Genomic DNA, 55,591 nt, shown 5'->3' with positions numbered 1-55,591 from the left:
GCGCCTTCGGTGATGCGCACGGCCTCCGGCTTCCACAGGCTGAAGGCGTTGACCGGACCGCCCGACCACGAGCGGCAGGACCGGCAATGGCAATAACCCATCGCCTCCGGCGCGCCCGTGACCTCGACCGTGACCGCGCCGCAGAAGCAGTTTCCGACATGTTTCATTTGGACGTCTCCCTTTTTCTGATGGATCGTTATCGCGCGTCGGCGCCCCGCGCGCCCTTCTTTCGATTGGACGCGCGGGGCTTGGCCTAGACTATACTGACCGGCGCCAGGGAATAAGCATGGAGACGCGTTGCTTGTATTGCCGGTACTCGTCGCCGAAGAGATCGACGAGATCGTTTTCCTCCAGCGCGATGCCGACGAAGATGTAGAGCGTGGTCACGGCCGCGAACAGCAGATGACCCGCGGTCATGACCGGCGCCGCCCAGAACGCGATAATGAAACCGAGATAGATCGGATGGCGGACGAACTTGTAGAGCAGCGGCGTCTTGAAGCGCGGCGGCTGCATCTCCTTGCCGATGAGATGATTCGTTACCTGATGCAGTCCGAACAGTTCGAAATGGTTGATGATGAAGGTCGAGGTGAACACCAGCACCCAGCCGGCGAAGGACAACGTGACCAGTGTCACGGCAACATCCGGGTTCTCGACGCTCCATATCACCGACGGCAACGGACGCCACTGCCAGAACAGGAGCAGCAGTGACAGGCTCGCGAACAGCACGTACGTGCTTCGCTCGACCGGCTTGGGGACGAACTGGGTCCACCAATCCTTGAACTGCCGCCGTGCCATCACGCTGTGTTGAACCGCGAACAGCGACATCAGCAGCAAATTGATGACGACCGCGCGAACGACGGGCGCTTCGGCACCGGTATCGATGGTCTTGGGCACCATCACCCCCATGACGAAGCCGATCGCATAGAGAATGGTGACGAAAAACACGAGATACGCCGCAATTCCGTACAGAAAGGCGATGAACTTGAAAATACGAGAGCCCGTAACCTCCGGGCCGAGGGAATGAACCTGGTGATCAATTTGGGTCATGAAACACTCCGTTGTGCCAAGGCATCGACACGGTTTGGTCTTCGCACCATGCCGGATCGAAGGTCCCGCGGCTTTCGCGGACGATTGATTTTCGCCTGAGACGACTTTGATTTTTGCTTGAGACGACGAAAACGTGCGATTTCGCTTTGAAAACAACGTGCTGGACGCCGACCTTCGGGAGCTCACTTGCGACGGGAAGACCGTTCCTTTGCAGCCGCAAGTGTTCGATCTGCTGCTTTATCTGGTCACACAACGGGCGCGTGTGGTCAGCAAGGCTGACCTGATCAGCCAAGTCTGGAACGACCGCATCGTATCGGATTCCGCCCTGAACAGCCGGATCAACGCCGCGCGCAAGGCGCTGGGCGACGACGGCGCGACCCAGCGCCTGATCAAGACCATTCCGCGCAAAGGCTTTCGGTTCGTCGGCGAGGTCCGGGAAGAGGCGGCTGCATCGCCCGCGCAGACGGAATCCAGGCCCGCTCCCCCGCGCGTGGCGGAGCGCCCGGCAATCGCGGTGCTCGCCTTCGAGAACATGAGCGGCGATCCCGAGCAGGACTATTTCGGCGACGGGATCAGCGAGGACATCCTCACCGCGTTGTCGAAACAGCGCTGGTTCATGGTGATCGCCCGCAACTCCTCCTTCACCTACAAGGGACGCGCGGTCCATCTCAGGCAGATCGCCGAGGAGCTCGGCGTCCGCTACATCGTCGAAGGCAGCGTGCGCAAAGCGGACAACCGGGTACGCATCACCGCGCAGCTCAATGACGCCGTGTCGGGCAGCCATCTCTGGGCCGAGCGCTATGACCGCGAGCTCGTCGACGTCTTCGCCGTGCAGGACGAAATCACCAACGCGATCGCCGCGGCGATCGAGCCGCAGATTCACGCGGCGGAGAATTTTCGCGCCCACCGCAAGCCGCCTGCAAGCCTCGACGCCTGGGACCTCCTGATGCGCGCGCTGTCGCATTATTGGCGCGTGACCCGGCAGGACCACGCGGCCGCGAAGGAGCTGCTCACGCGGGCGATCGCGATCGATCCGAATTACGGCCAGGCGCTGTCGGTGCTGGCCGTGAACGACATGTTCGGCGTGCATCTCGGCTGGACCGAGCTGGCGGCGGTTGTGTCAGCCGCGGAAGCCGCCGCGCTCAAAGCGGTGCGCTGCGACCATGAGGACGCCTGGGCGCATGCCGCGCTCGGCAGCGTCTGCTTCTCGACCCGCAGGCTGACAGACGCGCTGTCCGAATTCGAGCAGGCGCTCGCGCTCAATCCGAACTTCTCGCTGGCGCAGGGCTATTACGCGCTGGCACTGTCCTATGCCGGACGCTCGAATGACTCATTCGAGGCCGCGCAAAAGGCGATCCGGCTGTCGCCGCGCGATCCGTCGTTGGCGATCTATCATGGTATCGCCGCCTATGCGCGCTTCACCGAACGGCACTATGGCGAGGCCATCGCGCTGGCACGCGAGGCGATCCGCCACCGCGGCGACCTTACCGGCGCCTACCGCGTGCTCGCCGTCTCCGCCGGCATGAGCGGCGATGGCGCGCTTGCGGAAATGGCACTCGGAGAGCTCCGTCGCACCCAACCAGGCATCTCGCTGCACTGGATCGCGACGCAGCTGCCGTGGGCCAATGACGGAGATCGCGAGCATTATCTGGAGGGATTTCGCCGGGCCGGGTTGCGGTAAGGCGCGACGCTGCTCTTACCCTCCCCTGGAGGGGGAGGGTCGGCTCACATTGAGCGAAGCGAAATGTGAGACGGGGTGGGGTGACGGTCTCTCCACCTTGCACACTGCCCGTGCGGAGAGATCACCCCACCCCGCTCGCGCTGCGCGCGATCGACCCTCCCCCTCCAGGCAGGGCAATCGCATATGGTGCGGACGGCGCGGCGGCATCGGCACTGGGCTCCCTCCCCCGCTTGCGGGGGAGGGTTGGGGAGAGGGTGTTTCCGCGTCGGGATTGTTGAGGATTGCGGAAGATTTCCCTGCGCGGCAAGAGCCCTCACCCGCCGCGCCCTGCGAGCGCGTCGGCCTCTCCCGCAAGCGGGAGAGGCGGAGCAAACCCGCGGACAATCCCCGTGATGTCCATATGCGATTGCCCCGCCCCTCCAGGGGAGGGTAAGCGCTACGTTCTCTTCCGGCGCAAATGGACGATAACGTCGAGCCGCGCGATCTCGTGGCCGGGAAGCGCCTCGGGCATTTTGGTGAAAGCGAGGCCCTCGGCAACGTCGACCAGCATGTCCTCGCCCTCGAGATAGAAGTGCGGATGCACCGACGTGTCGGTGTCGAAGAACGACTTGATGCCGTCGGCCGCGATCCGCCGCAACAGGCCGGCTTCGGTGAACTGGTTCAGCGTGTTGTAGACGGTGGCAAGCGACAGGTACGCGTTCGCGGCCATCGCTTCTTCGTAGAGACTTTCCGCGGTGACGTGACGATGGCCGCCCAGGAACAGCAATCGGCCGAGCGCCAGGCGTTGGCGTGTCGGGCGCAGGCCGGCATTGCCGAGCAATAGCAGGCAGTGCTGCACGCCCGCATCAGGCGCCGCCTCCAGACCGGCGACATCAGGTCCGCTGTCGTCATCCGCAGGGATAGTCGTGGCCCGAATGTCCATCGATCGTCTCACGGCTCAAGGGAACAGGACGCGCAGCCCGCATCCCGCTACTTGCCATTCGATCGCAAAAACGCCGGGCCGGCTTTGATCCGGATCAAATTTGGCGCCGACCGCCCCTGACCTGGCGCAAGGCGGTCCGGCTTGTTCTCGGCGAGAATGCGCGGGCATCAATGAGGTTCGCATGTCCAAGCCGGTTCCCGACAAGGCAGAGGTCGCGCTCGAATATCCCGACAAGTTCTATGTCGGCACCTTCGAGCATTCGTCCCGCTTCGAGGCAAAGCTCGACGGCAACGGCGTCGCGCTGGTGCTGCAACATCCCGGCACGCCCGACGAACGCAAATCGGTGCATCTGCACATCAACTTCGGCCTGCTGGCCGGCATCCTGCGGGAGCTCGCCGGCAGCGTCGCCGCACTGCCCAAGGACGACATCGCGCATCGCGAGCAGCTTGCAGAGGCGCTCGACGAATTGCGGCGAGCGCCCGGCGCAAGGTGACGGCCTGATGCTTTTGGTCGCAGGCGCGGACTTGTGCACCGTCCCGGCATGCTCTCACCACGGCTGATGGCCGCCTGATCCCTTGGAGCGGGCCGATCTGCCGTGCCGTCGCACGGTGGGAAAAACAGGACGCGCTGTACATTTTTTGTGCGAGCACTGTCGCGACTTTCATCTTGCCGCGCCGAACGGGACTGTGTGAGCCTCGATGGCGGATGGGGACTGGGATGGACCGACCGTCGCTTTGCGCGCGAGGGCGCGTGCGAAGCGTTTTCGGCTGGTCTTGCTTGAGAAAGATTACGACATGCCAAAACGAGTGTTGCTTGGTCTCCTCCTGGTTTGCGGCCTTGCGGCCCCTGCGCTGGCACAAGAGCCGAAAACGGGAGGCGTGATCAATGCCGTGATCCAGCCCGAGCCGCCGGGCCTGATGCTTGCGCAGGTCCAGAACGGCCCGACCCAGATGGTCTCGGGCAACATCTTCGAAGGCCTCTTGCGCTACAGCCCCAAGCTCGAGCCGCTGCCGGAGCTTGCCGAGAGCTGGAGCGTCAGCGAGGACGCCAAGACCTACACCTTCAAGCTGAAGAAGGGCGTGACCTGGCATGACGGCAAGCCCTTCACCGCCGCCGACGTGCTGTTCTCGATGGAGATGCTGAAGCAGACGCATGCCCGTGCCCGCACCAATTTGGCGCAGGTCGATAAGATCGAGACGCCGGACCAGCATACGGTGGTCTTCACGCTGAAGCAGCCGTTCGGCCCGTTCCTCGGCATCTTCGAGGTCGGCTCGATGCCGATGGTGCCGAAGCATCTCTATGACGGCACCGACTGGAAGACCAACCCCTACAACAACGCACCCATCGGCACCGGCCCGTTCATGTTCAAGGAATGGCAGAAGGGCTCGTTCATCCGCCTGGTCAAGAACCCGAACTACCACGAGAAGGGCAAGCCCTATCTCGACGAGATCTACTGGCAGATCATTCCCGACGCCGCGGCGCGCTCGGTGGCGTACGAGACCGGCAAGGTCGACGTGCTGCCTGGCGGCTCGGTCGAGAATTTCGACGTGCCGCGGCTGTCCAAGCTGAAGGACACCTGCGTCACCGGCGCCGGCTGGGAATTCTTCTCGCCGCTGGCCTGGCTGTGGCTGAACAACCGCCAGGGTCCGCTCGCCGACAAGCGGGTGCGGCAGGCGATCATGTATGCGATCGACCGCGACTTCGCCAAGGACGTGATCTGGAACGGGCTCGGCAAGGTCGCCACCGGCCCGTCCGCCTCGACCATCAAGTACTACACCGACGACGTGAAGAAATATCCGTACGATCCGGCCAAGGCCAAGGCGCTGCTGAAGGAAGCCGGCTACAAGGGCGAGAAGATCCGCCTCTTGCCGCTCGCCTATGGCGAGACCTGGCAGCGCTGGGGTGAAGCCGTCAAGCAGAACCTCCAGGATGTCGGCATGACCATCGAGACGATCGCCACCGACGTCGCCGGCGGCAACCAGAAGATCAGCGACTGGGATTACGACATCGCCTTCACCTATCTCTACCAGTACGGCGACCCCGCGCTCGGAGTGGGACGCAACTACATCTCCAGCAACATCGCCAAGGGCCAGGTCTTCAACAACGTCGAGGGTTATTCCAACCCGGAGATCGACAAGCTGTTCGCCGAGGGCGCGGTCGCAACGCCGGATTCCAAGCGCAAGGAGATCTACGAGAAGGCGCAGAAGATCCTGGTCGAGGACGTGCCGGTGGCCTGGATGCTCGAGCTGCAATTTCCGACCATCATGCGCTGCAAGGTCAAGAACCTGATCACCACTGGGATCGGGGTCAATGACGGCTTCAAGGACGCATGGCTCGACAAGTGACGGCGGTTCTTTTCACCTCTCCCCGCTTGCGGGGAGAGGTCGACGCGTCCCGAGTAATGCGAAGCATCGTCTCGCGCGCGGCGGGTGAGGGGGTACAGGTCCGTCAGCACTCTCACGCGCGGAGAGAGGCCCCTCACCCCAACCCTCTTCCCGCAAGAGCGGGGCGAGGGAGCGCACTGCCCCAGTGGCTAAAGGTTACGTCACCCTCTATGAATCTCCAGTAAGATGCTCTCCTTCGTCGCCCAGCGTGTCCTCAAGGGCGTGATCGTCCTCCTCGCGATCGTCGTCCTCAATTTCTTCCTGATCCGCCTGGCGCCTGGCGATCCCGCGATCGTGATGGCGGGCGAGGCCGGGGCCAGCGACCAGGCCTTCGTCAAGCAGCTCCGGGAGAAGTTCGGGCTCGACAAGCCGCTGCCCGAGCAGCTCTTCATCTACGTCAAGGGCGTCGTCAGCCTCGACCTCGGCTTTTCCTTCCGCCAGCAGGCTCCGGTCGCAAAACTGATCGGCGAGCGGCTGCCGGCGACGCTGTTGTTGACGCTGACCGCCTTCGCGATCTCGCTCACGCTCGGCATCCTGTTCGGCACCTTCGCCGCGCGCCTTGCCGGAACCTTTCTCGACACCGCCATCACCGTCTTCGCGCTGATCTTCTACGCCATGCCGATCTTCTGGGTGGCGCTGATGGGCATCCTCTTGTTCTCGGTCACGATGGATTGGCTGCCGAGCTTCGGTTACGAGACGGTCGGGGCCAACCTCACCGGCCTTGCCCATGCGGTCGATGTCGCAAAGCACCTGATCATGCCGGCGATGACGCTCGGCCTGTTCTTCATGGCGACCTATACACGCATGACGCGCGCCTCGATGCTGGAGGTGAAACGCCTCGATTTCGTCAAGACGGCGCGCGCCAAGGGTCTCTCCGACGCGGTGATCCAGCGCCGCCACGTGCTGCGCAACGCGCTGCTGCCGGTGGTGACGCTCGCCGGCGTCCATTCCGGCACGCTGATCGGCGGCGCCGTCATCACCGAGACCGTGTTCGCCTGGCCCGGCATCGGGCGGCTGATGTACGACGCGCTGCTGCAGCGGGACTACAATCTGCTGCTCGGCGTGTTCGTGATCTGCTCCGCCATGGTCCTCACCTTCAACCTCATCACCGACCTCGTCTATCGCCTGGTCGATCCGCGGATCGAATACGCCGCATGAAACAGTTCTGGAAATCGATGCTGAAGAGCCCGAGCGGCGTCATCGGGCTCGTCATCCTCCTGGTTGCAGTCTCGGTCGCGGTGTTCGGACCGATGCTGTTCCCGAACTCGCCCTGGCGCATGGTGCAGCGGCCCTTCCTGCCGCCGTTCACGCTGTCGACCGTGCCGCTCGGCACCGACGCGCTCGGCCGCGACATCTTCGCCGGCATGATCTTCGGCGCCCGCGTCTCGCTGCTGGTCGGCCTCGTCTCCACGCTGGCGGCGCTGATCGTGGGCGTGCCGATCGGTGCCATGGCCGGTTATTTCGGCGGCAAGGTCGACGACGCCCTGATGCGCTTCACCGAGTTCTTCCAGACCATTCCGAGCTTCGCGCTCGCGATCGTGCTGGTCGCGATCCTGCAGCCCTCGATCTATTCGATCGTCGCCTCGATCGCGGTGGTGAGCTGGCCGCCGGTCGCGCGTCTCGTGCGCGGCGAGGTGCTGTCGCTGCGCACGCGCGAATATGTCCAGGCCGCCGTGGTCACCGGCCAAAGCAACAGCTGGATCATCCTGCGCGAGATCCTGCCCAACGCGTTGTCGCCCGTGATCGTCCTGGCCTCCTTGATGGTGGCCACCGCGATCCTGCTTGAATCCTCGCTGTCCTTCCTCGGCCTCGGCGATCCCAATCTGATCTCCTGGGGCTACATGGTCGGCGCCGGCCGCACCGTGATCCGGCAGGCCTGGTGGATCACCGTGTTTCCCGGCATTGCCATCCTGATCTCGGTGCTCGGGCTGAACCTGATCGGCGAAGGCCTCAACGATGCGCTCAATCCGCGGCTGTCACGGGAGGGCCGCTGACGATGACCGCCCCCTCCGCCGTCTCCATCAGGAACTTGCGGATCGCGCTGCCCAAGGGCGCCGAGCGGCCCTTCGCGGTCGACGGCGTCTCGCTCGATCTGCAGCCGGGCAAGATCGTCTGCGTCGTCGGCGAGTCCGGCTCCGGCAAGTCGATGTGCGCGCATGCACTGATGGGCCTTTTGCCGGATACGGTGTCGGTCGCCTCCGGTGAGATCCAGTTCGAGGGACGGGACCTGCTCAAGCTCGATGACGATGGCTGGCGCGATCTGCGCGGCCGCCGGCTGGCGATGATCTTCCAGGAGCCGATGACCGCGCTCAATCCCTTGATGCGGATCGGTGACCAGATGGCGGAGATGTTCGAGGCACACGGTCTGCTCACGCCGAAGGAGCGGCGCGCCAAGGCGCTGGCGCTGGCACGTGAGGTCGGCCTGCCCGATCCCGAACGCATCGTGCGCGCCTATCCGCACCAGCTCTCCGGCGGCCAGCGCCAGCGAGCCATGATCGCGATGGCGCTCGCGCTCGAGCCCGCGGTGCTGGTCGCGGACGAGCCCACCACCGCGCTCGACGTCACCACGCAGGCCCAGATCCTGAAGCTGATCCGTAACCTCCAGCGTGATCGCAACATGGCGGTGATGTTCATCACCCATGATTTCGGCGTCGTTGCCGATATCGCCGACCAGGTCGTGGTGCTCCGCCATGGCAAGGTCGTGGAGGAAGGTCCGGCTACGGCCGTGTTCAACGAGCCGCAGCATGACTACACCAAGGCGTTGCTAGCGGCCGTGCCCTCGATGGATCCGCCGCCGCGAAAGCCGCTAGACGATCGTGCCAAGGCCGTCGAGGTGATCGGGCTGGACAAGACCTATGTCACGTCGGGCGGCTGGTTCCGCCAGGATCGCCGCGTCGATGCGGCCCGCGCGGTCAATTTCAGCATTCTGAAAGGCGAGACGCTCGGCCTGGTCGGCGAATCCGGCTCAGGCAAGTCCTCCGTGGCGCGCCTGGTGATGCGGCTGATCAAAGCCGACCGCGGCACGGTGCGGATCGGCGAGACCGACCTGACCTCGCTTTCCGGCAAGGCGCTGCGCGGCGAGCGCCATCGCATCCAGATGATCTTTCAGGATCCGTTCGCCTCGCTCAATCCGCGTCGCAAGATCGGCCACATCATCGCCGACGGCCCGATCGCAGCCGGCCTCGATCCGAAACTTGCGTTCGACCGCGCCCGCGACCTGCTCAAGATGGTCGGCTTGGACGCCGGCGCGCTCGAACGCTATCCGCATGAATTCTCCGGCGGTCAGCGCCAGCGCATCGGCATTGCCCGTGCGCTCGCGCTCGAGCCGGAGATCATCGTCGCCGATGAGGCCGTTTCCGCGCTCGACGTGTCGGTGCAGGCGCAGGTGTTGAAGCTGCTGGAAGATCTCAAGGCGCGCCTTGGCTTGTCGATGCTGTTCATCACCCACGATCTGCGCGTCGCGGCCCAGATCTGCGACCGCATCGCGGTGATGCAGCGCGGCGCCATCGTCGAGCTGAAGCCGACTGCGCAACTGTTCGCTGCGCCCGAGCACGCCTATACGCGCGAATTGCTCGCGGCCGTGCCCGGACGGAAGGAGCACGCTCCGGCGGCCTGAGACGGTTCGTCCTCGTTCATTGATCTTCGTGATTGTTCCAAAAACTTGCACGCCGAGCGAGACGAAACCTATTCGATCTGGCGGCATTTGCTTTCGTGAGACCATCCTTGCTCATGTCGGCAAGGGCTGAGTTGACGCCAATACTCGCTCGTCGCGGCTGGCGCCGTACAACGAACGTGACGTGGTGGGCAGCTCCACAACCCGGCAAGTGAGACACGCCGGGATTCTGGGAATTGCGCGGCGCGGTCACGCGCTTTTTATCGGTCGTGACCGGACCCGCCGCTTCAAAGCTGAAGGCGTCACCATAGATGACGTTTGAATGATCGACGTCATCTCATGACGGACTCACACTGATATTCGGAGCCAACATGGGCGAAGTTATTCGATTTGTCTCGAAGTCCGAGCGCGAGCGAACGCGTCTCATCCAGGAAGCGCGCGCGATCTACGACAGCATCTTCCCGCCGGCCGATCCGGCGGACGAGGGCCGGGGAAAGCCGGCGATCGGTCGTCCGTTCATCGGCCGCGACGGAGGTAACGTATCGTGATCAAGATCATCGCCGTGCTTTGCAGCCTCGCCTCTCCCTCCAATTGTCACGAGCAGATCGTCACCACGTCGGACTTCGCGCAAATCTCGGTGCAGTCCTGCCTGATGGGCGCACCGCAGCTCGCCGAATGGATGAACCAGCATCCGGCCGAGCGCTTGGCGGCCTGGCGCTGCGTGATCGGCCAACAGGCCGGCCGCGGGATCTAACCCGGCGTCTCGATTCGGCGGAGTAAGCCGTTCTCGTGCGCCGGACGCAGCGCAGCGCTTCTTCCAATGGTGCGATTTAGAGCTGGAGCCCTTGGCACCGCCGAGTCTTGCAGCCCCTGGGTCCCGGCTCGCTGCGCGTCCGAGACACGGCACTCAGCCTGCGCTCGCTGAACGTTGGCCAGTGACGTCACTCCATCCCCGGAGTAACCTCTCGTTGCGGCCATTCGCAGCAAGGGGGACGCCGGATGGAAGTCGCCAGCCTCGTTCTTCCGGTCTTCGCGATTATCGTCACCGGTTGGCTCGCAGGCGAGCTTGGCTATCTCTCCCGCTCGCTTGCCGATGCCCTGGTCCACTTTGCCTACAACGTGGCGATGCCGGCGCTGTTGATCGTCACGATCGCCCAGGAGCCGGCGCGCAATCTCCTGGAATGGCGCTTTCTGCTCGCATTCGGCGGCGGCTCACTGATCTGCTTCGCGCTCGTGTTCGTGCCGGTCCGCGCAGGCGGCAAACACGATCTCGCCAGCAGCACCATCCATGGGATGGCGGCCGCGATGACCAACACCGGATTCGTCGCACTGCCGATCCTGCATGCGATCTACGGCCAACCTGCCGTCCTGCCTGCGGCCGTCGCGACGGTGTTCGTGGCCGCGGTGATGTTTCCGATCACGGTGATCCTGCTGGAAAAGCGCGATGCACAGGCGACCTCCGCACACTCTGCGGGGGCAAAGCAGATCCTGCTCAATCCGATGGTGCTGTCGACGTTCGTCGGCCTCGCGTGGGCGGTGACGGGACTGCCGATTCCGGCACCGGTCGCGGCCTACCTCAACATGATCGCCGCCGCGCTCACGCCATGCGCGCTGTTTGCCATCGGGCTCGGTCTGTCCGTCGAGGGCCTGCGGTCCAACCTGAAGGTGGCGTTTGCGCTCGCGGCGGTGAAACTGGTGGTCATGCCGCTTATCGTCTACGGACTTAGCGTCATGATCGGCCTCGCCCCTCTCTATACGGTTGCGGCGGTCATCTGCGCGGCCGTGCCGACGGCGAAAACCGTCTATGTCCTCGCACATGAACACAAGGTCGAGGAGAAGCTGGTTGCCGCCACGGTCTCGATCACGACGATGCTGTCGGTCGCGACATTGCTGATCGCGCTTTATCTGCTCTCGGGATCGGCGAGCGGCATACGCTGATCCGCCAATGCTTCCGCTCTGCCTGAAGCTTTCTCTATCTCGTGGTGTTGCTCCAGGTGGGAACCGAGTTGGTCACGCCGACCGAGGGCCAATTGTATGATCCGATCGACGGCGCCGTGACGGTGCCTACCGTCTGTCCGGAGGAACCGTAGGACGCCCTCGGTTGCACGGCCGGCGCACCGGCTCCGCTATAGGTCGGAGCCACCACACCAGTGGTGTATTGCCGGCTCGACCGGACCTTTTTTGCTTCAGCCGCGAAAGGCGCGGCAAGCAGTCCGGTGCTGACGAGCGCGGCGATGGCAAGTCTGACTGTCTTCATGGCTGATCCTTTCGCCCGCTACGCGCCCCGATATGGCAAGTGTTCATGGATCGGGAAATTTCCATGGGGGTCTGCCTTCATAACTCCGCGAGCGGACGGAGGTGCCGAAGCGCGGCGCTTTCGGCCGCCTTCGGATGGACCCGAATCAGCGCTAGTGCATTGCTTTCAGTGACTTCCCTGGACGCAAGCATGACCGGCGCCGAACTGAAGCAGCTTCGCAACGACCTCTCCGACGCCCTCGAGCGCAAGCTCAGCGCGGCCGACATGGCCAAGCTTTGCGGATTGCCGGAGAGAGGCGGGGCCGACACCATCCGGCGCTGGGAGGTCAGCGGCCCGACGCCGGAGGGGACCAGGATACTGCGCGTGCTCGCGATGGCGAGCGAGCGCTATCCGATCCTGGAGAAGTTCGACATCTTCGATCGACACGACGTGCGGGAGGAAGACAGGCCGGCAAAGCGCGCCGCCTTTCGCGCGCAGATGCGCGATGAGGCGCGGCGGCGTCTTGGTTAACGCGAGGCGCGTGCAAGTTACCGACAGAGCGCGCCGTTAAGCCTTCCTTCACCACTTCTTAAGCCGCCATTAAGCACAAAAATCATTTACGGCCCAACAAGTTACGTTGGCTGTCGCTGTGCCACGGATGTGACAGCATTTTCGTCAAAAGCGAGCTATCTGCAAAACCAATGCAGCGCAGAAAACGCGCCTGCCGGGACCTTACGTGTTGGAGTTCAAGACGATGAAGAAGATTCTGTTTGCGGCTGTTGCGCTGCTCGTGGTGGGCGCGTCCGCGCCGGCCGTTGGCGCCGATCTCGGCAACCGCAATTATTACAAGACGCCGGCGCCGGCCTACGCCGCGCCGATCTACAATTGGACGGGCTTCTATCTCGGCGCCCATGTCGGCGGCGCGTTCTCCAGCGACAACAATTTCAACGGCCTCTCCACCGGCAACAACGGCAACGGCCGCTTCCTCGGCGGCGTCCAGGTCGGTGCGGACTGGCAGTTCAACCCGAACTTCGTGGTCGGCGTCGAAGGCCAGTATTCCTGGCTCTCCGGCAGCGTCGGCGCGGTGTTCCCGGGTGGCATCGCCTACACCAACGACCAGCGCGGCCTCGGCTCGATCACCGGCCGCGTCGGCTACACCTGGGGTCCCGGCCTGGTCTATGTGAAGGGCGGCTACGCCTATTCGGACAACAACGAGAAGGTCACCGTCGGCGGCGTGCCGACCGCCTTCATCATCACGGGCGATCATCGCAACGGCTACACCGTTGGCGCCGGCCTCGAATACATGTTCGCCCCGAATTGGTCGGCCAAGGCCGAGTACCAGTACTACAATTTCGGCGACGCGAGCTTCACCGCCGGCCCGCTCGCGGGCACCGGTGCCTTCACCACCGACGACCATACCTTCAAGGCGGGCGTCAACTATCGCTTCAACTGGGCAAGCTCGGCTGTCGCGCGCTACTGATCGGTTAGCAAAACATTATCGTGACGGGGGGCCGGCGACACTGCCGGCCCCCTCTTTTTCGTTCTGCGGACCGCGCGCAACCGATTGCAGCGATTGCGATTTTTTAACCGCCCTGGCCGATACTCCCCGTCACAAAACATAAGCAAGGGCGTGGGGGAATTTCGATGGCGATCCGTTTCAGTCTCGGCCGTTTCAAGCCGCGTTTCAAAATGCCGAAATGGGGCGTGCGCGGCAGCCTGTTCGCGGCCTTCATCTTGATCGCGGGCATGGGTCTCGTGATCGCGGCCGGCGCCGGGCTTGCGCTGCAGAATCTCGGCGGACGCATGACTGAACTGAGCGGACGGGACATTCCGCGCCTTTCCGCCAGCCTGCAATTGTCGGCGCTGAGTGCGAGCCTCGCGGCGCAAGGACCGGCCCTGCTTGCGGCGCAGAGCGACGACGCCCTGAACGAACGTACCAAGAAGCTCAGGGAATTGCAGGAGCAGACGCAGCAGAAGCTCAACGAGATCATCGAGCTCGGCGGCGACAAGAGCGTCGTTTCAGGGCTCAGCGATACGATGAAGAGCATCAACGAGGCGGCTCAGAGCCTGACCAAGGCCGCCCGCGAACGGCTCGACATCGCGGCTCTGCACGAGAAGCAATATGACGCGCTTCGCACCGCGCAGGGCGCGTTCGTCGGGGCAGCCAGCCCGGCGATGCTGGACGCGCAGACCCGCGTCAATGCCATTCTCGGTTCAGCCGACCTGTCCGCCGCGGATGCAACCGACGCCGCGCAGACCGTCGGTCAGCTCGGCAACGTCGTCGCCAGCGGCAATCTCGCCGCCGCCAACATGAGCGCGGCGCTTTCGGCGAGCACCAGCGACAAGCTCGACGACATCCAGAAGGAATTCAAGACGGCGCAGGGACGCCTGCGATCGAACCTCGACCTGTTGCCAGACAATCAGGGCAACAAGATGCTGCGCGAAACCGCGGAAAAGCTGCTCGCGCTCGGCACCGGCAAGACCGGCGTGTTCAATCTGCGCGAGAAGGAGCTCGACTCCATCGATTACGGCCAGACCATCCTGGACGAGACGCGCAAGCTCAATGTCGGCCTCGGCATCAGCGTGCAGCAGCTCGTCGACGGCGTGCAGAAAGAGACCAACGCCTCGACCTTCCAGGCGCGGCAGGAGATTTCGCTCGCGACGTCAGTCATGCTGGCGCTCGGCGCGCTGATGCTGGTCGGCTCGGCGCTGTTCGTCTGGCTCTATGTCGGCCGCAACATCCTGCGCCGGATCGGCGCCTTGCAACAGTCGATGCAGCTGCTCGCCAACGGCGATCTCGAAACCGAGATCTACCGCTCGAAGAACCACAACGACGAAATCTCCGTGATGGCGAACACGCTGCAGGTGTTCCGGGAGAGCATGATCGAGACCCGCGCGCTGACCAACGAGCAGGACAAGGATCGTATCGCCAAGGCCGAACGGGCCGCGCGCATGGAAGCGAAGATCGCCCAATTCGAAAGCACGGTGCGCTCCGCGCTCGACAATCTGGCGCAATCGGCCAATTCGATGCAATCGACCGCGCAGAGCATGTCGAACACCGCCGACCAGTCCAACGCGCTGGTCAACGCGGTCGCCTCCGCGGCGGAAGAGACGTCGGTGAACGTGCAGACCGTGTCGGCCGGCACCGAGCAGCTGTCCTCCTCGATCCAGGAGATCAGCCGTCAGGTCGTGACCTCCGCCGAGATCGCCAAAAAGGCGGTCGACGAAGCGGGAGCGACCGACGCCACGGTGCAGAGCCTTGCCGACAGCGCGAGCCGCATCAGCGTCGTCGTCGACCTGATCCAGACCATCGCCTCGCAGACCAATCTGCTCGCCCTCAACGCCACCATCGAGGCGGCGCGCGCCGGCGAGGCCGGCCGCGGCTTCGCGGTGGTCGCCTCCGAGGTGAAGAGTCTCGCGAGCCAGACCGCCAAGGCAACCGACGAGATCCGCACCCAGATCGCCAGCATGCAGTCAGTCACGACCTCCGCGGTCGGCGCCATCCAGGGCATCGGCCGGATCATCGGCGAGATCAACGACGTCACCACGACGATCGCAGCCGCGGTCGAGGAGCAGGGCGCCGCCACGCGCGAAATCGCCCGCAACATCCAGCATGCCGCCGGCGGCACCAGCGAGGTCTCCAGCAACATCGTCGGCGTCTCCACCGCGTCCGCCGAGGCCGGCGCTGCGGCTACCGAAGTGCTGGGCGCTTCGGACGCGCTGCGGCGCGAGGCCGATATGCTGCGCGGGGAGATCGACGCCTTCCTCAACGATATGCGGGCGGCCTGATTGTCATTCCGGGGCGCCTCGAAGAGGCGAACCCGGAATCTTGTGCAACAATCTCCGGATTCCGGGTTCGCGCTCTCGCGCGCCCCGGAATGACCGCGTTTTGGCAGGCTTCAATCGGCACGCGGAAAAATCCGCCCGGTATGACCGCCATGCGGAGACCACGGCCCGCCCTTTTTTCGGCTGGCGTCCCGCCCCATGTGCGGGTACCGATAGTGCATGCATTCAAAAACCGACACCGCACAGTCCTCGGCCGAGGCCCTGCGCTACCCCTGGGAACAGCATCCCGGCCCCGACCAGGTGGTCGAGGTCCGGCCCGGCGTGTTGTGGGCGCGGCTGAAGCTGCCGTTCCGCCTCAACCACGTGAACATCTACCTGCTCGCCGATGGCGACGGCTATGCGATGATCGATGCCGGCTTCGGCAACGAGGAGACGATCGAGGCCTGGACGAAGCTGTTCGACGGACCGCTGAAAGGCGTCAACATCACGCGCCTCATCGTCACCCACTCCCATCCCGATCACGTCGGCCTCGCCGGGTGGATCGTCGAGCGGTTCGGCTGCCCGCTGGTGATGTCGCAGGTCGAATATCTGCAATCGGTCTATCACCAGAACCGCGGCACCGAGGAGCGGCGCGAGGCGCAGCGGCTGTTCTTCCGCCGCCATGGCATGGACGAGTCGCTCACCGAAAAGCTGCTCGGCCGCGGCCAGGATTATCTGAAGCGCGTCTCGGTGCTGCCGCCGTCCTACCGCCGCATCTCGCATGGCGACGACGTCGTGATCGGCACGCGCCGCTTCAAGGTCATCACCGGCGGCGGCCACGCGCTCGACCAGGTGATGCTGTATTGCGCCGACGACAAGCTGTTCCTCTCCGCCGACCAGGTACTGAGCAAGATTTCGCCGAATGTCAGCGTCTGGGCGGTCGAGCCCGACCAGAACTCGCTCGGCGAATATCTGGCTTCGCTCGCCAGCCTCACCACGACGCTGCCCTATGACGTGCTGGTGCTGCCTGGCCATGGCGTGCCGTTCTACGGATTGAAGACCCGGATCAAGCAGCTCGCCGACCATCACGAGGAGCGCTGCCGCCTGATCGCGGAAGCCTGCCGCGAGGTGCCGCAAACCTCGCGTGCCCTGGTGCCGGTCGTGTTCAACAAGCACGTGCTCGACGAGCACCAGATGGGCTTTGCCGCCGGCGAGCTCGTCGCCCACGTCAACTACATGATCGTCGAGGGCCGCCTCACGCCCGAGATGCAGGACGGCGTGCTGCAGTTTCGGACGACGTGAGTTCTTCGCCTCTCTCCGCCTGCGGAGAGGGAGAAGACCTCACTTCATATTCGCGATCGCGTGCAGCGCCGCGATGTAGCCGAACGGCCCGAGCCCGCAGATCACGCCGGTCGCCACGAACGAGATCTTGGAGTGCCGGTGATATTCGTCACGCGCGTGGATGTTGGAGATGTGCACTTCCAGCACCGGGCCCTCGAACGTCTTGATCGCGTCCATAATCGAGACCGAGGTGAAGGAGAGACCGGCCGGATTGATGACGATGGCGTCGGCGTCCTGCCGCGCCGACTGGATCAGATCGACCAGCACGCCCTCATGGTTGGACTGGTGGAAGGCGAGTTTAAGGCCGAGCCTGGCGGCCGCGTCCTCGCAGCTCGCGTTGATCTCCGCGAGCGTCGTCGTGCCGTAGATATGCGGCTCGCGGATGCCGAGCATGTTGAGGTTGGGACCGTGGAGGATCATCACGCGCTTCATGGAAGGGTCCTTTCGAGAGCCTGGTTGAGCAAGGAAAGCGCGCCCCTAGCCGTGACGGAAGACCAAAGGCCGGAGCTGAACCCTCGCCCCGGCAGATGGTGCAGAGCAGCATGATACGTCGCGCAGGGTTGATCGGGATCAAACTGCGGCGCGCTGGATAGGGCATTTTGCCCAAATGCCCCACAGATCCAAATGTGGGATAGCTGATAGACATTGGAGCTGGAAAAGCTCTAAGTAGACGCGTCCCCTTGGTCAGGTTCCGTTGCAGGTTTGCCGATGGATTACGCCCAATTCTTCGATTCCGCCCTCGATCGTCTCCACACCGAGCGGCGTTATCGCGTGTTCGCCGACCTCGAACGCACGGCCGGCCGGTTCCCGCACGCGGTCTGGCACTCGCCCAAGGGCAAGCGCGACGTCGTGATCTGGTGCTCCAACGACTATCTCGGCATGGGCCAGCATCCGAAGGTGGTCGGCGCCATGGTCGAGACCGCCACGCGCGTCGGCACCGGCGCCGGCGGCACCCGCAACATCGCCGGCACGCATCATCCGCTGGTGCAGCTCGAAGCCGAGCTCGCCGATCTCCACGGTAAGGAAGCCGCGCTGCTGTTCACCTCGGGCTATGTCTCGAACCAGACCGGCATCCCGACCATCGCAAAGCTCATTCCGAACTGCCTGATCCTATCGGACGAGCTCAACCACAATTCGATGATCGAGGGCATCCGCCAGTCCGGCTGCGAGCGGATCGTGTTCCGCCACAACGACGTTGCGCATCTCGAAGAGCTGTTGAAAGCGGCCGGCCCCGATCGGCCGAAGCTGATCGTCTGCGAAAGCCTCTATTCCATGGACGGCGATGTCGCGCCGCTCGCCAGGATCTGCGATCTCGCCGAGAAATATGGCGCGATGACCTATGTCGACGAAGTCCACGCCGTCGGCATGTACGGCCCGCGCGGCGGCGGCATCGCCGAGCGCGACGGCGTGATGCATCGCATCGACATTCTCGAGGGCACGCTGGCCAAGGCGTTCGGCTGTCTCGGCGGCTACATCGCCGCCAACGGCCAGATCGTCGACGCCGTGCGCTCCTATGCGCCGGGCTTCATCTTCACCACCGCGCTGCCGCCGGCGGTCTGCTCGGCCGCGACCGCCGCGATCAGGCACCTGAAGACGTCGAGCTGGGAGCGCGAGCGCCACCAGGACCGCGCCGCCCGCGTCAAGGCGATCCTCAATGCCGCCGGCCTGCCGGTGATGTCGAGCGACACCCACATCGTACCGCTGTTCGTGGGCGATCCCGAGAAGTGCAAGCAGGCTTCCGACCTGCTGCTCGAACATCACGGAATCTACATCCAGCCGATCAACTATCCGACCGTCGCCAAGGGCACCGAGCGCCTGCGCATCACGCCCTCGCCCTATCACGACGACGGCCTGATCGATCAGCTCGCCGAAGCGCTGCTGCAAGTGTGGGACCGCCTCGGCCTGCCGCTGCGCGCCAAGTCGCTGGCGGCGGAGTAGGCTCTCTCACCCTCCCCTGGAGGGGAACCCTGGAGGGGGAGGGTGAGAGCGGGCAGCTCATCCGACGGCTTAACGACACCTGCAGTTCCTGCCCCCGCGCTGGGCATTTCGCTGTCGCTTGCGTCCGCTCAACGCGCTAGGTTTACAGGGAAAATGAGCTCGGGCGCCGCCGGCGCCCAGGGAGAGAGCCCCCGACCCATGCTGCACGATTGGGGCGTGATCGCCGCCGCCTTCGGCTATATCGGCTTCCTGTTCCTGGTGGCGAGCCACGGCGACCGCCGCTCGCCGGCCGGGCGCGGCCGCGCCTCCGGGCTGATCTATCCACTGTCGCTGGCGATCTACTGCACCTCCTGGACCTTCTTCGGGTCGGTCGGCTTCGCCACCCGCACCTCGACCGACTTCCTCGCGATCTATGTCGGCCCGATCCTGATGATCGGGCTGGGGGCCGGCGTGCTCCGCCGCGTGATCCAGCTGGCAAAGGCCCACAACATCACCTCGATCGCCGACTTCATCGGGGCCCGCTACGGCAAGAGCCAGGCGGTGGCGGCCACCGTCGCTGCAATCGCGATCATCGGCTCGGTGCCCTATATCGCGCTCCAGCTCAAGGCGGTGGCGTCCTCGCTGGGCACGATTTTGAGCGAAGACCAGGCCTTCTCGCACATCCCGATCCTCGGCGACATGGCGCTGATGGTGACGCTGACGATGGCGGCCTTCGCTGTGCTGTTCGGCACGCGACAGACCGACGCGACCGAGCACCAGCACGGCCTGATGCTGGCGATTGCGACCGAATCCATCATCAAGCTGGTCGCCTTCCTCGCCGCGGGCATCTTCGTCACCTTCTGGATGTTCTCCCCGCATGAATTGATCGAGCGCGCCATGAGGACGCCGGAAGCCGTGCGCGCCATCAATTATTCGCCGTCGATCGGCAACTTCCTGACCATGACGTTGCTGTCGCTGTGCGCGATCATGTTGCTACCGCGCCAGTTTCACGTCAGCGTGGTGGAGAATTCCTCCGATGCCGAGGTCGGCCGCGCGCGCTGGCTGTTTCCGCTCTATCTCGTCGCCATCAACCTGTTCGTGGTCCCTATCGCGCTCGCCGGCCTCGTGACCTTCCCGTTCGGCGCGGCCGACCCTGACATGTACGTGCTGGCCCTGCCGATCGAGGCCGGCGCGGACCTGCTCAGCGTCGCCGTCTTCGTCGGCGGGCTGTCGGCGGCGACCGCCATGGTGATCGTCGAATGCGTCGCGCTCTCCATCATGGTCTCGAACGACCTCGTGGTGCCCCTCGTGCTGCAACGTCGGCCGGAGGGGCGCGCCGGCGGCGCCGATTTCAGCAACTTCCTGCTGCGTTCGCGCCGGCTCGCGATCTTCGCCATCATGGTGATGGCCTATTTCTACTATCGCGCGCTCGGCAACACCCAGCTCGCGGCGATCGGCCTGCTCTCCTTTGCCGCCATCGCCCAGCTTGCCCCGAGCTTCTTCGGCGGCCTGCTCTGGCGGCGCGCGACCGCGCGCGGGGCGATCGGCGGCATGCTGGTCGGTTTTGCCGTGTGGCTCTACACGCTGTTCATGCCGAGCTTCATGGATTCCTCGACTTCAGGCATCCTGCTGCTGCAGCACGGCCCGTTCGGCATCGAGGCGCTGCGGCCGCAGGCACTGTTCGGCGCCGACCTGCCGCCCCTGATGCACGGCGTGATCTGGTCGCTGTCGCTCAACATCCTGACCTACGTGCTGCTGTCGCTGGCGCGCCGGCCGTCTTCCATCGAGCTGCTGCAGGCCGATCTGTTCGTGCCCAACACGCTCACACCGAACTCCCCGAGCTTCCGCCGCTGGCGCACCACGGTCACCGTGCAGGACATCCAGACCACGGTGGCGCAATATCTCGGGCCCGACCGCGCGCGGCAGTCCTTCGAGGCCTTCTCGGCGCGGCGCAACGTGCGGCTGGAGCCCGGTGCGCCCGCCGATTTCGAGCTGCTGCAACACGCCGAGCACCTGATTGCCTCTTCGATCGGCGCGGCCTCCTCCCGCCTCGTGATGTCGCTGCTGCTGCGCAAGCGGACGGTCTCCGCCAGGGCCGCACTGAAGCTGCTCGACGATTCGCACGCCGCGCTGCATTTCAACCGCGAGATCCTGCAGACCGCGCTCAACCATGTGCGCCAGGGCATCGCCGTGTTCGACGCCGATCTGCAATTGATCTGCTCCAACCGGCAGTTCGGCGACCTCCTCAATGTGCCACTGCATTTGATCCAGTTCGGCACGCCCTTGCGCGAGATCCTGGAGTTCATCGGCCTCGGCGATCCGAACGATCCGCTCGAGCGCGAGGCCCTGCTGGAACGGCGCCTTGCGGCCTACACCACCGACAGCGAGCCTTATCTCGAGCGCCTGCCGGAACGGCACATGGTGATCGAGGTGCTCACCAACCGCATGCCCGGCGGCGGCTTCGTGATCACCTTCACCGACGTCACGCCGAGCTTCGAAGCCGCCGAAGCGCTGGAGCGCGCCAATGCGACGCTGGAAAAGCGCGTGCGTGACCGCACCGAGGAGCTGACGCGGCTGAACTCCGAGCTGGCGCTCGCCAAGAGCGCGGCGGAGGACGCCAGCATCTCCAAGACGCGTTTCCTCGCCGCCGCCAGTCACGACATCCTGCAGCCGCTGAACGCGGCGCGGCTCTACGTCACCAGCCTCGTCGAGCGCCAGCACAATGGCGAGGAGACGCGGCTGGTCGAGAACATCGACGAATCGCTTCAGGCGATCGAGGAAATCCTCGGGGCGCTGCTCGACATCTCCAGGCTCGACGCCGGCGCGATGGCGACCTCGATCTCGAGCTTCAAGATGGCCGATCTGATGCGTTCGCTGGAAATCGAGTTCGCGCCGATCGCGCGCGCCAAGGGCCTGGAGCTCGCCTTCGTGCCCTGCTCGCTGCCGGTGCAGTCGGACCGCCTGCTGCTGCGGCGGCTGCTGCAGAACCTAATCTCGAACGCGATCAAGTACACCCCGCGCGGCCGGGTGCTGGTCGGCTGCCGCCGCCGCGGCACCGCGCTCAAGATCTGTGTCTACGATACCGGCGTCGGCATCCCGTCGGTCAAGCGCGGCGAGATCTTCAAGGAATTCCATCGCCTGGAGCAGGGGGCGCGGATCGCCCGCGGCCTGGGCCTCGGGCTCTCGATCGTGGAACGCCTGGCCCGCGTGCTCAATCACGGCATCGCCATCGAGGCCAATGCCGGTGGCGGCTCGGTCTTCTCCGTGACGGTGCCGACCGCGAAGGCGGTCACCCACACCGCGGCGGTGACCAGCGCGACGCCGCTGGCGCGCACGCCGATCTCGGGCGCGCTGATCGTCTGCATCGAGAACGATGCGGCGATCCTCGACGGCATGCGCACGCTGCTGAAAGCCTGGGACGCCGAGGTGATCGCGGTCGCCGACCCGGAAGGGGCGATCGCGGCCATCGAAACCGCCGGACGGCGCGTCACCGGCCTGCTCGTCGATTATCACCTCGATCGCGGCAACGGCATCGCTGCCATCCGCGAGATCCGCCGCCGCTTCGGCGATGGCATTCCTGCGATCCTGATCACCGCCGATCGCAGCCCCGCCGTGCAGGTCGCCGCGCGCGACGAGAAGATCGCCGTGCTCAACAAGCCGGTGAAGCCGGCTTCGCTCCGTGCCCTGCTCGGCCAGTGGCGCACGCAGCAGATGGTGGCGGCGGAGTAGCCCATCCATAGAAAATTGCGCAGCGTCCGTGAAATGACCAATGGCACAGGCTGCTTCCACGGCCGTCATTGCGAGCGCAGCGAAGCAATCCAGAATCTTTCCGCGGAAGCAGTCTGGATTGCTTCGTCGCAAGGGCTCCTCGCAATGACGGAGCGAATGGCAGCATCGCCATCCTCCATCATGCATTTGAGATCGCAGACACGCCCTCGCCTTCTCGCGGCGCGTTTCGCCCGAGGTTTGCGCTTCGCGTCGCGCCCTCTTGAATAAAGGGCGCAGGGAAGGCCGGGTGCTGACCTAGCACCCGCGGTCCGCTGCGCGAAATGCACACGCTGGAAGAACCGCACAGCAGCATACAGGTGAAGCCGAACACACGGCCTTCCCTGCGCGATGGTCGGACGGCTTATGCCGTGCTCTCCCGGGAGCCGAACTTTCCTTCTGGCCTCCCTCGCCTCACGGAATTCGCCGACACCGCGCTGGTTGGCGCCAGTGCCGCCTCCGCAAGACTTGACCGTGGCAACGACGGCCAGGACCACACGGTTTTGCCGTACGCAAGAGCACCGTTCGTACAACGCGGCTTGCGAAAAGCTCACGGGGATCGGCTCAATCCATCACCCCGCCCTGCGTCTCACATCCGCGACGGCGCCAATGCGTCCACCGCAGCCCGATCCGCGGCTCGTGACGACGTACGACCGCCCCTTTCGCCGGATCAGGGTGAGTTGCGTATGCCACAAATCCGAATTTCGGTAAAGTGGAATATTTTGCTGCAGGCCGATTGACCCAGCCATTGCTGTTTTGCTGCCGGACAACCCCAAACTCTTGGGGTGCTCCAGGCACCCACCTGCCAAGTCGATGGTGTGGAACGCACTTGATGTCCGCTTCAATCCAAATAGCGGCAAAGAGCAGAGACCGTCAAACTCCCGGGTTGGGCCAATTTCGGACATGGCCAAAACCTGGAGATTTTGATAAGTTTGGGTATTCTCAATCAATTATTTGGAGGAAGTAATGTTTGTCAGGTACTTACTTTCCGCCGCCGTAGTCGTGTTGACGATGACCAGTATCGCTGCCGCTCAGCAGAATCCGCCAGTGGCGACCCAGCAAATCGCCACGATAAAGCGGACGCCACTACAGAAGTTTGATGTGCCCGGCACCAACTATGAGACGGTGATTGGAATTGCTGAGGTCGCCCAATGTGAATATCGGGCGCCACACACATCCCGGTCCTGAGTCAGGCTTTATGCTTGATGGCGAAATGGTGCTCATGGCCGACGGTCAACCAGACAAGACAGTAAAGTCCGGTGAGAGCTATCAACTTGCACCCGGTGTTATTCACGATGCATAGGCCGGACCGAACGGCGCGAAAGTGATTGCTACTTACGTAGTCGAGAAAGGAAAACCGCTCGCCTCTCCGGCTCCATAGTGCATCGGATCAATCGCTTCGGTTTGGATGCGTCTCCGTGAGGTTCGGCCGAGCTCAATCGCTGCCGGGCCAAGCGTCGTTACCCTCAGGGGTCGCTGCTATTCCTATGCGGGTGGGAACGAACATCAGCCAGAGGTGTATTTATGAAATTGCGCTGGAGGATATTCGCGTTAATCTTTGTTTTGGTCGCATGCCGAGAAGCAAGCGCGCAGCAACCGAACCGGCAGTTCCGGGTTGGAATCATGTCGAATACGACTGCTGCCGTCTTCTTTGATCAACTCCGCAAAGATTTTGCAAATCTGGGATATGTCGAAGGTCGCGACATTACTTTCGAGCCGAGATGGGCTCAGGGGCAGTTGGACCGTCATCCCGGTTTTGCCGACGAGCTTGCTCGCCTTGAACTCGACCTGATCATGACCTACGGCGGGGTGGCAACCGCTGCTGCGCAAAAGGCAACCAGCAAGACCCCGATCGTGTTTACTATTGTGACTGATCCGATCGCGCTCGGCCTTGCCCATGATATGAGCCGTCCGGGCGGCAATGCCACAGGAATTACCAGCCTCGATACGCAGCAAGCCGCGAAGCAATTCGAACTCCTCAAAGAGGCATTGCCGAGCATCTCACGGGTGGCGATTCTGAGCGACGACACACTGCCCGGAGCCGATGCGAGTGGGTTCGTCCCGATCGAGAGGGAAAATCGCGCAGCAGCAATTGCGGTTGGGTTCGAGCCTTTCGTCGTAAGGGTCAAGGGTCCGACCGCCGAAGCGAAACTGGATGAGGCCTTTGCGGAGATCATGAAGCATGATGTGCAGGCGATCGTGATCCTCGAAGCGCCTGTTGTTTTCCCGCATGCAAAGCGCATCGCGGAGATTGCCTCCGAGAGAAAGTTGCTGACCGTGTTTCCCGGAAGCCAGGGAGCCGCGGGCGGGCTGTTCGCCTATGGTACCAGCGTGATCGACACATTTCCTAGAATGTCAATCATTGCGGATAAAGTTCTGAAGGGGACGAAGCCCGCCGAGCTGCCAATTGAAACCATCACGAAGCGAACATTGATCGTAAATCAGCGGGCAGCAAAAGCTGTTGGGATCACGGTACCCGCGAGCATCTTGCAGCGAGCAGACCGCGTCGTTGAGTAAGTGTCCAAGACGATTCGCATGTCCGCTTCGGGTCGAACCCGGCAAAGCTCCGAACGAACTGACTGATCCGCTTTGCCCTAAAGACCGGCCATCCGCGAGTTAAGCGCCTCACCCCGTGGTCGTGCCCTGCTTCCACTGGCCGCCAGCGATCTTTGCGGCGGCAATCACGGCCTGGATGCGGCTCTCGACGCCCTTTTGCAGGATGACCGAGACGTGCGCCTTGATGGTGGCGGTGGAATGATTGCGCGGCCAGGTCCGCTCAGGGCGCAAGCCGCGTGAAGACGTAATCGCGGCTCTTGGCGCGCGCGTCGTGGCAGGCGAAGCAGGTGCGATGCTGCGCCTCGTCCACCGGCTTGCCGTTGATGAAGCGGCCAAAACCCCAGCCGCCGGTGGCGGCGTATTTCTTGGAATCCTTCACCATCACCTGGACCGTAGTCGCGGCGCCGGGAATCGTCGCTGACGCAAATTCGGGCGATTGTTTCCGCTTCCAGGCGCGCTTGACCAGAATGGTGCCGTCCGGGAACGGCAGTTTTCCGGCCTGATAGGCGTCGATTGCAGTCTGGTTGCCGAGAACAGCGCGCAGCTCGTCGAGTGGCGCGGCCTCTTCGGCCGGCGCGATCAGCTCCCACCGCTTGTAGCCGGCTGGAATTGTGATGCCGAAGATCGGCGAAGCGTCCGCCGCGCTCTGTTCCGCAGGCCCTTCCGCGAAGGCGATCGTGACGAGGTAGGGCATGCAGGTCAGGAGCACGACGAGGAGGACCACCGTCAGCACGACCATCGTGGTGGAGAGAGATTTCCTCTTTTCAGGTTCGGCTGTCGTCATGATGTTTCATCAGGCTCGATCAATGAGGCTGGACGGAGGTGTCGACGAACGCCTAGGCGCCATCGGCGTCGATCACGGCCTTGGCAAAGGCTTGTGGCGCTTCCTGCGGCAGGTTGTGGCCGATGCCGCCGGTGATCAGGCGAAACTCGTATCGGCCTGAGAACTTCATGGCATAGGCGCTTGGCTCGGAATGGGGGGCGCCGTTGGCGTCGCCCTCCATCGTGATCGTCGGCACCTCGATCTGCGGAGCTGCGGCCAGCTTCTTTTCGAGATGCTCGTATTTTGCCTCGCCCTGGGCGAGCCCGAGCCGCCAGCGGTAATTGTGGATCGTGATCGCGACATGATCCCTGTTGTCGAGCGCCGCCGCGCTCCTGTTGAAGGTGGCGTCGTCGAACTTCCACTGCGGCGAGGCCAGCTTCCAGATCAGCTTGGCGAAATCGTGCGTGTACTTCTCGTATCCGGCGCGGCCGCGCTCGGTCGCGAAGTAGAACTGGTACCACCATTGCAGCTCCGCCTGCGGCGGCAACGGCGCGTTGCCGGCGGCCTGGCTGGAGATCAGATAGCCGCTGACCGATACCAACGCGCGACAACGGTCCGGCCACAACGCGGCGATGATGTCGGCGGTGCGTGCACCCCAGTCGAAGCCGGCGACGACGGCCTTCTTGATCTCGAGCTTGTCCATCAGCGCGATGATGTCCGCAGCCATGGCCACAGGCTCGCCGTTGCGCGGCGTTTCACTGGAGAGGAAGTGCGTCGTGCCGTAGCCACGCAAATATGGGATGATGACGCGATAGCCGGCCTTGGCCAGCAGCGGCGCGACGTCGATGAAGGCGTGAATGTCGTAGGGCCAGCCGTGCAGCAGGATCGCCACCGGACCGTTCGAGGGACCCGCCTCCGCATAGCCGACGTTGAGAACGCCAGCATCGATCTGCTTGATCGCGCCGAAGGACGCATTCGATGCGGAGGTTCGCTGTGGTTCCGTCTCGGCCCGCGCGAACGCGATCATGCCGATACCGGCGGCGGCGGCTCCCGTGGCAATGCCGAGAAACTGGCGGCGGTGCTGATCGATGATCTGTTTCATGATGGAGTGACCTCGTCGTGGTTGATGATGGTGCGTCAGATCAGCGCGACCGTGACGTCGATGTTGCCGCGGACGGCCTTGGAGTAGGGGCAGGTTTGATGCGCTTCATCGATGATGCCGCGTGCGATCTCGGGGTCGAGACCCGGCAGGCTGACATTGAGGCGCGCCCTCAGCGAGTAGGCGCCCTCATCGAGCAAGAGATCGATCTCCGCATCGATCGCGGTTTTCCTGGGAAGGGTCACCTTCCGCTTGCGCGCGGCGAGTTCCATCGCGCCTTCGAAGCAGGCCGACCAGCCGGCCGCAAACAACTGCTCGGGATTGGTGCCGATACCGGCCCCGCCCGGCGGCGACAGCTTGACGTCGAGGCGACCGTCGGAACTGCGCGATATGCCGTCGTGGCGGCCGCCGCTTGTGTATGTCCGGGCCGTGTAGAGCAGTTTTGCCGTTTGCGTCATGAGGAGCTCCTTGCCATCGCGACTTACTATCAGCGACGCGCTTCGGAGACCCGTTTGGACTTGTGAGAAATTGTGAGGCCGGCGCAGAAGCTATTGGGAGGCCTGCAAACACGGTCTGATGCCGATGCAACGCAGGCCTTGCGGGATGGCTGCCCTCTGGCTATCCGGTTCGCAAATGAGCAAGATTTCGCGATGACCACGCCGACCGGGCCAAGACTCTCGTTCGGACCATTCACCGTGGCGCCACATGAAAGGCTCGTGACGCGCGACGGCGTCGCGGTGCCGCTGGGTGCGAAGGCCTTCGACGCGCTGATCGCACTGATGTCGCGACCGAACGAGGTCGTCAGCAAATGGGATCTGATGGCGCTGGTGTGGCCCGGCATCACCGTCGAAGAGGCCAATCTGCGCTTTCACATCGCCGCTCTCCGCAAGGCGCTCGGCGACGGCAAGGACGGCGCGCGATACATCACGACGCTCTCCGGGCGCGGCTATTGCTTCGTGGCACCGATCTCGCACACGGAGCTTCCGGCAGCGCGGCACTCGTCCCCGCCCATGGAATTGCCGCCGGTCAAGCTGCCGAACCGGCTGCAACGGATGGTCGGGCGCGACCAGGCGGTTGCTACCATCTCCGACAAGCTTCTCACCTCGCGCTTCGTCACGATCGTGGGTCCGGGCGGTGTGGGCAAGACTGCCGTCGCGGTGGCGATCGCCCACGACCTGCTCGCGACGTTCTCCGACGCCGCACATTTCGTCGACCTTGCCGCGCTCAGCGATCCCGATCTCGTGATCACCTCGATCCTGTTGATGCTCGGCTTGCCGGCCGAGACCGACGATCCCCTGCCCGCGCTGCTCGCGCATGTCAGGGACAAGCGGATGCTGCTCATCCTCGACAATTGCGAGCATGTCATCGCCGCAGCGGCGCCGCTGGCTTCGGCGATCTTCCACGCTGCGCTGGATGTCCACATCCTCGCCACCAGCCGCGAAGCCCTGCGCGTCGAGGGCGAGCAGGTCTATCGATTGGCGCCGCTCGCCGTTCCGCCTGATAGTACCGGGCTGAGTGCGGCGGCTGCGCAGACCTATCCCGCGCTTCAGCTCTTCATCGAACGGGCGACCGCTGGCGGCGCGCAGATCGCGCTCGATGACAGCAATGCGGCGCTCGTCGCCGGCATCTGCCGCAAGCTCGACGGCATGGCCCTGGCGATCGAGCTCGCCGCCGGCCGGGTCGAGGCTTACGGCCTGGAGCAGACGGCCGCGCTGCTCGACGAGCGTCTCAATCTGCTCTGGCAGGGCCAGCGCACCGCGCCGCCGCGGCAGAAGACATTGCGGGCGACACTGGACTGGAGCTACGGGCTGCTGTCCGACATCGAGCGCCTCGTACTCCGCAGGCTGGCCGTCTTCGTAGGTCACTTCACCATCGACGCCGCCCTCGAGGTCGTCCCGGATGAACGTGCCGACCGCTCCCGCTTGTTCGACGCCATAGACAGTCTCGTCGCCAAATCGATGGTTGCGCCGCGGCCGGTCGGCGCCATGATGCGCTACCGTCTGCTCGATACCACGCGCGCCTATCTGCTCGAGATCGAGCCGAACGACGCCGCGCTCGCCGCCCGCCACGCAATCTACTACCGGCGATGGCTGGAGCAGGCCGGCAGCACATGGGCGGCAACGCCGAACGCCGACGAACGGGCGATCCACTTCTCCGCGCTCCACAACGTGCGTGCCGCGCTGGACTGGTGCTTTGGCGCGGGCGGCGACGCCAACGCCGGCATCGCGCTCGCCGCCGCGGCAACGCCGATCTTCCTCGCGATGTCCCTCTTGATCGAATGCCGGCGCTGGTCGGAACGGGCGCTGCTTGCGATGACCCCGTCCGCGCGCGGCAGCGCCGATGAAATGCACATCCAGGCCGCCCTCGGGCTGAGCCTGATGTTCACGCGCGGCGGCAGCGAGGCGGCGCGCGTAGCCTTGAGCAGGAGCCTTGCGATCGCCGAGGCGCGCGGCGACGCGCCGAACCAGCTCCAGCTGCTCGGCCGCATGCATATCTTCCACGAACGGATGGGACAGTTCGACGCCGCGCTGGGTTATGCGCAGCAGAGCCTTGCGGTCGCGCAGCCACTCGGCGATCCCGGCGCGATCGTCCTCGCCCATTCGCTGCTCGGGGTCTCGCTGCATCTGGCCGGCGAGCACCGCGATGCGCTGAAGATGCTGGAGGTCGCATGGCAAGGGCCGGGCGCGGAACGGATCAGCACCATTCATGGCTTCGATCATCGCAACCGGGCCGGCATCACGCTGGCGCGCGAACTCTGGTTGCAGGGCCGGCCCGCGGACGCGCGGCAGCTGGCGCAACAGACGGTGACTGAAGCCGCGCAGATGGAGCATCCGATCACACTGTGCATCGCGCTGATCTGGGCGGTCTCCATCTCGCTGTGGGACGGCGATCTCGACGGCGCGGAACAGAGCATTGACCAGTTCATCGCGCATGCTGAATCTCGATCGATGGGTCCCTATCTCGTGGTGGGCCGCGGCGTGAAAGGCGAACTGGCGATCCGTCGGGGAGACGCCGCATATGGCGTCGAGACGATCGAAGCTTGCCTACGTGAGCTCCACGAGGCCGGCTACGAACTGCTCACCACGACCTTCAACATCGCGCTGGTTCAAGGCTTGCTGGCGCTTGGACAGATCGCGCAGAGTGCGCGCCTGATCGAGGATGCGATCCGCCTCGTCGATCAGAGCGGCGATCATCTCTACATGCCCGAGTTGCTGCGGATGAAAGGCAGAGTTCTGCTGTCGCTGCCGGAGCCCAACGCGGAGCAGGCAGAAGCCCAGTTCATGCAATCCCTGGATCTCAGTCGCCGGCAAGGCGCTACGGCCTGGGAGCTGCGCGCCGCAATCGATCTCGCCGGGCTGTTTGCCGAGCGCGGGCAGCGCGACGAGGCGAAGCGATGGCTCCAATCGGCGCTCGATGGCTTTGCCGAGGGCTCCGAGACGGCGGATATCAAAGCGGCCAGCGTGCTGCTGACCACGCTGTAGCGGATCACCCCGTCGGCGGGCCCTGCTTCCATTGGCCGCCGGCGATCTTCGCGGCGGCAATCACCGCTTGCGTCCGGCTCTCGACGCCGAGCTTTTGCAGGATCGCCGAGACATGGGCCTTGATGGTGGCCTCGGAGACGCCGAGCTCGTAGGCGATCTGCTTGTTGAGAAGGCCTTCCGACAGCATCATCAGGACCCGGACCTGCTGCGGCGTCAGCGTCACCAGGCGGTCGCGGAGGCGGGTCATGTCAGGGTCGGCGGCGGCGGACAGGTCGGTATCGGCGGGAACCCAGACGTCGCCTTCCATCACCTTGAGGATGGCGTCGCGCAAGGTCTCGACCCCGAACCGCTTGGGGATGAAGCCGGACGCACCGAAATCGAGCGAACGGCGGATCGTGGCGCTATCGTCGGAGGCCGAGACGATCACGACCGGGATCGCCGGATATTGCGCGCGCAGGTAGATCAGGCCGGAAAAGCCGGAAATCCCGGGCATGGAGAGGTCGAGCAGGACCAGATCGACGTCGGAGGCCTGCTCCAGAAGCTTGGTCAGATCTTCGAAGGATCCGGCCTCGTCGATCCGGGCCGAGGGGAGAACGCCCGCCACCGCCTGCCGCAGCGCATCGCGGAACAGGGGATGATCATCGGCGATGACGAGATAAGTCGAAGGAGCGTTCATCGTTCTCTTGCTGTCATTCGCGCCGGGTCGGCAAACAGATCTCGGGTGTGTCAATTCTTCCCCGAGCGGCCGTGGCATGCAAGTGCACATTATCCCTTTGCTGCAAAGGGGTTAATCCCCGGGCCTGGCACTTGTGCACCGGCGCCGGATACCACAGCGCCAGTGCGCAAAGCCGAAAGTCGTATTGGGGCGGGTTTCACGCCGATGTTACCTTGTGGGCAAGACCTGGGCTGATCCGGCGCGTCCGGACATTCTGGGGGAGCGAGGAAACGTATTTTTCGGGGAGCGACTCAACATGTCGACAATGGCTGTGTCTCAAGCAGGCGCGGGAGGGATGACGAAGGACGAACGGTTCGTCATTCTCGCCTCCTCGCTCGGTACCGTCTTCGAGTGGTACGACTTCTATCTTTACGGTTCGCTCGCCTCGATCATCGGCGTGCAGTTCTTCTCGGCCTATCCGCCGGCAACCCGCGACATCTTCGCGCTGCTGGCGTTTGCCGCGGGCTTCCTGGTGCGGCCGTTCGGCGCGATCGTTTTCGGCCGCATCGGCGACATCGTCGGCCGCAAATACACCTTCCTGGTCACGATCCTGATCATGGGTCTGTCGACCTTCATCGTCGGCCTGTTGCCCAACGCGGCGACGATCGGCATCGCGGCTCCGATCATCCTGATCGTGCTGCGCCTCGCCCAGGGCCTGGCGCTCGGCGGCGAGTATGGCGGCGCGGCAACCTATGTCGCGGAGCATGCGCCGAACGGCAAGCGCGGCTACTACACCTCGTTCATCCAGACCACGGCTACGCTCGGCCTGTTCCTGTCGCTGCTGGTGATCCTGTTCACCCGCACCGCGGTCGGCGAGGCCGACTTCGCGGCTTGGGGCTGGCGCATTCCGTTCCTGGTCTCGGTGCTGTTGCTCGGCATCTCGGTCTGGATCCGGCTTCGCCTGAACGAATCGCCGATCTTCCAGAAGATGAAGGAGGAAGGGAAGGGCTCGAAGGCGCCGCTGACGGAGGCCTTCGGCAACTGGCAGAACGGCAAGCTCGTGCTGCTCGCCTTGCTCGGCGGCGTGATGGGCCAGGGCGTGGTCTGGTACACCGGCCAGTTCTACGCGCTGTTCTTCCTGCAATCGATCCTGAAGGTCGACGGCTATACCGCCAACCTCCTGATCGCCTGGTCGCTGCTGCTCGGCACCGGCTTCTTCATCGTGTTCGGCATGCTGTCCGACAAGATCGGCCGCAAGCCGATCATCCTTGGCGGCTGCCTGATCGCGGCCCTCACCTTCTTCCCGATCTTCAAGATGATCACGTCCAACGCCAACCCGGCGCTGGAAAAGGCCATCGAGACGGTCAAGGTCGAGGTGGTGGCCGATCCCGCCGGCTGTGGCGATCTGTTCAACCCGGTCGGCACCCGCGTCTTCACCGCGCCTTGCGACACCGCGCGCGCCTACCTGTCGCAATCGTCGGTCAAGTACTCGACGACGTCAGGTCCGGCCGGCTCAGGCGTGAAGGTCGTGGTCAACGGCAAGGACGTGCCCTACACCAACGCCAAGGACAGCAACCCGGCGGTTCTCGCCGCGGTGCAGGCGGCCGGCTATCCCAAGGCGGGTGACGCCGGCATCGTGAAGATGGCGCATCCGTTCGACATCTTCCGTCCGCAGGTGGCGGCGATCATCGGCCTGCTGTTCATCCTGGTCGTGTTCGTCACCATGGTGTACGGCCCGATCGCGGCGATGCTGGTCGAATTGTTCCCGACCCGCATCCGCTACACCTCGATGTCGCTGCCCTACCACATCGGCAACGGCTGGTTCGGCGGCCTCCTGCCCGCCACCGCCTTCGCCATCGTGGCCTCGACGGGCGACATCTACGCCGGTCTCTGGTACCCGATCATCTTCGCCTCGATTACCGTGGTGATCGGCTTCCTGTTCCTGCCGGAAACCAAGGACGTCGACATCAAGGCGACCTGATCGCAGCAACAATCGACGACACGAACCGGCCGCGGTCTCCGCGGCCGGTTTTGCTTTTGTGTGCTTCTTGCTTGGACGCGTTTTCTTGGCGCGAACCGACACCAACCTCGCTCGAAAACGCTCTAGCGATTGCTGCCGACGAATTGCAGCACGATCTCACGGCGGTGCGGGCGGCTGCGATGCTCGATCAGATAGATCGCCTGCCAGGTGCCGAGCGCGAGCCTGCCGCTCAGGACCGGGATCTGGAGCGAAGTCTGCGTCAGCATGGTCTTGATGTGGGCCGGCATGTCATCGGGCCCCTCGGTATCATGGGTCCACCCGGCGTTCTCCGGCGCGAGCCGTGACAGCGCCGTGGTGAGATCGACCAGCACGGAGGGATCGGCGTTTTCCTGGATCGTCAGAGAGGCCGAGGTGTGGCGGATGAACAGCGTCAATGCACCCTCACCCGCGTGCGCATCGGCGATGAATCTTGCGGCCTCACTGGTCAGATCAGTGAAGCCGCGGCCGGGTGTCTGCACGGTGAGCAGTGACGATGTGACGGTCGCAGCCTGCACGGACGATGGTGCGGAGCGGGTGACGGATCTGGCTGATGTCATGGAGGGGCACGCATCAAATCTTCCCCGCCACGTCTTTCTGCACGCGGTTGGCCATGTCGATCAGCCGCCGCCAGGCCTTTTCCAGGAACGACATCACGCGGTCGATGTCCTGCTCGCTCGGCAGTGGGATCTCGATCTTGCGCTCGCCCTCGGCGATCTTGGGCTCGGCTTTCCTGAGCGGATCGGATTTCGGCAGCGCCTCGTCGATCTTGCCCGATACGGTCGGCCCCGCCGCGAGCTGTCCCTTCAGCCTCTCGACCTCGGCCTGGAGCCTGCCGATCTCGGCATCGAGTGCGGTCCGCTCGTCGGGCACCGCGTAGCAGGCCCAACCGGCGCCGTTCTTGCTGCAGGTCGACACCGTGCCGGTACGCGTGTCGAGCCGCAGCACGCCCTCGGGAATGGGCGTCATGCTGTAGCGGCCATTTTCGCCGTCGGGCGCGGATTGCGCGGCCACGAGGCCGCCGCTGACCACCATCACCGCGGCCGCCGCCGCGAACCATGATGTCGTGGATGACGTCGCAGGTCTCATCGTTGTCTCCGCCCCGGCGCTGCTGCGGCTGCAGTTGCAATTCTACACCCGCAGCCGGCAATCCGCCGCCAAAAAGCCGCCGCTGGAATCAACGAACGCGGCGGCTTGTTTGATCCCACCGCCGCGGCGAAAGCGCGGCTGCGTCCGCCGTTCGCGAGCAGACCTGCTGCGGTGCGGCGTCACGCTGTGTGCAGCGCTGCTGCGCGCGACAATATCATCAAGTAAATCAAAGACATAATCGAAAGCGACGCAATCGTGACTTGGCTTGACTTGATTATGGGCCATCAGTATGGTCCGCGCGGCTTTTGAGGGTGGCGGGCGTAATTTCCATTTGGCCGCAGCGTTTCGGGTCTTTGTCGCATGGCACAGAGCACGGGACACGGTGAGAATGGAGATCGCGATAGATCGTCCGAGGAAGCCGCGCTTTCCGATCGGCTCGGAAATCTTGATCAGCGGTTGTCCGAATTTCGCGACCGCCGGGCCAAGACCGAGCAACCCGCAGGTGACGATGGAGACAAAGCGGCCAGAGCCTCGGCGATGGCGCTTGGTTTTCGGTTATCCTCCGAGTTGGTCGCCGGTGTCGCTGTCGGAGCGGGGATTGGCTGGGGGTTCGACCGTTTGCTGTCGACGTCGCCTTTCGGATTCATCGTGTTCCTGCTGCTGGGCTTCGTCGCCGGCGTGGTGAATGTGGTGAGATCGGCAGGCGCGGGTCAAAACAGGCGCGGTGGTTCGTAAGCTGGTCCCACCAGGAGAGGAATGATCGTGCCGGCCTCGCCGGTACGGGCCGGCCCGGCCGGCAGGACCGAGACCCGCCGGCATGCCCGGCAGACCAAGAGATGCCGCGCCGATGAAAATCGATCCGATCCACCAGTTCAACATCGAGCCTCTCTTCACCCTGGGCCATATCGGCAATCACACGATCGCCTTCACCAATTCGTCGCTCTACATGCTGATCGCGGTCGCGATCATCTCGATCCTGATGCTCGCCAGCGGCTCGCAGCTGGTCCCTGGGCGCCTGCAGTCGGTCGCCGAGATCTCCTACGAATTCGTGGCGTCGACCATCCGTTCGACGGCCGGCGCGGAAGGCATGAAGTTCTTCCCGCTGATCTTCTCGCTGTTCATGTTCATCTGCGTCTCGAACCTGGTCGGCATCATTCCTTACACCTTCACGGTCTCGAGCCACCTGATCGTCACCGCCGGGCTGGCGCTGCTGGTCTTCTTCACCGTGCTGATCTACGGCGTCGCCAAGAACGGCGTGAAGTTTTTCAAGATCTTCGTTCCCCATGGCGTGCCCGGCTACGTCCTGCCGCTGGTCATGTTCATCGAGGTCCTGTCGTTCTTCCTGCGGCCGGTCTCGCACAGCATTCGTCTGTTCGCCAACATGCTGGCCGGCCACATCGCGCTGAAGGTGTTCGCGGGCTTCGTCGCCATGCTGGGCTTCTCGCTCGGCGCCATCGGCTGGGTCGGCGGCGTGCTGCCGCTGGCGCTCACGGTCGCGCTGTATGCTCTCGAGATCCTGGTCGCGTTCCTGCAGGCTTACGTGTTCGCGATCCTGACCTGCATCTACCTCAACGACGCCATTCATCCGGGACACTGAGCGGTCCGGGGAATTTCCACCCACAACCCAATCTTTCTTCCAAGGAGTCTAAAATGGATCCGGCAGCAGCAAAACTTATCGGCGCGGGCATCGCGTGCATCGGCATGGGCGGTGCGGGCGTCGGCGTGGGCGTGATCTTCGGCAACTACCTCGCCGCAGCCGTCCGCAACCCGTCGGCCGCTCAGGGCCAGTTCGGCAACCTGATCTTCGGCTTCGCCGTGACCGAAGCGCTCGGCATCTTCTCGCTGCTGATCGCGCTGCTTCTGCTGTTCGTTTTCTAAAGGAACGACTTCTTCCGCGCCGCTTCATCCGAAGCGGCGCGTGACAGCAACAGGAGTACTCCATGGCCGAGAGTCATGGCGGGGCAAAAGGACCGGCGGCGGGTGCCCACACCGAAGCCGATGGCGGTCATCACAGCGGGGGCTTTCCGCCGTTCGAGAGCAGCACCTTTGCTTCGCAGCTGGTGTCGCTCGCGATCTTCTTCGTCCTGCTTTACGTGATCGTGTCCAAGCTCGCTCTGCCGAAGGTCGGCGGTGCGATCGAAGCACGCCAGAACAAGATCGAGGGCGACCTCGCCGAGGCGCAGAAGCTGAAGGACCAGTCCGAGGCTGCGCTGAAGGCCTATGAAGGCGAGCTCGCTTCGGCGCGTTCGCGGGCGCAGGCGATCGGCAACGAATCCCGCGACAAGGCGAATGCGCAGGCGGACGCCGAACGCAAGGCGCTGGAAGAGCAGCTGGCGGCCAAGCTCGCCGAGGCAGAGAAGACCATCGCCTCGACCCGCACGGCCGCCATGAGCAACGTCCGCGGCATCGCGGCCGACGCGGCAGGCCAGATCGTGCAGCAACTCACCGGGGTCATTCCGGATGCTGCCTCGGTCAATGCCGCCGTTGACGCGTCCTTGAAGGGATAGCCACAGATGTTCTTCGATCCTGAAACCTGGGTCGCCGTCGCCTTCGTGATCCTGATGGTCGTGTTCGGCTATCTCGGGGTCTTCAAGTCGGCGATGACCGCGCTCGATCATCGCGCCGCCCGCATCAAGGCCGAGCTCGACGACGCCGCGCGCCTCAAGCAGGAGGCGGCCAAGGTGCTCGCCGACTACAAGGCGCGCAGTGCCACGGCCGAGCGCGAGGCCGCCGATATCATCGCTAACGCCAGGGCCGAAGCCGAGCGCATCGCCGCCGACGCCAAGGCGAAGATGGAAGACTTCGTCGCCCGCCGCACCAAGACGGCGGAGAACAAGATCGCGATGGCCGAGGCCCAGGCGCTGGCCGACGTCCGCGCCGCAGCCGCGGAAGCCGCCGTCCAGGCTGCCTCGACGATCCTGTCGCAGTCGGTCAAGGGCCAGGTCGCCGACGACCTGCTCGCCAAGAGCATCAACGAAGTCAGGCAGAAGCTGAACTGAGCTTTCGGCCCGCATCAATCAAAAGCCGGCGTGATGAGCGCCGGCTTTTTTGTTTGTCGGGCCTCCTTTGTCCCGGACGCGGTGCAGCGTGCAACGCTGCTCCCCAGAGCCGGGGATCCATGGATCCGAAACACGCATCCCTGGGCCCCGGCTCTGCGCCGCACCGCTACGCGCTGCACCGCGTCCGGGGCACGAGAATCATTTCTTCTTCCGCCCCTTCGGCTCCGGCGAGAGCGCCTGCGGGTCGAAGCCGACGTAGAAGATGTAGGCATCGGCGACCGCGGGCGCCGGCACCGGATAGGCCAGATCCTCGGCGACGAAGGTGAAGGGCACGCTGCCGCCTTCCGACATCGCCACCGTGGTCCGGTAGGCCTTCGAGGCGATCACCTTCTCACCGATGCCGCCCTGCACGACGGCGATGCGCAGCGGCACCTCGACGGAGGCGGGCGCACCGGCGGGGCCAGCGATGACACGGCCCTGGATGCCGATCCGGGCGGTGATGCCGGCGCTGCTGCGGGAGCATTCGCGCGCCATCTTGGTGATCGAGGCCTGGAAGCGGATGTCATTGCCGACGGCCGGCTTGCCGCTGGCGCCGACCGCGTAGGTCGAGGCGCCCGCACGCACCGTGACCTGCGGGCAATCGAGGTCGTCTTCGGCCGGCTGTCCGGGCGCAGGCGCCGGCTTCGCCTCGGCCGGCTCGTCGGACTTGCCGCCGAACAAGCTCTTGAAGCGGTCGGTCAACGACTGCGCCGCCACCGGCGAGACGGAGGCGAGCCCGACCGATAATGCCAGCACGACCGCTGCGCCCCGCCGCAATCTCGTCCGCGATGACCGAAGCTCCTGCACCATCAACACCCGTACTCCATGACAATGTTCCGGCCGGGTTATATCGCCAAACTCGGCGAACCCAAGGCAGCAAAAAGGGATTGGGCCGCACCCATCAGGCCGCTCAGCCGCGGAAGTCCTCGTGCAGCAGGCCGAACAGCAGGTGATCCTGCCAGACCCCGTTGATGCAGAGATAGCGACGCGCCAGGCCCTCGCGCGAGAAGCCGCACTTCTCCAGCACCCGGATCGACGGCGCATTGGTCGGGATGCAGGCGGCCTCGACCCGGTGCAGATTGAGCTCGCCGAACAGCGTCGGCAGCAGCACCCGCAGTGCGGCCGTCATGTAGCCCCGATGGGCATAAGGCTGGCCGACCCAATAGCCGATGGTCCCGGCCTGCACGATGCCACGCCGGACATTGGCGAGCGTGATGCCGCCGACCAGGGCACCGTCGAGCTCGCGGAAGATCAGAAAGGGATAGGAGCGGTCCGCGGCAATGTCCTCGGCATAGCGGCGCAGGCGGCGGCGGAAGCCGGACCGGGTGAGATCGTCAGACGGCCAGATCGGCTCCCAAGGCGTGAGATAGTCACGGCTGGTCTCGCGCAAATGAGCCCATTGCAGGAAGTCGGACATTTGCGGCGCGCGCAGGAGCAGCCCGTTGCCGCGCGGCGCCAGGGCGGCGGGTCCACTGGATGGCAGGCGAAAGAGGGCCATGGTGATGCTTTCCGGGGCGAGGCCCGCGCGCGGCTCCTAATGCAGCCGCGCCTTGGCGCGCGCCCGTGTCAATCCTTCCGCAAAAGACACCGCCGTGTCCAGACCCCTGCCGCTGCCCAACGCGACGACCGCAGGCCGGCTGCGCGACAGCAGCGCACGGGCCGCGTCCCGCGTCGATTCGATGCTGACGGCATCGATCCGGGCCACCAGTTCCTGCACCGTCTGCGGCCGCCCATAGGCCAGCACATGCCGGGCGAGCTGCTCGGCGCGGGAGGAGCAGCTCTCCAGCGCCATCAGCAGCCCCGCCTTCATCTGCGCCTTGGCCCGGGCGATCTCGGCCTCGGTCAGCGTCTCCACCGAATCGTTCATGATGTCGACCACGACCTCCATCATCTCCGGCGCGTCGGCGGGATCGGTGCCGGTATAGAGGCCGAAAAACCCGGTGTCGGTGTAGGGCGCGTGGAAGGTGTAGATGGAGTAGCAGAGGCCGCGCTTCTCGCGAACCTCCTGGAACAGGCGCGACGACATTCCGCCGCCGAGGACATTGGTGAAGACCTGCAGCGGGAACAGCGAAGGATCGGTCTGCGGCACCCCCTCGAGCGCCAGCGTCAGATGCGCCTGCTCGAGTTCGCGATGCACCACCTTGGCGCCGCCCTGGCCGAACCGAGCGGCCTGCGGCTTCGGCCCGGGCGCACCCTCGAAGCTCGCGAAACGCTTTTCGACCTCGGCGACGACCTGACCGTGGTCGACGGCGCCGGCCGCCGCCACCACCATATCGGGCCCGCGATAATGCGTCGACAGGTAGCCGCGCAGCATGTCGCGGTTGAAGGCGCGCAGCGTCTTGGCGGTGCCGAGCAGCGAACGGCCCATCGGCTGGTCGGGATAGCAGAGCTCGTTCAGATGCTCGAACACGACGTCGTCGGGCGTGTCCTGCGCAGCACCGATCTCCTGCACGATGACGTTCTTCTCGCGCTCCAGCTCGTCGGGCTCGAAGGCGGGATTGGCGAGGATGTCGGCGAGCACGTCGAGCGCGAGCGGCACGTCGGCCTTCAGCACCCGCGCGTAATAGGACGTGGTCTCGGTCGAGGTGCCGGCATTGAGGTCGCCGCCGACCGCCTCGATCTCCTCGACGATCTCGCGCGAGGAGCGCCTGGTCGTGCCCTTGAACGCCATGTGCTCCAGGAGATGCGAGATGCCGTGCTCGTTCGGCTTCTCGTCGCGTCCGCCGACGCCGGCCCAGACGCCGAGCGCCGCCGTCTCGAGGTGGGGCATCTCGTCGGTGACGACGGTGAGGCCGGAGGCAAGCTTGGACATCTCGACGCTCATCCGGCAACTCCCTGCTTTGCGGCGCGGCTGGTGGACAGCACGAACCGCTCGAGCTCGACCTGATCGTTCTTCATCACCCTCATGTGTTCGGATTTGGTCATCAAGCCGTCGAGCCAAGCCGGCAATTGCGGCCGCTGGGCGCAGGCCGCCTCGACGGCATCGGGGAATTTGGCCGGATGGGCGGTGGAAAGCACGATGCTCGGCACTCTCGTATCGGTGGTGTCGCGGTCCGCGACGGCGAGCGCCACGGCGGTATGGGGATCGACCAGCTCGCCTGCTTCGCGCCAGGCGGCGCGGATCGCAGCCGCAGTCTCGGTCTCGTCGGCGCGCCCGGCGTCGAACTCCTCGCGGATCGCGGCGAGTGTCGCATCGGGCAGCACGAAGCGGCCGGACTGCTTCAGCGACTCCATCAGGCGGCGCACGCCGGCGGCATCGCGCCGGCCGGCCTCGAACAGCAGCCGTTCGAAGTTCGAGGAGATCTGGATGTCCATCGACGGCGATGCCGTCGCGTGCACCTCGCGCACCTCGTAGATGCCGGTCTTCAGTGTGCGCGCCAGGATGTCGTTGACGTTGGCGGCGATGCGCAGGGTGCGCACCGGCAACCCCATGCGCTTGGCGACGTAGCCGGCGAAGATGTCGCCGAAATTGCCCGTCGGAACGACGAAATCGACCGCGCGCGCCGGAGCACCGACCGCGACGGCGGAGGTGAAATAATAGACCACCTGGGCGACGATGCGCGCCCAGTTGATGGAATTGACGCCGGAGAGCGAGGTCGCATCGCGGAAGCGATGGTTGTTGAACATCGCCTTCACGAGCGCCTGGCAGTCGTCGAAGGTGCCCTCGATGGCGAGCGCATGGACGTTGGCCGCGCCCGTCGTCGTCATCATCCGCCGCTGCACCTCGGAGATGCGGCCGTGCGGAAACAGCACGATGAGATCGACGTTCTCGAGGCCTGCAAAGGCCTCGACCGCGGCGCCGCCGGTATCGCCTGACGTCGCGACCACGATGGTGGTGCGCTGGCCGCGCTTTTCGAGCACATGGTCCATCAGCCGCGAGATCAGCTGCATCGCCACGTCCTTGAAGGCGAGCGTCGGACCGTGGAACAGCTCCAGCACGAACTGGTGCGGGGACATCTGGCGCAGCGGCACCACCGCAGGATGGCGGAAGGTGGCATAGGCCTCGTTCGCCATTCGCCCGAGCTCGGCGTCGGAAATCTCGCCGCCGGCGAAGGGACGAATCACGTCGACCGCGACCTCCCAATAGGGGCGGCCGAAGAAGCCGGCGATCGTCTCGCTCGGAAGCTGTGGCCACACCGCGGGCACATACAGGCCACCATCGCGGGCAAGCCCGGTCAGCATCACGTCACAAAAGCCGAGTTCGGGGGCCTCGCCCCGGGTCGAGATATAACGAGTCAAATTGCCCTCCAAAGGCGGCCGGGCCGAAGCTTGACCCTTAAGCCTTTGATTTTACGTAATTACTTGTCAACAGCCAGAGGCTTTGAACCACCATAGAGTGTTTTGCGGCATCGGGAAACCGCTTCCGGGCCACCCCCCTTGCCCAATGAAAAAGGGCTGCGGCATTGCCGCAGCCCTTCCCTTGGAAGGCCTGTCGTTGTGTGCAGACCGTTTTGCCTCGTCGGGGTCGCCGACCCTCAAAACTGTTCCGGCAAGCTTTCGTCGCCTGTCACGAAATCGTCAAGTCCAAAACCCGCGCATGTCGAAAATGTTCCTATTCTTCCCGACCCGGTTCTGGTTCGTTTCGGCAGCTGCAGCTAAGTCCCCGCCGTGATCCTGGCCCTGAACTCCGCTTTTTCCCGAATTAGCCGCGGAACGAATACAGCCTCAGCCCATTGTGTCGGCGGATGGGTGTCAGCCCGTTGTCCATGCATTGCCCGGCCAACGGCGGCGTCGATCCGTCGGCCGAACCGCTGCATCCTGAAGCAGCCGGTTCGGTCGCTGGCGAAAGTCAGTTCATCCCGATTTCGACTGCGATCCGGATCAGGTCGGAATGGTTCTTGGCGCCAAGCTTCTGCTTGAGCAGGGACGTGGTGTTGGCGACCGTCTTGTAGGAGATGCCGAGCGCCTCGGCGACCTCGACGATCTTGTCGCCGCGTCCGAGCAAGCGGAGAATTTCGAGCTCCCGCGGCGTCATCTGTGACGCGGGGTTGGCCTTGATCGCCGCACCGGAAAACGTCACGGCTTCCGCAAGCTGCGGCGAGATGAAGTTGTCACCCGCGACGACCTTGCGCACCGCTTTCAGCAGGATCCTGGGATCGTCGCCTTTGGAGACATAGCCCTGCGCCCCAAGCTCGACGGCCCGCACGACGAAGGCCGGATCGTCGTTCATGCTGAACATGATGATCTTGGCGTCGGGATCGTCCTTGCGGATGCGTCGCATCAGCTCGAAACCGGAGACGTCGGGCAGGCTGATGTCGATCACGGTGACGTCGGGCCGCTTGCTGACATAGGCGCGATGGCCGGATTTGGCATCGCTCGCCTCGTCAATGCGGATTGAATGATCGGATGCGAACAGGGTGCGGCAGCCGGACAGCACCACAGGATGGTCGTCGACGATCAGGACCCTCGTCGCCAGCTTGGCGGTATCTTGCATCGCGCACCCTCTTGTTTTTCGACTCATAGCCCGCCGGGAATAAATGGAAAGAGCAAATCCCGCCGATACGCGTTAGAATTGACCTAATGTGGCGACGACTTTCGTTCCGGACTCAATTGTTTCTCCCGCTCGGCGCCAGTTTTCTCGCGGCGCTGATCCTGGGCGGCGTGCTGCTTCAGATCTTCGCGACGGATCAATTGGCGGAGGAGAACGAGCCGCGGCGGCGTTCGACTGAGGCGGTCGCCGCCGCGCTCAACAACGCCTTGAGCGCATCGGACAATCCAAGGCAGACCCTCGACGCCTTTGTCCATTCTTTGGACACCTCCTCCGATATCCAATTCCGCAGCGTGGAAGCAGGTCCCGTGCTACCGCCGAAGGACGACCTGCGCAAGCCGCATGGCGTACCGCGCTGGTTCATCGACCTTCTCGTTGTCCACGACACGGACACGGCATTTCCGGTGATGATCGACGGCAGACGTGTCGGCGATATCGTATTCCTGCAGGACATGTCGGCCGACCTGTTCGAGAAATGGATCGGCTTTCTTGCGCTCGCCAGCCTCCTCGCCGTGCTGATGATTCTGACCGGCACGATTGCCTATGTCATGTCGGGATCTGTCCTGCGCCCACTGCAAGATCTCGGCGAAGGTCTCACGCGAATACGACGGGGCGACTACACGAGCCCAATTCCGGTCCGAGGCCCGGCGGAAATCCGGCAAGGCTGCGAGGAGGCGAATGCGCTGGCTGCAACGCTGGCGCAATTGAGCCAGGACAATCGCGATCTGATGCACCGCCTGGTGTCGCTGCAGGATGACGAGCGGCGCGATCTCGCCCGCGAACTGCATGACGAGCTCGGGCCTCTCCTCTTCAGCATCCGCGCCGGCACGATCGCGCTGACCGAGACCTCCCAGCCGATGGGACATCTCGGCAATTCGGCACAGGACCTGCTGCAATCTGTGGAGGCACTGCAGCAGACCAACCGCCGCATCCTCGACCGGCTGCGGCCGCTCTATATCGAGGAGCTCGGGCTTTCGCGCAGCGTGCAAACGCTGCTCCGGAATTTTCGCAAGCAGGCACCTCACATCGTCCTGACGGACAAGATTGATCCCGATCTCAGCGGAATCGGCGAGCCGCTGGCGCAGACCGTCTATCGCGTGATCCAGGAGGCACTGACCAACGTGCTGCGACATGCCAACGCCGGCAACGCCCACGTGCAGGCGACCGTTGTCGACAAGACGCTCGTCGTCGAGATCTCCGACGATGGCGGCGGTTTTCCTGCGGACAATGTCTTCGGCCGCGGCCTGACCGGCATGCACGAGCGCGTGCGCGCGCTCAGCGGATCGCTATCGCTGTTGCGCGTAGATGAGCGAACCTACGTGCGCTGCCGCCTTCCGGCGCAGACGATGCGGGACACTCCATCGCCGGGCTGATTCAGCAGGCGCAGCCATCATGCGCATTCTGCAGCGCCGGTTCGCACAGCGTGCTGCGGATCTTGCCATCAGGGCTGAAGCGGAATGAGGCCTGAATGCGCAGCGCGCCGGCGACGGAATATTCGAGGTGAACGCCGTGGGGCGCGGGATGGATCTCTTCCAGCCCGAAGCCTGCCGACGAGAAGGCGCTGAGCCGCGGCTGCCAATAGGCCTCGATCTCGCTCCGGCCGTGATAGCGCCGCGCGCCGTGGCACGTGCATTCGAGCTGCGCGTCGTCGGCATAGAGGTCGAGCAGGGCTGCGAGGTCGCCCTTACGGCAGGCATCCACCCAGTCGACGATAATTCCCATCTGGTCGAAATCACTCACGCCGCACCCAATCTGCCGCGGACAATACCGGCGGCTTAGAACTACACTCGTGAATATGCGCTGAATAATAAACCCCGGGCGATACCGGGTTCCTTCAAGGGACCTGTCGTTTGAGCATGATCTTTTCGGAAAACCGCTACACACTTTTCCGGATCATGCGCCAATGAGCTCAGCTCTGCCGCCGGCCTCTTGCCCACACGCCGAAGGCGATGAGCACGGCGCCTGCAAGCGTGAACCAGGTGATTGCATATTGCAGATGGTCGTCCTTGAGATTGACCTCGAGGGGTCCCGGACGCGGGATGCCGTTCGCCGGCGCGGGCCGTTCGAGATCGATATAGAACGGCGCAACAGCGCCCCAGCCGAGCACGCTTGCGATTGCCAGATGATCGCGCACGAACCAGAGCCGCTTGCCGCGATTCTCCGCCGGTGTCAGCCAGCTTGGCGCCTCGGGAAAGCGCAAGTATCCGGTGAGCTCAACCGGCTCGCCCGTGACGAGCTTCTTCACCGCGCGATCCTCGACGCCGCGATCCTGCATGGTGTTCTCGACGAAGCCCGCGTCGATCACGACCATCTCGCCGCTGGGAAGCCGCGCCGGCAGAAACGCCCAGGTGCCGGGGCCGGAAGCGTCCTTGCGCACCGCGGAGCCGGAGGAATAGACCATCGCATCGGGGAGCGCTGCGTAGGTCGCGGTGAAGCTGACGCGGCGGAATTCGTCGCGGGCGGGATTGAGCGCGGCCCATTGCGCGGATGGCGGCAGCGCAACCGGCGCGGCCGCAAGCCGCTCGGTGAGTGCCGCAATCAACTCGTGCTTGGCTGTGCGGCGCTGCAACTGCCAGACGCCGAGCGCGACGAACACAGCCGTCAGGAACAGCGTGAACAGCGCGAAGCCGGCCACGGGGCCCTTGCGCGACGCAGGCTCGTTCATTTCGCGCGATCGACCAGCCGGCCCGGCGCCGCCTTGTGGTGGAATTGCAGCGCGATCAGCAGCGACTTCATCGAGCGCAGTGGCAACAGCGTGGTGGCGAGGATCAGCGGCAACCAGAGCACGGCATGCAGCCAATATGGCGGCTGATATTTGACTTCGACGATGAGGGCGCATGCAACGACGATGCCGCCCGCCAGCATGATGATGAAGATCGCCGGACCGTCGCCGGTATCGATGAAGGAATAGTCGAGCCCGCAACGGTCGCAAGCGGACGCGAGCGTCAGAAACCCAGCATAAAGCTTGCCCTGGCCGCAGCGCGGGCATCTACAGGCAAGCCCGCGCAGCGCGCTTTGCAGGACGGTGGTTTCGGACGGGGGTGTGCCGGCACTGTCGTTCATGATGGCGGACTCTAGAGCATTTTCGGTTCTGATTGAATCAGAACCGAAGCTCTAGATTTTTGTTTTGACGCGCTTTCTTGACGCGAACCGGTGTCCACTTCGCTCGAAAACGCTCTATCACAGTTTCCGACGAAACTTCCGGCGGCCGAAAAGCGAAAGGGCGGCCCTGCGGCCGCCCTTCCCGATCGGTTCGATACGGCTCAGTGCGCGGCGTGGGCCATGGTCTCGGCGCCGCGTCCCCAGACGTAGATGCAGAGGAACAGGAACAGCCAGACCACGTCAACGAAGTGCCAGTACCAGGCCGCGAACTCGAAGCCGAGATGCTGCTTCGGCGTGAAGTGGCCGGCATAGGCGCGGAACAGGCACACCAGCAGGAAGACGGTGCCGACCAGCACATGGAAGCCGTGGAAGCCGGTCGCCATGAAGAACGTGGCGCCGTAGACGTTGCCGGCGAAGGAGAACGCCGCATGGCCGTACTCATAGGCCTGCACGCAGGTGAACGCAGCGCCGAGGAGAACGGTGAGGATCAGGCCGTATTTCAGGCCCTGGCGGTCGTTCTCGAGCAGCGCGTGGTGCGCCCAAGTCACGGTGGTGCCTGACGTGAGCAGGATCAGCGTGTTCAGCAGCGGCAGATGCCAGGGATCGAAGGTCTCGATGCCCTTCGGCGGCCAGGTGCCCGGGACCGCGCAGGCGCCGGGCTGCGTGCCGAGGCCGCAGCCGAACACCGCATCGCGGGTGGCGTGGACGGCATCGGCGGGAAACAGCGCCGCGTTGAAATAAGCCCAGAACCAGGCGACGAAGAACATCACCTCTGAGGCGATGAACAGGATCATGCCGTAGCGGTGATGCAGCTGCACGACCCGGGTATGGTCGCCCTTGTACTGGGCTTCCTTGATCACGTCGGCCCACCAGCTCGCCATGGTGTAAAGCACGCCCACGGTGCCGATGCCGAACACGATCGGCGCGGCCGAGAACATGTGGTGCATCCAGGCGATTGCACCGACCGCCATGATGAAGGCCGAGAGCGAGCCGACCGCCGGCCAGGGAGAGGGATCGACCAGGTGATAATCGTGATGCTTGGTGTGCGCCGTGGCCATTTCCGTCTCTCTCCTCAATCCCGTGCCTATCAGGCACTTATCCCCTTGTGTCCAACCGCCCGAGCGTGAGCCCTGCGGTCAAAGATTTCCCTTGCGCTTGTCGCCCTCGCCCGATGCCAGCGGTTTCACCACGGGATCGCGCACCGGATAGAACGTGTAGGACAGCGTGATCGTGCTCAGCCCGTCGTTCTCGTGATCGGCCGCGATCGACGGATCGACGTAGAACACGACCGGCATCTCGCGCTTCTCACCGGGCGCCATGGTCTGCTCGGTGAAGCAGAAGCAGTTGATCTTCTGGAAATAGGCGCCGACCGTCAGGGGCGCGACGTTATAGGCGGCCTGGCCCGCAGTGGCGCGCGCCGCCTGGTTGGTCACGGTGTAGAAGACCGTCGCGACCTGGCCGACATTGACCTCGATCTCGCTCTGCTCCGGCTCGAACTTCCAGGGCAGGCCGGGCGCGACGTTGGAATCGAAGCGCACCGAGATCTTCCGCGCGATCGGGCCCGTGGCCGGCGCAGAGGTCGCCACCTGCGTCGTGCCGTTGAAGCCGGTGGCGCGGCAGAACCAGTTGTAGAACGGCACCGCCGCGTAGGAAGCGCCGACCATCAGCGCGACCACGCCGCCGCAGATGGACGCGACCACCACATCGCGCCCCAGCCCGCGGCGCTTGGCCGGGCTGCCCGACTTGGCGCTGACGTCCTGCGATATGGTCGGCTCGTGATCCATGTTTCCTACATCGGCCGCACGAGCACTGCCGGCCCCTTGACCATGGTGACGGCGAAGAACAGCACCACGAGCACGCCGAGCGCCAGAGCGATGGCGATGGAGCGCTGACGCCGGCTCTTCTGCTGCGCCTCGGTGAGGACGATTCCTTCCGGCTCGGGTTTGTCGGCCATCGCGGTGATCATGCGCCCCCAATCATCGGAGCAAGCGCCCGGTACACGACTTCGGCCAGCAGGGTCGCAAACAGCGCAAACAGGTACAGGATCGAGAAGGCAAACAGCTTGCGGGTCGCGCGCAATGACGCAGCTCGCGTCCGGCGGAGATAGACGTTGATGGCGAGCACCAGCATGCCGGCACCGAGGATCAGCGAGACCACGCCGTAGACGGCATCGAAATAGCCGAGCGCCCAGGGCGCGGCGGCGACTGCGATCAGCACGATGGTGTAGAGCAGGATCTGCAGACGCGTCGCGTCGGGACCGGCGACGTTGGGCAGCATCGGAATGCCGGCGCGCGCGTAGTCGTCGGAGCGGAACAGCGCCAGCGCCCAGAAATGCGGCGGGGTCCAGAAGAAGATGATGGCGAACAGCAGCAGCGGCTCGACATCGACCGTGCCCGTCACCGACGCCCAGGCCACCACCGGCGGCAGCGCGCCGGCCGCACCGCCGATCACGATGTTCTGCGCGGTCCAGCGCTTCAGCCACATCGTGTAGATCACGACGTAGAAGAAGATGGTGAAGGCGAGCAGCGCGCCCGCGATCCAGTTGACGAGGATGCCGAGCGTCATCACCGAGAAGAAGGCGAGCGTCATGCCGAACGTCATCGCTTCAGGGCGGGTGATGCGGCCGCGCGGGATCGGCCGGTTGGCCGTGCGCGACATCTTGGCATCGATGTCGCCTTCGAGCGCCATGTTGAGCGCCCCGGAGGCGCCGGCACCGACCGCGATGCAGAGCAGCGAGGTGATCGCCAGCACGGGATGGAAATGCCCCGGCGCCATCGCCATCCCGACCAGCGCGGTGAAGATCACCAGCGACATCACCCGCGGCTTGAGCAGCGCGAGATAGTCGCCAACCTCCGCTTCGGAGATGCGGGGATTGCTGTCGATGGCGTTGTGGTCGAGCACGGACACTTAGATCTACTCGTTTTGTTACAGCGCCGCGGCGCCCGTCACGGGCGCCGCGGGGGATTGCTTACTGCACCCGGGGCAGCACTTCGAACTGATGGAAGGGCGGCGGCGAGGACAGCGTCCACTCCAGCGTGGTCGCGCCCGCACCCCAGGGATTGTTGCCCGCCGGCACCTTCTTCATGTAGGCGTCAAGCACGCAGTAGAGGAAGATCAGCACGCCGAAGCCGGAGATGTAGGAGCCGAGCGACGAGACCAGGTTCCAGCCCGCGAACGCGTCGGGGTAATCGACGTAGCGGCGCGGCATGCCGGAGAGGCCGAGGAAGTGCTGCGGGAAGAACACCAGGTTGACGCCGATGAAGGTAACCCAGAAGTGCGCTTTCGCGAGGCCCTCGTTGTACATATAGCCCGACATCTTCGGGAACCAGTAGTACCAGCCGGCGAAGATCGCGAACACCGCACCGAGCGACAGCACGTAATGGAAGTGCGCAACGACGTAGTAGGTCTCCTGCAGCACGCGATCGACACCCGCGTTCGCCAGCACGACGCCGGTGACGCCGCCGATCGTGAACAGGAAGATGAAGCCCACCGCCCAGATCATCGGCGCGCGGAATTCGATCGAGCCGCCCCACATCGTGGCGATCCAGGAGAAGATCTTCACGCCGGTCGGAACCGCGATGACCATCGTGGCGGCGACGAAATAGGCCTGCGTCGCCGATGACATGCCGACCGTGTACATGTGGTGCGCCCACACCACGAAGCCGATGCCGCCGATCGCGACCATGGCATAGGCCATGCCGAGATAGCCGAACACGGGCTTGCGCGAGAAGGTCGAGACGATCTGGCTGATCATGCCGAAGCCGGGCAGGATCAGGATGTAGACCTCCGGGTGACCGAAGAACCAGAACAGATGCTGGAACAGCACGGGGTCGCCGCCGCCGTCGGGGGCGAAGAAGGTCGTGCCGAAATTGCGGTCGGTGAGCAGCATGGTGATCGCACCGGCGAGCACCGGCAGCGACAGCAGCAGCAGGAACACCGTCACCAGGATCGACCACACGAACAGCGGCATCTTGTGCAGGGTCATGCCCGGCGCGCGCATGTTGAAGATGGTGGTGATGAAGTTGATGGCGCCGAGGATCGAGGACGCACCGGCGAGGTGCAGCGACAGGATCGCGAAGTCGACCGCCGGGCCGGGATGGCCCGAAGTCGACAGCGGCGCGTAGATGGTCCAACCCGCCCCGACGCCGTTGGCGCCCGGCTCGCCCTCGACGAAGGTCGACATCAAAAGCAGCGCGAACGAGGCCGGCAGCAGCCAGAACGAGATGTTGTTCATGCGCGGGAACGCCATGTCGGGCGCGCCGATCATCAGCGGCACGAACCAGTTGCCGAAGCCGCCGATCATCGCGGGCATGACCATGAAAAAGATCATGATCAGGCCGTGCGAGGTCACGAACACGTTGTAGGTGTGGGTCTCGTGGAAGACCTGCACGCCCGGATACATCAGCTCGGCCCGGATCGCGATCGACATCGCCGCACCAATGATGCCGGCGATGACCGCGAAGACCAGGTACATCGTGCCGATGTCCTTGTGGTTGGTCGAATAGACGTAACGCCGCCATCCGGTCGGATGGGCGTGCTCGTCATGATGCGCGTGATCGCCGTGTGCCGCTGCGCTCGTTGCCATTTTCAAATCCTGCCTTGCGTCCCATTGGGACCTTTGGAGGTCCCGCCCTTTGTCGCTTTCAGTCCCTCAGGCCGTCACCCGGCGCTTACTGCGTCGGGCCGGCCGCGGAGGCGTAGGTGCTGGTGCCGCCGCTCGCAAATTTCTTCTTCGCCGTCTCGACCCAGGAGGCAAACTCCTGGTCGCTCACCACGCGCACGGCGATCGGCATGAAGGCGTGGTCCTTGCCGCACAGCTCCGAGCACTGACCGTAATACATGCCGGTCTTGGTGGCCTTGAACCAGGTCTCGTTCAGCCGGCCCGGGATGGCGTCGATCTTGATGCCGAAAGCCGGCACCGCAAAGGCGTGGATCACGTCGGCGCCGGTGGTCTGGACTCGAATCACCTTGTTGACCGGCACCACCATCTCGTTGTCGACTCCGAGCAGGCGCGGCTGCTTGTCCTGGGCCATCAGCGAGTCGAACTCGAACTTGCCGTTATCCGGATAGGCATAGGACCAGTACCACTGCTTGCCGGTCGCCTTGATGGTCAGATCCGCCTTCGGCACGTCGAGCTCCAGGAACAGAAGCCGGAACGACGGCACCGAGATGCCAACCAGGATCAGCACCGGAACGAGGGTCCACGCCACCTCGATCAGCGTGTTGTGGGTGGTCCGCGACGGCACCGGATTGGCCTTCGCGTTGAACTTGACGACCACGATCACGAGCAGTGCCAGGACGAACAGCGTGATCAGGGTGATCAGCACGAAGAGGAAGTTGTGGAACCAGACGATGTTGTCCATCACCGGGGAACCGGACTGCTGGAGCGTCCACTCCCACGGCGCCGGCTGCCCGAGGTCGGCCAATGCCGCACCACCCGTCGCCAGCGTGACTCCAGCCGCCACCAAGGCGATGGTGGCCAATCCCAGCAATTGCCGGCCCACCCGACCCATCGACATCCTCATGTCGTCGCGCTCCCCTTCCGAAATCACCCCAAGTGCATTCCCCTCTTTCCGGGAAACGCTTATTCGATCCGCCAGTCCGACAAACCGCCACGCAAGAATACCTCTAAGAGGAATTGGGGCCAGATCGCTAGAACGCCGAAATCAAGCCTCTCAAACCATAATTCTTGATCTATCGCAATGCAGTCTTGAGCCCCGTCTACCAGCCATCACCGGCAAGATATTTCCCAGCAAGATCAGACAAAAATACCGTTCCCGGGGACGCTGCGGCTTGACAGCGGAATTGCCCGCGGTAGGCACTGGAAGCCTGCCACGCAGCAGCCTGATTCGTGCGAGCGATGGCGGTGTGGGCGGCGCGGAATTTGCTTGGGAATCGCCTTCAAGACGCCGTCATTCCGTATCAGTCCGCCAGATCAGTCCGCCAAGCGCGAGCAACCCAGGCGAGCAGAGGGACCGACCCGATGGGGCTTTCGAGATCGATGGCAAGGCCGGCGAACGGCGTCCCGGCGCTCACCACCCTTGTGGCTGCGATTGTCCTGCTGGCGCTGCCGGGGCTTGCCCATGCGCAGGGCGCGGTGCGCTCCGTCCATGGCGACTGGCAGATCCGCTGCGACACCCCGCCCGGTGCCCAGACCGAGCAATGCGCCCTGATCCAGAGCGTGGTGGCGGAAGACCGCTCCAATGCCGGCCTGACCGTGATCGTGCTCAAGACCGCCGACCAGAAGAGCCGCTTGATGCGCGTGGTCGCCCCGCTCGGGGTCCTGCTGCCCTCCGGCCTCGGGCTCAAGCTCGACAACCAGGATGTCGGCCGCGCCGGCTTCGTGCGCTGCCTGCCCAACGGCTGCGTCGCCGAGGTCGTGCTGGAGGACAAGCTGCTCGGTCAGCTCCGCAGCGCCAAGACCGCGACCTTCATCATCTTCGAGACGCCGGAAGAAGGCATCGGCTTCCCGCTCAGCCTGAACGGGCTCGGCGAGGGCTATGACAAGCTGCCGTAGGAGCGGCTAACCTTGGCGATCCTTTTGTTTCCGTAATGTGAGGCTTCGCGCTCTCGCGGAACCGGTCCGAAACCATTATCTTGCCCCACATCTTCCGCTAATGGACGGACGCATGACCAATCCTGCCACGACCTCCCTGCTCGACCGTGCCAATCTCGACCGCGACCAGGTTCGCAGCGAGGTCGCGCGCGGGCTTTCGGGCGCTGACGACGGCGAACTGTTCCTGGAATACAGCCAGACCGAAGCGCTGATGTTCGACAATGGGCGGCTAAAGCAGGCGACCTACGACACCTCGCAGGGTTTTGGCCTGCGCGCCGTCAAGGACGATGCGGTCGGCTATGCGCATTCCTCCGACGTGTCGCTGCCGGCGCTGACCCGCGCCGCCGATGCGGTTGCCGCCGTGCGCGGCGGTTACTCCGGCAGCTTTGCCGCCCCGCCGCCGCACACCAATGTGCGGCTCTATGGCGACGACAATCCGCTGGATGCACCGGGCTTCGAGACCAAGGTCAAGCTGCTCGCCGAGATCGACGCTTACCTCCGCGACAAGGATCCGAGGGTGCGGCAGGTCAGTGTGAGTCTCGGCGCAACCTGGCAGGTTGTCGAGATCCTGCGGCCCGACGGCGAGAGCTATCGCGACATCCGTCCGCTGGTGCGCGTCAACATCTCCGTTGTCGCCGGCCAGGGCGATCGCCAGGAGAGCGGCAGCAAGGGCTATGGCGGCCGCGCCGGCTATGCCGAATTCATCGAGACGAGGTCCTGGCGCGAGGCCGCCGATGGCGCGCTGCGCGAGGCGCTGGTCAATCTGGAATCGATTCCGGCCCCGGCCGGCGAGATGGACGTCGTGCTGGGAGCCGGCTGGCCCGGCGTGATGCTGCATGAAGCGGTCGGCCATGGCCTCGAGGGCGACTTCAACCGCAAGAAGACGTCCGCATTTGCCGGCCTGATGGGCCAGCAGGTCGCCGCCAAGGGTGTCACCGTGGTGGATGACGGCACCATCGCCTCGCGCCGTGGCTCCCTGTCGATCGACGACGAGGGCACGCCGACCAACCGCACCGTGCTGATCGAGGACGGCATCCTCGTCGGCTACATGCAGGACCGTCAGAACGCCCGGTTGATGAACATGAAGCCGACCGGCAACGGCCGCCGCCAGGGCTATGCCCATGTGCCGATGCCGCGCATGACCAACACCTACATGCTCGCGGGCGACCGCGACCCGGCGGAGATCATCGCCTCGGTGAAGAACGGCGTGTTCGCCGCGAATTTCGGCGGCGGCCAGGTCGACATCACCTCGGGCAAGTACGTGTTCCAGTGCACCGAGGCCTACAAGATCGAGAATGGCAAGATCGGGGCGCCGCTGAAGGGCGCCATGCTGATCGGCAACGGGCCGACGGACCTGCATCGCATCCGCATGATCGGCAACGACCTTGCGCTCGATACTGGCATCGGCACCTGCGGCAAGAACGGCCAGGGCGTGCCTGTCGGCGTCGGCCAGCCGTCGCTGCTGATGGAACGCATTACGGTGGGTGGAACGGGCGCATGAGCATCGAGAAGGCAACGGTCACCCCGAAGCGGAAAAGCAGCGGCTGGGGTGGCCAACTCGTGCAGCTCGCCGGCATCGTCGCCGCGGTCTTCATCGCCAAGGGCGCGCTCGCCGAGCCGTTCTACGTGCCGTCGGGGTCGATGGAGCCGACGCTCCTGATCGGCGATGCGCTGCTCGCCTCGAAATTCCCCTATGGCTACGGCACCTCGTCGCTGCCGATTCAGATCAGCCTGCCCGAGAGCGGCCGTGTATTCGCGGAGACGCCGAAGCTCGGCGACGTCGTCGTGTTCCGCTGGCCCGGCGATCGCTCGCAGGCCTGGGTCAAGCGCGTCGTGGGTCTGCCCGGCGACCGCATCCAGATGCGGCGGGGCCAGCTCTTCATCAACGACCGCCCCGCCGAGCTGAAGCCCGATGGCGTCGGCGCCGCCGAGGACGACCATGGCGGCAGCGAGCCCGCCTATCGCTATGTCGAGACGCTGCCGAACGGCGTCTCGCATCTGATCTTCAAGATGCGCGACAGCGGGCCGCTCGACAACACGCCCGAGGTGACGGTCCCGGCCGGGCATCTGTTCGTGCTCGGCGACAACCGCGACAATTCCGCCGACAGCCGCGTGCCGCTGCGCTCCGGCGGCGTCGGCCTGTTGCCGATCGATAATCTGATCGGACGTGCAGACGCAGTGGTCGGCTCCTGGGACCTCGGCATGCGCAGCCAGCCGGTGTGGACCTGGCTGTCCGGATTCAGGCTGGCGCGGTTCTTCACCGCCGTGCATTGATTGGTCGCAGGGTGAGCAAGGACGAATTCCTCGCCCTCGCCTTACGCAATCCGGTCAACGCCGCGATCGTCGACGAGCTGCACCGGCTTGCACTGCCGGATGCGTGGCTGGTGTCGGGATGTCTGGTGCAGACGGTATGGAACGTGCTCACGGGGCGCCCGATCGACCACGGCATCGCCGATTACGACGTGTTCTATTTCGATTCCGACACATCGTGGGAGGCAGAAGACGCGGTGATCCGGGATCTATCTGCCCGGCTCGGTCATCTCGGCGTCAAGGTCGAGACCCGCAACCAGGCCCGCGTGCACATGTGGTACCCCGGCAAGCACGGCCTGCCCTATCCGCCGCTGAGAAGCTCGAGGGAAGGCATCGACCGCTTCCTCACGCAGAACACGCAGGTCGGCGTCAGGCGCGCAAGCGATGGCCACGAGGTCTACGCACCGCGCGGGTTTGACGACATCGCAGCCCTGATCGCGCGGCCAAATCCAGGACCGAATTTTTCCGTCGCGAACTACGCGGCGAAGGCCGCGCGATGGAAGGCGCTGTGGCCGGAGATTACGGTGATCGCAGCGGAGTGAGGTGCCTGCCTCATCCTCCTCGTCATTGCGAGCGAAGCTCGCAATGACAGCGGTGAGACTTATTACCGCACCACGCCCGACGTGAACCCCGCCTTCCTTCGCGGCGGCTTGATTTCCTTCTTCAGGAAGCAGCGCGCCTCACGGCCGGTGTAGCCGGGGCGGGCATAGGTGAAGGCGCGGCATTTGTTGTCGGCGGTGCAGGCGGCCTTGCAGGCCTCGACGC

Annotated in this window: 56 protein-coding genes and 1 pseudogene (2 of these 57 only partly in view); 29 read left to right on the top strand and 28 right to left on the bottom strand. The window is 64.5% G+C overall.

The genetic code is table 11. From position 1 onward, the window contains the following. On the bottom strand, window positions 1–167 hold the start of the coding sequence (locus HZZ16_RS15280; protein ID WP_197949252.1) for a GFA family protein. The gene continues 256 nt to the left of window position 1, outside the view; 167 of the gene's 423 nt are visible here — the first part of the coding sequence; the start codon lies at window positions 165–167; the stop codon falls past the left edge of the window. Between the two features lie 91 nt (window positions 168–258). Then, window positions 259–1,047, bottom strand: a complete 789-nt coding sequence (gene mddA, locus HZZ16_RS15275; protein ID WP_197949251.1) for a methanethiol S-methyltransferase — start codon at window positions 1,045–1,047, stop codon at window positions 259–261. 133 nt (window positions 1,048–1,180) lie between these two features. Between mddA and HZZ16_RS15270 the strand changes: the two genes are divergently transcribed. After that, a complete protein-coding gene (locus HZZ16_RS15270) occupies window positions 1,181–2,728 on the top strand; it encodes a winged helix-turn-helix domain-containing tetratricopeptide repeat protein (protein ID WP_197949250.1) in 1,548 nt (515 codons plus the stop codon). A 436-nt stretch (window positions 2,729–3,164) separates the two neighbouring features. On the opposite strand, the gene irr is transcribed toward HZZ16_RS15270, so the two are convergent. After that, the gene (irr, locus tag HZZ16_RS15265; RefSeq protein WP_246510128.1) at window positions 3,165–3,650 is read right to left on the bottom strand and encodes a Fur family transcriptional regulator Irr; all 486 of its coding nucleotides are present in this window, start codon (window positions 3,648–3,650) and stop codon (window positions 3,165–3,167) included. Window positions 3,651–3,831: 181 nt separating this feature from the next. On the opposite strand from irr, the gene HZZ16_RS15260 reads away from it, so the two are divergent. The 8 genes from HZZ16_RS15260 to HZZ16_RS15225 all read left to right on the top strand — a co-directional run bounded on the left by HZZ16_RS15260 (window position 3,832) and on the right by HZZ16_RS15225 (window position 11,585). Continuing rightward, the gene (locus HZZ16_RS15260) at window positions 3,832–4,143 is read left to right on the top strand and encodes a hypothetical protein (RefSeq protein WP_197949249.1); all 312 of its coding nucleotides are present in this window, start codon (window positions 3,832–3,834) and stop codon (window positions 4,141–4,143) included. 301 nt (window positions 4,144–4,444) lie between these two features. Next, window positions 4,445–5,995, top strand: coding sequence for an ABC transporter substrate-binding protein (locus HZZ16_RS15255; protein ID WP_197949248.1), 1,551 nt, complete (start codon window positions 4,445–4,447; stop codon window positions 5,993–5,995). A 225-nt stretch (window positions 5,996–6,220) separates the two neighbouring features. Beyond that, window positions 6,221–7,192 (top strand): ABC transporter permease, encoded by a 972-nt coding sequence (locus HZZ16_RS15250; protein WP_197949247.1) that lies wholly within the window; start codon window positions 6,221–6,223, stop codon window positions 7,190–7,192. Next, window positions 7,189–8,028 (top strand): ABC transporter permease, encoded by an 840-nt coding sequence (locus HZZ16_RS15245; protein WP_197949246.1) that lies wholly within the window; start codon window positions 7,189–7,191, stop codon window positions 8,026–8,028. Before HZZ16_RS15250 ends, HZZ16_RS15245 begins: the two co-directional genes overlap by 4 nt. A gap of 2 nt (window positions 8,029–8,030) precedes the next feature. Then, the gene (locus HZZ16_RS15240) at window positions 8,031–9,650 is read left to right on the top strand and encodes an ABC transporter ATP-binding protein (protein WP_197949245.1); all 1,620 of its coding nucleotides are present in this window, start codon (window positions 8,031–8,033) and stop codon (window positions 9,648–9,650) included. A gap of 368 nt (window positions 9,651–10,018) precedes the next feature. Continuing rightward, entirely contained in the window at window positions 10,019–10,195 is a 177-nt protein-coding gene (locus HZZ16_RS15235; protein ID WP_197949244.1) for a hypothetical protein, read from the top strand. Next, window positions 10,192–10,401: a hypothetical protein gene (locus tag HZZ16_RS15230; RefSeq protein ID WP_197949243.1), complete on the top strand. Its 210-nt coding sequence runs from the start codon at window positions 10,192–10,194 to the stop codon at window positions 10,399–10,401. The genes HZZ16_RS15235 and HZZ16_RS15230 overlap by 4 nt, the downstream gene beginning before the upstream one ends. Before the next feature lie 245 nt (window positions 10,402–10,646). Continuing rightward, window positions 10,647–11,585 (top strand): AEC family transporter, encoded by a 939-nt coding sequence (locus HZZ16_RS15225; RefSeq protein WP_197949242.1) that lies wholly within the window; start codon window positions 10,647–10,649, stop codon window positions 11,583–11,585. 34 nt (window positions 11,586–11,619) lie between these two features. Here the strand turns inward: HZZ16_RS15225 and HZZ16_RS15220 are convergent, their stop codons facing one another. Beyond that, on the bottom strand, window positions 11,620–11,904 hold the full coding sequence (locus HZZ16_RS15220; RefSeq protein ID WP_197949241.1) for a hypothetical protein: 285 nt from the start codon (window positions 11,902–11,904) through the stop codon (window positions 11,620–11,622). Between the two features lie 189 nt (window positions 11,905–12,093). Here HZZ16_RS15220 and HZZ16_RS15215 point away from each other — a divergent pair, with 189 nt between their 5' ends. The 4 genes from HZZ16_RS15215 (at window position 12,094) to HZZ16_RS15200 (ending at window position 16,950) form a co-directional block, all read left to right on the top strand. Then, complete coding sequence (locus tag HZZ16_RS15215; RefSeq protein WP_035996689.1) at window positions 12,094–12,414, top strand: hypothetical protein; 321 nt, start codon at window positions 12,094–12,096, stop codon at window positions 12,412–12,414. 223 nt (window positions 12,415–12,637) lie between these two features. Next, window positions 12,638–13,363 carry an outer membrane protein gene (locus HZZ16_RS15210; RefSeq protein ID WP_197949240.1) on the top strand — a complete coding sequence of 242 codons (726 nt, stop codon included), beginning with the start codon at window positions 12,638–12,640 and terminating at the stop codon, window positions 13,361–13,363. 164 nt (window positions 13,364–13,527) lie between these two features. Beyond that, on the top strand, window positions 13,528–15,672 hold the full coding sequence (locus HZZ16_RS15205) for a methyl-accepting chemotaxis protein (RefSeq protein ID WP_197949239.1): 2,145 nt from the start codon (window positions 13,528–13,530) through the stop codon (window positions 15,670–15,672). 216 nt (window positions 15,673–15,888) lie between these two features. Continuing rightward, window positions 15,889–16,950: an MBL fold metallo-hydrolase gene (locus tag HZZ16_RS15200; protein WP_197949238.1), complete on the top strand. Its 1,062-nt coding sequence runs from the start codon at window positions 15,889–15,891 to the stop codon at window positions 16,948–16,950. Window positions 16,951–16,989: 39 nt separating this feature from the next. Here the strand turns inward: HZZ16_RS15200 and aroQ are convergent, their stop codons facing one another. Continuing rightward, a complete protein-coding gene (gene aroQ, locus HZZ16_RS15195) occupies window positions 16,990–17,421 on the bottom strand; it encodes a type II 3-dehydroquinate dehydratase (protein ID WP_197949237.1) in 432 nt (143 codons plus the stop codon). A gap of 276 nt (window positions 17,422–17,697) precedes the next feature. Between aroQ and hemA the strand changes: the two genes are divergently transcribed. From hemA to HZZ16_RS15175, 4 genes are all read left to right on the top strand, one after another. Continuing rightward, entirely contained in the window at window positions 17,698–18,927 is a 1,230-nt protein-coding gene (gene hemA, locus HZZ16_RS15190; protein ID WP_197949236.1) for a 5-aminolevulinate synthase, read from the top strand. Between the two features lie 198 nt (window positions 18,928–19,125). Continuing rightward, window positions 19,126–22,635: a PAS domain-containing hybrid sensor histidine kinase/response regulator gene (locus HZZ16_RS15185; protein WP_197949235.1), complete on the top strand. Its 3,510-nt coding sequence runs from the start codon at window positions 19,126–19,128 to the stop codon at window positions 22,633–22,635. 1,234 nt (window positions 22,636–23,869) lie between these two features. Next, on the top strand, window positions 23,870–23,974 hold the full coding sequence (locus HZZ16_RS37180) for a cupin domain-containing protein (RefSeq protein WP_311974140.1): 105 nt from the start codon (window positions 23,870–23,872) through the stop codon (window positions 23,972–23,974). 221 nt (window positions 23,975–24,195) lie between these two features. After that, window positions 24,196–25,188 (top strand): ABC transporter substrate-binding protein, encoded by a 993-nt coding sequence (locus HZZ16_RS15175; RefSeq protein WP_197949234.1) that lies wholly within the window; start codon window positions 24,196–24,198, stop codon window positions 25,186–25,188. A 108-nt stretch (window positions 25,189–25,296) separates the two neighbouring features. Here the strand turns inward: HZZ16_RS15175 and HZZ16_RS15170 are convergent. The 4 genes and pseudogenes from HZZ16_RS15170 to HZZ16_RS15155 form a co-directional block, all read right to left on the bottom strand. Next, window positions 25,297–25,425 (bottom strand): annotated as a pseudogene (locus tag HZZ16_RS15170) (DNA-binding response regulator); the annotation flags it as partial. A gap of 22 nt (window positions 25,426–25,447) precedes the next feature. Beyond that, on the bottom strand, window positions 25,448–26,011 hold the full coding sequence (locus HZZ16_RS15165) for a cytochrome P460 family protein (RefSeq protein WP_197949233.1): 564 nt from the start codon (window positions 26,009–26,011) through the stop codon (window positions 25,448–25,450). 52 nt (window positions 26,012–26,063) lie between these two features. Next, window positions 26,064–27,092 carry an alpha/beta fold hydrolase gene (locus HZZ16_RS15160; RefSeq protein ID WP_197949232.1) on the bottom strand — a complete coding sequence of 343 codons (1,029 nt, stop codon included), beginning with the start codon at window positions 27,090–27,092 and terminating at the stop codon, window positions 26,064–26,066. A 35-nt stretch (window positions 27,093–27,127) separates the two neighbouring features. Beyond that, a complete protein-coding gene (locus HZZ16_RS15155) occupies window positions 27,128–27,547 on the bottom strand; it encodes an organic hydroperoxide resistance protein (protein ID WP_197949231.1) in 420 nt (139 codons plus the stop codon). Between the two features lie 192 nt (window positions 27,548–27,739). Here HZZ16_RS15155 and HZZ16_RS15150 point away from each other — a divergent pair, with 192 nt between their 5' ends. Then, window positions 27,740–30,571 carry an ATP-binding protein gene (locus HZZ16_RS15150; protein WP_197949230.1) on the top strand — a complete coding sequence of 944 codons (2,832 nt, stop codon included), beginning with the start codon at window positions 27,740–27,742 and terminating at the stop codon, window positions 30,569–30,571. A 4-nt stretch (window positions 30,572–30,575) separates the two neighbouring features. Here the strand turns inward: HZZ16_RS15150 and HZZ16_RS15145 are convergent, their stop codons facing one another. Next, window positions 30,576–31,247 carry a response regulator gene (locus tag HZZ16_RS15145; RefSeq protein WP_197949229.1) on the bottom strand — a complete coding sequence of 224 codons (672 nt, stop codon included), beginning with the start codon at window positions 31,245–31,247 and terminating at the stop codon, window positions 30,576–30,578. Window positions 31,248–31,581: 334 nt separating this feature from the next. On the opposite strand from HZZ16_RS15145, the gene HZZ16_RS15140 reads away from it, so the two are divergent. Beyond that, the gene (locus tag HZZ16_RS15140) at window positions 31,582–33,207 is read left to right on the top strand and encodes an MFS transporter (protein ID WP_197949228.1); all 1,626 of its coding nucleotides are present in this window, start codon (window positions 31,582–31,584) and stop codon (window positions 33,205–33,207) included. Between the two features lie 122 nt (window positions 33,208–33,329). On the opposite strand, the gene HZZ16_RS15135 is transcribed toward HZZ16_RS15140, so the two are convergent. From HZZ16_RS15135 to HZZ16_RS15125, 3 genes are read right to left on the bottom strand one after another with little or no spacing between them, the layout of a single operon-like run. Next, window positions 33,330–33,803, bottom strand: a complete 474-nt coding sequence (locus tag HZZ16_RS15135; protein ID WP_197949227.1) for a secondary thiamine-phosphate synthase enzyme YjbQ — start codon at window positions 33,801–33,803, stop codon at window positions 33,330–33,332. A gap of 13 nt (window positions 33,804–33,816) precedes the next feature. Continuing rightward, window positions 33,817–34,332: a hypothetical protein gene (locus HZZ16_RS15130; protein ID WP_197949226.1), complete on the bottom strand. Its 516-nt coding sequence runs from the start codon at window positions 34,330–34,332 to the stop codon at window positions 33,817–33,819. Between the two features lie 42 nt (window positions 34,333–34,374). Beyond that, window positions 34,375–34,617, bottom strand: coding sequence for a hypothetical protein (locus HZZ16_RS15125; protein WP_197949225.1), 243 nt, complete (start codon window positions 34,615–34,617; stop codon window positions 34,375–34,377). Window positions 34,618–34,692: 75 nt separating this feature from the next. Here HZZ16_RS15125 and HZZ16_RS15120 point away from each other — a divergent pair, with 75 nt between their 5' ends. From HZZ16_RS15120 to HZZ16_RS15100, 5 genes are all read left to right on the top strand, one after another. Further along, window positions 34,693–35,067: an AtpZ/AtpI family protein gene (locus tag HZZ16_RS15120; RefSeq protein ID WP_124161285.1), complete on the top strand. Its 375-nt coding sequence runs from the start codon at window positions 34,693–34,695 to the stop codon at window positions 35,065–35,067. Window positions 35,068–35,179: 112 nt separating this feature from the next. Then, the gene (locus tag HZZ16_RS15115) at window positions 35,180–35,929 is read left to right on the top strand and encodes a F0F1 ATP synthase subunit A (protein ID WP_197949224.1); all 750 of its coding nucleotides are present in this window, start codon (window positions 35,180–35,182) and stop codon (window positions 35,927–35,929) included. A gap of 53 nt (window positions 35,930–35,982) precedes the next feature. After that, entirely contained in the window at window positions 35,983–36,210 is a 228-nt protein-coding gene (locus HZZ16_RS15110) for a F0F1 ATP synthase subunit C (RefSeq protein WP_018643436.1), read from the top strand. Window positions 36,211–36,272: 62 nt separating this feature from the next. Further along, window positions 36,273–36,839: a F0F1 ATP synthase subunit B gene (locus tag HZZ16_RS15105; protein WP_197949223.1), complete on the top strand. Its 567-nt coding sequence runs from the start codon at window positions 36,273–36,275 to the stop codon at window positions 36,837–36,839. Between the two features lie 6 nt (window positions 36,840–36,845). Continuing rightward, complete coding sequence (locus HZZ16_RS15100; protein WP_197949222.1) at window positions 36,846–37,331, top strand: F0F1 ATP synthase subunit B family protein; 486 nt, start codon at window positions 36,846–36,848, stop codon at window positions 37,329–37,331. A 198-nt stretch (window positions 37,332–37,529) separates the two neighbouring features. Here the strand turns inward: HZZ16_RS15100 and HZZ16_RS15095 are convergent, their stop codons facing one another. The 5 genes from HZZ16_RS15095 to HZZ16_RS15075 form a co-directional block, all read right to left on the bottom strand. After that, a complete protein-coding gene (locus HZZ16_RS15095; protein WP_197949221.1) occupies window positions 37,530–38,180 on the bottom strand; it encodes a hypothetical protein in 651 nt (216 codons plus the stop codon). A 100-nt stretch (window positions 38,181–38,280) separates the two neighbouring features. Beyond that, window positions 38,281–38,868: a GNAT family N-acetyltransferase gene (locus HZZ16_RS15090; protein WP_035996611.1), complete on the bottom strand. Its 588-nt coding sequence runs from the start codon at window positions 38,866–38,868 to the stop codon at window positions 38,281–38,283. Window positions 38,869–38,904: 36 nt separating this feature from the next. Then, entirely contained in the window at window positions 38,905–40,194 is a 1,290-nt protein-coding gene (locus tag HZZ16_RS15085) for a M16 family metallopeptidase (protein WP_197949220.1), read from the bottom strand. Beyond that, window positions 40,191–41,609 (bottom strand): threonine synthase, encoded by a 1,419-nt coding sequence (gene thrC, locus HZZ16_RS15080; protein ID WP_197949219.1) that lies wholly within the window; start codon window positions 41,607–41,609, stop codon window positions 40,191–40,193. Before thrC ends, HZZ16_RS15085 begins: the two co-directional genes overlap by 4 nt. 550 nt (window positions 41,610–42,159) lie before the next feature. After that, on the bottom strand, window positions 42,160–42,804 hold the full coding sequence (locus tag HZZ16_RS15075) for a response regulator transcription factor (protein WP_028178165.1): 645 nt from the start codon (window positions 42,802–42,804) through the stop codon (window positions 42,160–42,162). Window positions 42,805–42,890: 86 nt separating this feature from the next. On the opposite strand from HZZ16_RS15075, the gene HZZ16_RS15070 reads away from it, so the two are divergent. Further along, entirely contained in the window at window positions 42,891–44,231 is a 1,341-nt protein-coding gene (locus HZZ16_RS15070; RefSeq protein ID WP_197949218.1) for an ATP-binding protein, read from the top strand. Between the two features lies 1 nt (window position 44,232). On the opposite strand, the gene HZZ16_RS15065 is transcribed toward HZZ16_RS15070, so the two are convergent. The 9 genes from HZZ16_RS15065 to coxB form a co-directional block, all read right to left on the bottom strand. Next, window positions 44,233–44,598 carry a nuclear transport factor 2 family protein gene (locus HZZ16_RS15065; protein WP_197949217.1) on the bottom strand — a complete coding sequence of 122 codons (366 nt, stop codon included), beginning with the start codon at window positions 44,596–44,598 and terminating at the stop codon, window positions 44,233–44,235. Window positions 44,599–44,767: 169 nt separating this feature from the next. After that, window positions 44,768–45,523, bottom strand: coding sequence for an SURF1 family protein (locus HZZ16_RS15060; RefSeq protein WP_197949216.1), 756 nt, complete (start codon window positions 45,521–45,523; stop codon window positions 44,768–44,770). Next, complete coding sequence (locus HZZ16_RS15055; protein WP_197949215.1) at window positions 45,520–45,921, bottom strand: DUF983 domain-containing protein; 402 nt, start codon at window positions 45,919–45,921, stop codon at window positions 45,520–45,522. Before HZZ16_RS15055 ends, HZZ16_RS15060 begins: the two co-directional genes overlap by 4 nt. A 200-nt stretch (window positions 45,922–46,121) precedes the next feature. Then, complete coding sequence (locus tag HZZ16_RS15050; protein WP_197949214.1) at window positions 46,122–47,018, bottom strand: cytochrome c oxidase subunit 3; 897 nt, start codon at window positions 47,016–47,018, stop codon at window positions 46,122–46,124. Window positions 47,019–47,096: 78 nt separating this feature from the next. Further along, window positions 47,097–47,744, bottom strand: a complete 648-nt coding sequence (locus tag HZZ16_RS15045) for a cytochrome c oxidase assembly protein (RefSeq protein ID WP_197949213.1) — start codon at window positions 47,742–47,744, stop codon at window positions 47,097–47,099. A 5-nt stretch (window positions 47,745–47,749) separates the two neighbouring features. Further along, the gene (locus HZZ16_RS15040) at window positions 47,750–47,926 is read right to left on the bottom strand and encodes a cytochrome c oxidase system small membrane protein (RefSeq protein ID WP_197949212.1); all 177 of its coding nucleotides are present in this window, start codon (window positions 47,924–47,926) and stop codon (window positions 47,750–47,752) included. Beyond that, a complete protein-coding gene (locus tag HZZ16_RS15035) occupies window positions 47,923–48,867 on the bottom strand; it encodes a heme o synthase (protein ID WP_197949211.1) in 945 nt (314 codons plus the stop codon). Before HZZ16_RS15035 ends, HZZ16_RS15040 begins: the two co-directional genes overlap by 4 nt. A gap of 61 nt (window positions 48,868–48,928) precedes the next feature. After that, entirely contained in the window at window positions 48,929–50,545 is a 1,617-nt protein-coding gene (gene ctaD / locus HZZ16_RS15030; protein ID WP_197949210.1) for a cytochrome c oxidase subunit I, read from the bottom strand. A gap of 85 nt (window positions 50,546–50,630) precedes the next feature. Continuing rightward, window positions 50,631–51,485: a cytochrome c oxidase subunit II gene (coxB, locus tag HZZ16_RS15025; protein ID WP_197949209.1), complete on the bottom strand. Its 855-nt coding sequence runs from the start codon at window positions 51,483–51,485 to the stop codon at window positions 50,631–50,633. Between the two features lie 458 nt (window positions 51,486–51,943). On the opposite strand from coxB, the gene HZZ16_RS15020 reads away from it, so the two are divergent. The 4 genes from HZZ16_RS15020 (at window position 51,944) to HZZ16_RS15005 (ending at window position 55,368) form a co-directional block, all read left to right on the top strand. After that, the gene (locus HZZ16_RS15020) at window positions 51,944–52,477 is read left to right on the top strand and encodes an invasion associated locus B family protein (RefSeq protein WP_197949208.1); all 534 of its coding nucleotides are present in this window, start codon (window positions 51,944–51,946) and stop codon (window positions 52,475–52,477) included. 112 nt (window positions 52,478–52,589) lie between these two features. Continuing rightward, window positions 52,590–54,017, top strand: coding sequence for a metalloprotease TldD (gene tldD / locus HZZ16_RS15015; protein WP_197949207.1), 1,428 nt, complete (start codon window positions 52,590–52,592; stop codon window positions 54,015–54,017). After that, window positions 54,014–54,790 (top strand): signal peptidase I, encoded by a 777-nt coding sequence (gene lepB, locus HZZ16_RS15010; protein WP_197949206.1) that lies wholly within the window; start codon window positions 54,014–54,016, stop codon window positions 54,788–54,790. Before tldD ends, lepB begins: the two co-directional genes overlap by 4 nt. An 11-nt stretch (window positions 54,791–54,801) precedes the next feature. Next, window positions 54,802–55,368 (top strand): nucleotidyltransferase family protein, encoded by a 567-nt coding sequence (locus HZZ16_RS15005; protein WP_197949205.1) that lies wholly within the window; start codon window positions 54,802–54,804, stop codon window positions 55,366–55,368. A gap of 62 nt (window positions 55,369–55,430) precedes the next feature. Here the strand turns inward: HZZ16_RS15005 and HZZ16_RS15000 are convergent, their stop codons facing one another. Then, window positions 55,431–55,591 carry the final stretch of a PAN domain-containing protein gene (locus HZZ16_RS15000; protein WP_197949204.1) on the bottom strand. The gene runs 406 nt beyond the window's last position, so only the last 161 of its 567 coding nucleotides appear in the window; its start codon lies beyond the right edge, outside the window; it ends in the stop codon at window positions 55,431–55,433.

Origin of the sequence: Bradyrhizobium glycinis, assembly GCF_016031655.1 — a bacterium.
Classification (GTDB): Bacteria; Pseudomonadota; Alphaproteobacteria; order Rhizobiales; family Xanthobacteraceae; genus Bradyrhizobium; species Bradyrhizobium glycinis.
This window is presented reverse-complemented; position numbering and strand designations above follow the sequence as displayed.

What these genes read in the sequence shown, in the direction of transcription:
- HZZ16_RS15055 (WP_197949215.1), bottom strand. Translation starts at nt 45,921, where the DNA reads ATGAACGACAGTGCCGGCACACCCCCGTCCGAAACCACCGTCCTGCAA.
- HZZ16_RS15255 (WP_197949248.1), top strand. Translation starts at nt 4,445, where the DNA reads ATGCCAAAACGAGTGTTGCTTGGTCTCCTCCTGGTTTGCGGCCTTGCG.
- hemA (WP_197949236.1), top strand. Translation starts at nt 17,698, where the DNA reads ATGGATTACGCCCAATTCTTCGATTCCGCCCTCGATCGTCTCCACACC.
- HZZ16_RS15105 (WP_197949223.1), top strand. Translation starts at nt 36,273, where the DNA reads ATGGCCGAGAGTCATGGCGGGGCAAAAGGACCGGCGGCGGGTGCCCAC.
- mddA (WP_197949251.1), bottom strand. Translation starts at nt 1,047, where the DNA reads ATGACCCAAATTGATCACCAGGTTCATTCCCTCGGCCCGGAGGTTACG.
- HZZ16_RS15110 (WP_018643436.1), top strand. Translation starts at nt 35,983, where the DNA reads ATGGATCCGGCAGCAGCAAAACTTATCGGCGCGGGCATCGCGTGCATC.
- HZZ16_RS15070 (WP_197949218.1), top strand. Translation starts at nt 42,891, where the DNA reads ATGTGGCGACGACTTTCGTTCCGGACTCAATTGTTTCTCCCGCTCGGC.
- HZZ16_RS37180 (WP_311974140.1), top strand. Translation starts at nt 23,870, where the DNA reads ATGCTTGATGGCGAAATGGTGCTCATGGCCGACGGTCAACCAGACAAG.
- HZZ16_RS15130 (WP_197949226.1), bottom strand. Translation starts at nt 34,332, where the DNA reads ATGAGACCTGCGACGTCATCCACGACATCATGGTTCGCGGCGGCGGCC.
- HZZ16_RS15200 (WP_197949238.1), top strand. Translation starts at nt 15,889, where the DNA reads ATGCATTCAAAAACCGACACCGCACAGTCCTCGGCCGAGGCCCTGCGC.
- HZZ16_RS15120 (WP_124161285.1), top strand. Translation starts at nt 34,693, where the DNA reads ATGGCACAGAGCACGGGACACGGTGAGAATGGAGATCGCGATAGATCG.
- lepB (WP_197949206.1), top strand. Translation starts at nt 54,014, where the DNA reads ATGAGCATCGAGAAGGCAACGGTCACCCCGAAGCGGAAAAGCAGCGGC.
- aroQ (WP_197949237.1), bottom strand. Translation starts at nt 17,421, where the DNA reads ATGAAGCGCGTGATGATCCTCCACGGTCCCAACCTCAACATGCTCGGC.
- HZZ16_RS15050 (WP_197949214.1), bottom strand. Translation starts at nt 47,018, where the DNA reads ATGGCCACGGCGCACACCAAGCATCACGATTATCACCTGGTCGATCCC.
- HZZ16_RS15140 (WP_197949228.1), top strand. Translation starts at nt 31,582, where the DNA reads ATGACGAAGGACGAACGGTTCGTCATTCTCGCCTCCTCGCTCGGTACC.
- HZZ16_RS15150 (WP_197949230.1), top strand. Translation starts at nt 27,740, where the DNA reads ATGACCACGCCGACCGGGCCAAGACTCTCGTTCGGACCATTCACCGTG.
- ctaD (WP_197949210.1), bottom strand. Translation starts at nt 50,545, where the DNA reads ATGGCAACGAGCGCAGCGGCACACGGCGATCACGCGCATCATGACGAG.
- HZZ16_RS15155 (WP_197949231.1), bottom strand. Translation starts at nt 27,547, where the DNA reads ATGACGCAAACGGCAAAACTGCTCTACACGGCCCGGACATACACAAGC.
- HZZ16_RS15185 (WP_197949235.1), top strand. Translation starts at nt 19,126, where the DNA reads ATGCTGCACGATTGGGGCGTGATCGCCGCCGCCTTCGGCTATATCGGC.
- HZZ16_RS15095 (WP_197949221.1), bottom strand. Translation starts at nt 38,180, where the DNA reads ATGGTGCAGGAGCTTCGGTCATCGCGGACGAGATTGCGGCGGGGCGCA.
- HZZ16_RS15175 (WP_197949234.1), top strand. Translation starts at nt 24,196, where the DNA reads ATGAAATTGCGCTGGAGGATATTCGCGTTAATCTTTGTTTTGGTCGCA.
- HZZ16_RS15115 (WP_197949224.1), top strand. Translation starts at nt 35,180, where the DNA reads ATGAAAATCGATCCGATCCACCAGTTCAACATCGAGCCTCTCTTCACC.
- HZZ16_RS15090 (WP_035996611.1), bottom strand. Translation starts at nt 38,868, where the DNA reads ATGGCCCTCTTTCGCCTGCCATCCAGTGGACCCGCCGCCCTGGCGCCG.
- HZZ16_RS15160 (WP_197949232.1), bottom strand. Translation starts at nt 27,092, where the DNA reads ATGAAACAGATCATCGATCAGCACCGCCGCCAGTTTCTCGGCATTGCC.
- HZZ16_RS15225 (WP_197949242.1), top strand. Translation starts at nt 10,647, where the DNA reads ATGGAAGTCGCCAGCCTCGTTCTTCCGGTCTTCGCGATTATCGTCACC.
- HZZ16_RS15085 (WP_197949220.1), bottom strand. Translation starts at nt 40,194, where the DNA reads ATGAGCGTCGAGATGTCCAAGCTTGCCTCCGGCCTCACCGTCGTCACC.
- HZZ16_RS15075 (WP_028178165.1), bottom strand. Translation starts at nt 42,804, where the DNA reads ATGCAAGATACCGCCAAGCTGGCGACGAGGGTCCTGATCGTCGACGAC.
- HZZ16_RS15260 (WP_197949249.1), top strand. Translation starts at nt 3,832, where the DNA reads ATGTCCAAGCCGGTTCCCGACAAGGCAGAGGTCGCGCTCGAATATCCC.
- HZZ16_RS15125 (WP_197949225.1), bottom strand. Translation starts at nt 34,617, where the DNA reads ATGGCCCATAATCAAGTCAAGCCAAGTCACGATTGCGTCGCTTTCGAT.
- HZZ16_RS15100 (WP_197949222.1), top strand. Translation starts at nt 36,846, where the DNA reads ATGTTCTTCGATCCTGAAACCTGGGTCGCCGTCGCCTTCGTGATCCTG.
- HZZ16_RS15020 (WP_197949208.1), top strand. Translation starts at nt 51,944, where the DNA reads ATGGGGCTTTCGAGATCGATGGCAAGGCCGGCGAACGGCGTCCCGGCG.
- tldD (WP_197949207.1), top strand. Translation starts at nt 52,590, where the DNA reads ATGACCAATCCTGCCACGACCTCCCTGCTCGACCGTGCCAATCTCGAC.
- irr (WP_246510128.1), bottom strand. Translation starts at nt 3,650, where the DNA reads ATGGACATTCGGGCCACGACTATCCCTGCGGATGACGACAGCGGACCT.
- HZZ16_RS15235 (WP_197949244.1), top strand. Translation starts at nt 10,019, where the DNA reads ATGGGCGAAGTTATTCGATTTGTCTCGAAGTCCGAGCGCGAGCGAACG.
- HZZ16_RS15045 (WP_197949213.1), bottom strand. Translation starts at nt 47,744, where the DNA reads ATGGATCACGAGCCGACCATATCGCAGGACGTCAGCGCCAAGTCGGGC.
- HZZ16_RS15245 (WP_197949246.1), top strand. Translation starts at nt 7,189, where the DNA reads ATGAAACAGTTCTGGAAATCGATGCTGAAGAGCCCGAGCGGCGTCATC.
- HZZ16_RS15215 (WP_035996689.1), top strand. Translation starts at nt 12,094, where the DNA reads ATGACCGGCGCCGAACTGAAGCAGCTTCGCAACGACCTCTCCGACGCC.
- HZZ16_RS15250 (WP_197949247.1), top strand. Translation starts at nt 6,221, where the DNA reads ATGCTCTCCTTCGTCGCCCAGCGTGTCCTCAAGGGCGTGATCGTCCTC.
- HZZ16_RS15220 (WP_197949241.1), bottom strand. Translation starts at nt 11,904, where the DNA reads ATGAAGACAGTCAGACTTGCCATCGCCGCGCTCGTCAGCACCGGACTG.
- coxB (WP_197949209.1), bottom strand. Translation starts at nt 51,485, where the DNA reads ATGAGGATGTCGATGGGTCGGGTGGGCCGGCAATTGCTGGGATTGGCC.
- HZZ16_RS15040 (WP_197949212.1), bottom strand. Translation starts at nt 47,926, where the DNA reads ATGATCACCGCGATGGCCGACAAACCCGAGCCGGAAGGAATCGTCCTC.
- HZZ16_RS15135 (WP_197949227.1), bottom strand. Translation starts at nt 33,803, where the DNA reads ATGACATCAGCCAGATCCGTCACCCGCTCCGCACCATCGTCCGTGCAG.
- HZZ16_RS15165 (WP_197949233.1), bottom strand. Translation starts at nt 26,011, where the DNA reads ATGACGACAGCCGAACCTGAAAAGAGGAAATCTCTCTCCACCACGATG.
- HZZ16_RS15060 (WP_197949216.1), bottom strand. Translation starts at nt 45,523, where the DNA reads ATGAACGAGCCTGCGTCGCGCAAGGGCCCCGTGGCCGGCTTCGCGCTG.
- HZZ16_RS15210 (WP_197949240.1), top strand. Translation starts at nt 12,638, where the DNA reads ATGAAGAAGATTCTGTTTGCGGCTGTTGCGCTGCTCGTGGTGGGCGCG.
- HZZ16_RS15240 (WP_197949245.1), top strand. Translation starts at nt 8,031, where the DNA reads ATGACCGCCCCCTCCGCCGTCTCCATCAGGAACTTGCGGATCGCGCTG.
- HZZ16_RS15205 (WP_197949239.1), top strand. Translation starts at nt 13,528, where the DNA reads ATGGCGATCCGTTTCAGTCTCGGCCGTTTCAAGCCGCGTTTCAAAATG.
- HZZ16_RS15145 (WP_197949229.1), bottom strand. Translation starts at nt 31,247, where the DNA reads ATGAACGCTCCTTCGACTTATCTCGTCATCGCCGATGATCATCCCCTG.